The organism is Arthrobacter sp. EPSL27 (assembly GCF_001512305.1).
GTDB lineage: Bacteria > Actinomycetota > Actinomycetes > Actinomycetales > Micrococcaceae > Arthrobacter.
In genome coordinates this window covers 1-56,574 of the sequence record NZ_LNUT01000005.1, presented here as the reverse complement: position 1 = coordinate 56,574, position 56,574 = coordinate 1, and the positions used below count along the sequence as shown (strand labels likewise).

The 56,574-nt window shown below is 68.8% G+C and carries 49 protein-coding genes, 1 tRNA gene, 1 rRNA gene, 1 pseudogene and 2 riboswitches (1 of these 54 only partly in view); of the genes and pseudogenes, 27 read left to right on the top strand and 25 right to left on the bottom strand.

Going from position 1 to position 56,574, the window contains the following annotated elements; translation table 11 throughout:
- Both AR539_RS11165 and AR539_RS11160 read left to right on the top strand, forming a co-directional pair.
- Positions 1–147: the 3' portion of a dihydrofolate reductase family protein gene (locus tag AR539_RS11165; protein WP_066436668.1), read on the top strand. The gene continues 405 nt to the left of window position 1, outside the view; only the last 147 of its 552 coding nucleotides appear in the window; the start codon falls outside the window, past its left edge; its stop codon occupies positions 145–147.
- Positions 148–253: 106 nt separating this feature from the next.
- On the top strand, positions 254–877 hold the full coding sequence (locus tag AR539_RS11160; RefSeq protein ID WP_066436661.1) for a LysE family transporter: 624 nt from the start codon (positions 254–256) through the stop codon (positions 875–877).
- A gap of 159 nt (positions 878–1,036) precedes the next feature.
- Here the strand turns inward: AR539_RS11160 and AR539_RS19930 are convergent.
- Positions 1,037–1,447: pseudogene (locus tag AR539_RS19930) on the bottom strand (S1C family serine protease); the annotation flags it as partial.
- 150 nt (positions 1,448–1,597) lie between these two features.
- Between AR539_RS19930 and AR539_RS11150 the strand changes: the two are divergent.
- From AR539_RS11150 to pabB, 3 genes are all read left to right on the top strand, one after another.
- Positions 1,598–2,176 carry a dihydrofolate reductase family protein gene (locus tag AR539_RS11150; protein WP_066436650.1) on the top strand — a complete coding sequence of 193 codons (579 nt, stop codon included), beginning with the start codon at positions 1,598–1,600 and terminating at the stop codon, positions 2,174–2,176.
- 95 nt (positions 2,177–2,271) lie between these two features.
- A complete protein-coding gene (locus AR539_RS11145) occupies positions 2,272–2,853 on the top strand; it encodes a low molecular weight protein-tyrosine-phosphatase (RefSeq protein ID WP_066436648.1) in 582 nt (193 codons plus the stop codon).
- Positions 2,850–4,928, top strand: a complete 2,079-nt coding sequence (gene pabB / locus AR539_RS11140; RefSeq protein ID WP_066436645.1) for an aminodeoxychorismate synthase component I — start codon at positions 2,850–2,852, stop codon at positions 4,926–4,928. The genes AR539_RS11145 and pabB overlap by 4 nt, the downstream gene beginning before the upstream one ends.
- Positions 4,929–4,934: 6 nt before the next feature.
- On the opposite strand, the gene cls is transcribed toward pabB, so the two are convergent.
- Complete coding sequence (gene cls / locus AR539_RS11135; RefSeq protein WP_197410624.1) at positions 4,935–6,410, bottom strand: cardiolipin synthase; 1,476 nt, start codon at positions 6,408–6,410, stop codon at positions 4,935–4,937.
- Positions 6,411–6,503: 93 nt separating this feature from the next.
- Between cls and AR539_RS11130 the strand changes: the two genes are divergently transcribed.
- From AR539_RS11130 to AR539_RS11115, 4 genes are all read left to right on the top strand, one after another.
- On the top strand, positions 6,504–7,457 hold the full coding sequence (locus tag AR539_RS11130) for an aminodeoxychorismate lyase (RefSeq protein ID WP_066436643.1): 954 nt from the start codon (positions 6,504–6,506) through the stop codon (positions 7,455–7,457).
- Between the two features lie 96 nt (positions 7,458–7,553).
- Positions 7,554–7,669: riboswitch (SAM riboswitch) on the top strand.
- A 15-nt stretch (positions 7,670–7,684) separates the two neighbouring features.
- Complete coding sequence (locus AR539_RS11125; protein WP_066436640.1) at positions 7,685–7,981, top strand: DUF1737 domain-containing protein; 297 nt, start codon at positions 7,685–7,687, stop codon at positions 7,979–7,981.
- Positions 7,978–8,397, top strand: coding sequence for a rhodanese-like domain-containing protein (locus tag AR539_RS11120; RefSeq protein ID WP_066436638.1), 420 nt, complete (start codon positions 7,978–7,980; stop codon positions 8,395–8,397). The genes AR539_RS11125 and AR539_RS11120 overlap by 4 nt, the downstream gene beginning before the upstream one ends.
- Positions 8,398–9,606 (top strand): O-succinylhomoserine sulfhydrylase, encoded by a 1,209-nt coding sequence (locus tag AR539_RS11115; RefSeq protein ID WP_066436636.1) that lies wholly within the window; start codon positions 8,398–8,400, stop codon positions 9,604–9,606.
- Positions 9,607–9,673: 67 nt separating this feature from the next.
- Here the strand turns inward: AR539_RS11115 and AR539_RS11110 are convergent, their stop codons facing one another.
- From AR539_RS11110 to AR539_RS11090, 5 genes are all read right to left on the bottom strand, one after another.
- Positions 9,674–10,861, bottom strand: a complete 1,188-nt coding sequence (locus tag AR539_RS11110; protein ID WP_066436634.1) for a glutamate--cysteine ligase 2 — start codon at positions 10,859–10,861, stop codon at positions 9,674–9,676.
- Positions 10,862–10,907: 46 nt separating this feature from the next.
- A complete protein-coding gene (locus AR539_RS11105) occupies positions 10,908–12,431 on the bottom strand; it encodes a UDP-N-acetylglucosamine 1-carboxyvinyltransferase (RefSeq protein WP_066436632.1) in 1,524 nt (507 codons plus the stop codon).
- A 105-nt stretch (positions 12,432–12,536) separates the two neighbouring features.
- Positions 12,537–13,340, bottom strand: coding sequence for an energy-coupling factor transporter transmembrane component T family protein (locus tag AR539_RS11100; RefSeq protein ID WP_066436629.1), 804 nt, complete (start codon positions 13,338–13,340; stop codon positions 12,537–12,539).
- Positions 13,337–14,998, bottom strand: a complete 1,662-nt coding sequence (locus tag AR539_RS11095) for an ABC transporter ATP-binding protein (protein ID WP_066436626.1) — start codon at positions 14,996–14,998, stop codon at positions 13,337–13,339. Before AR539_RS11095 ends, AR539_RS11100 begins: the two co-directional genes overlap by 4 nt.
- Positions 14,998–15,639, bottom strand: coding sequence for an ECF transporter S component (locus tag AR539_RS11090; RefSeq protein WP_066436624.1), 642 nt, complete (start codon positions 15,637–15,639; stop codon positions 14,998–15,000). The genes AR539_RS11095 and AR539_RS11090 overlap by 1 nt, the downstream gene beginning before the upstream one ends.
- Before the next feature lie 65 nt (positions 15,640–15,704).
- Positions 15,705–15,848, bottom strand: a riboswitch (TPP riboswitch).
- Between the two features lie 195 nt (positions 15,849–16,043).
- Here AR539_RS11090 and AR539_RS11085 point away from each other — a divergent pair.
- Both AR539_RS11085 and AR539_RS11080 read left to right on the top strand, forming a co-directional pair.
- Entirely contained in the window at positions 16,044–16,598 is a 555-nt protein-coding gene (locus AR539_RS11085; protein ID WP_066436621.1) for a heme-degrading domain-containing protein, read from the top strand.
- A 41-nt stretch (positions 16,599–16,639) separates the two neighbouring features.
- Positions 16,640–16,903, top strand: coding sequence for a DUF4235 domain-containing protein (locus AR539_RS11080; protein WP_066436618.1), 264 nt, complete (start codon positions 16,640–16,642; stop codon positions 16,901–16,903).
- A 76-nt stretch (positions 16,904–16,979) separates the two neighbouring features.
- Here AR539_RS11080 and mnhG read toward each other — a convergent pair whose 3' ends face one another.
- From mnhG to AR539_RS11050, 6 genes are read right to left on the bottom strand one after another with little or no spacing between them, the layout of a single operon-like run.
- A complete protein-coding gene (gene mnhG, locus AR539_RS11075; protein ID WP_066436610.1) occupies positions 16,980–17,396 on the bottom strand; it encodes a monovalent cation/H(+) antiporter subunit G in 417 nt (138 codons plus the stop codon).
- Positions 17,386–17,664, bottom strand: a complete 279-nt coding sequence (locus tag AR539_RS11070) for a monovalent cation/H+ antiporter complex subunit F (RefSeq protein ID WP_066436608.1) — start codon at positions 17,662–17,664, stop codon at positions 17,386–17,388. Before AR539_RS11070 ends, mnhG begins: the two co-directional genes overlap by 11 nt.
- On the bottom strand, positions 17,661–18,206 hold the full coding sequence (locus AR539_RS11065; RefSeq protein WP_066436606.1) for a Na+/H+ antiporter subunit E: 546 nt from the start codon (positions 18,204–18,206) through the stop codon (positions 17,661–17,663). The genes AR539_RS11070 and AR539_RS11065 overlap by 4 nt, the downstream gene beginning before the upstream one ends.
- Positions 18,203–19,843 carry a Na+/H+ antiporter subunit D gene (locus AR539_RS11060; protein WP_066436604.1) on the bottom strand — a complete coding sequence of 547 codons (1,641 nt, stop codon included), beginning with the start codon at positions 19,841–19,843 and terminating at the stop codon, positions 18,203–18,205. Before AR539_RS11060 ends, AR539_RS11065 begins: the two co-directional genes overlap by 4 nt.
- Complete coding sequence (locus AR539_RS11055; protein ID WP_066436602.1) at positions 19,840–20,433, bottom strand: Na(+)/H(+) antiporter subunit C; 594 nt, start codon at positions 20,431–20,433, stop codon at positions 19,840–19,842. The genes AR539_RS11060 and AR539_RS11055 overlap by 4 nt, the downstream gene beginning before the upstream one ends.
- Positions 20,430–23,471 carry a Na+/H+ antiporter subunit A gene (locus tag AR539_RS11050; RefSeq protein WP_066436600.1) on the bottom strand — a complete coding sequence of 1,014 codons (3,042 nt, stop codon included), beginning with the start codon at positions 23,469–23,471 and terminating at the stop codon, positions 20,430–20,432. Before AR539_RS11050 ends, AR539_RS11055 begins: the two co-directional genes overlap by 4 nt.
- A 162-nt stretch (positions 23,472–23,633) precedes the next feature.
- Between AR539_RS11050 and AR539_RS11045 the strand changes: the two genes are divergently transcribed.
- The 3 genes from AR539_RS11045 to AR539_RS11035 are packed head-to-tail and all read left to right on the top strand — an operon-like array spanning position 23,634 to position 26,760.
- Positions 23,634–25,037: an MFS transporter gene (locus tag AR539_RS11045; RefSeq protein WP_066436596.1), complete on the top strand. Its 1,404-nt coding sequence runs from the start codon at positions 23,634–23,636 to the stop codon at positions 25,035–25,037.
- 39 nt (positions 25,038–25,076) lie between these two features.
- Complete coding sequence (locus AR539_RS11040) at positions 25,077–25,559, top strand: cation:proton antiporter regulatory subunit (protein WP_066436593.1); 483 nt, start codon at positions 25,077–25,079, stop codon at positions 25,557–25,559.
- A gap of 4 nt (positions 25,560–25,563) precedes the next feature.
- Complete coding sequence (locus AR539_RS11035; RefSeq protein ID WP_066436591.1) at positions 25,564–26,760, top strand: cation:proton antiporter; 1,197 nt, start codon at positions 25,564–25,566, stop codon at positions 26,758–26,760.
- A 65-nt stretch (positions 26,761–26,825) separates the two neighbouring features.
- Here AR539_RS11035 and dcd read toward each other — a convergent pair whose 3' ends face one another.
- Together dcd and AR539_RS11025 are read right to left on the bottom strand one after the other, a co-directional pair.
- Entirely contained in the window at positions 26,826–27,401 is a 576-nt protein-coding gene (gene dcd / locus AR539_RS11030; protein ID WP_066436588.1) for a dCTP deaminase, read from the bottom strand.
- A gap of 64 nt (positions 27,402–27,465) precedes the next feature.
- Positions 27,466–27,906 (bottom strand): SRPBCC family protein, encoded by a 441-nt coding sequence (locus AR539_RS11025; RefSeq protein WP_066436586.1) that lies wholly within the window; start codon positions 27,904–27,906, stop codon positions 27,466–27,468.
- A gap of 246 nt (positions 27,907–28,152) precedes the next feature.
- Here AR539_RS11025 and AR539_RS11020 point away from each other — a divergent pair.
- The 3 genes from AR539_RS11020 to AR539_RS11015 all read left to right on the top strand — a co-directional run bounded on the left by AR539_RS11020 (position 28,153) and on the right by AR539_RS11015 (position 29,649).
- A tRNA-Gly gene (locus AR539_RS11020) sits at positions 28,153–28,226 on the top strand.
- Between the two features lie 116 nt (positions 28,227–28,342).
- Complete coding sequence (locus AR539_RS19510; protein ID WP_197410623.1) at positions 28,343–28,492, top strand: hypothetical protein; 150 nt, start codon at positions 28,343–28,345, stop codon at positions 28,490–28,492.
- On the top strand, positions 28,489–29,649 hold the full coding sequence (locus AR539_RS11015; protein ID WP_066436583.1) for a N(5)-(carboxyethyl)ornithine synthase: 1,161 nt from the start codon (positions 28,489–28,491) through the stop codon (positions 29,647–29,649). Before AR539_RS19510 ends, AR539_RS11015 begins: the two co-directional genes overlap by 4 nt.
- 86 nt (positions 29,650–29,735) lie before the next feature.
- On the opposite strand, the gene AR539_RS11010 is transcribed toward AR539_RS11015, so the two are convergent.
- Positions 29,736–31,103: an MFS transporter gene (locus AR539_RS11010; protein ID WP_066436580.1), complete on the bottom strand. Its 1,368-nt coding sequence runs from the start codon at positions 31,101–31,103 to the stop codon at positions 29,736–29,738.
- A gap of 140 nt (positions 31,104–31,243) precedes the next feature.
- On the opposite strand from AR539_RS11010, the gene AR539_RS11005 reads away from it, so the two are divergent.
- Both AR539_RS11005 and AR539_RS11000 read left to right on the top strand, forming a co-directional pair.
- The gene (locus AR539_RS11005; RefSeq protein WP_066436577.1) at positions 31,244–32,098 is read left to right on the top strand and encodes a LysR substrate-binding domain-containing protein; all 855 of its coding nucleotides are present in this window, start codon (positions 31,244–31,246) and stop codon (positions 32,096–32,098) included.
- 223 nt (positions 32,099–32,321) lie between these two features.
- Complete coding sequence (locus tag AR539_RS11000; RefSeq protein ID WP_231728588.1) at positions 32,322–32,654, top strand: hypothetical protein; 333 nt, start codon at positions 32,322–32,324, stop codon at positions 32,652–32,654.
- A 102-nt stretch (positions 32,655–32,756) separates the two neighbouring features.
- Here the strand turns inward: AR539_RS11000 and AR539_RS10995 are convergent, their stop codons facing one another.
- Entirely contained in the window at positions 32,757–36,296 is a 3,540-nt protein-coding gene (locus AR539_RS10995; RefSeq protein ID WP_231728587.1) for a bifunctional proline dehydrogenase/L-glutamate gamma-semialdehyde dehydrogenase, read from the bottom strand.
- 251 nt (positions 36,297–36,547) lie between these two features.
- Positions 36,548–38,011, bottom strand: a complete 1,464-nt coding sequence (locus tag AR539_RS10990; RefSeq protein ID WP_066436571.1) for an amino acid permease — start codon at positions 38,009–38,011, stop codon at positions 36,548–36,550.
- A 144-nt stretch (positions 38,012–38,155) separates the two neighbouring features.
- Here AR539_RS10990 and AR539_RS10985 point away from each other — a divergent pair, with 144 nt between their 5' ends.
- The 5 genes from AR539_RS10985 to AR539_RS10965 all read left to right on the top strand — a co-directional run bounded on the left by AR539_RS10985 (position 38,156) and on the right by AR539_RS10965 (position 42,910).
- Positions 38,156–39,067 carry a LysR substrate-binding domain-containing protein gene (locus AR539_RS10985; RefSeq protein ID WP_066436567.1) on the top strand — a complete coding sequence of 304 codons (912 nt, stop codon included), beginning with the start codon at positions 38,156–38,158 and terminating at the stop codon, positions 39,065–39,067.
- 61 nt (positions 39,068–39,128) lie between these two features.
- Positions 39,129–39,557 carry an aspartate 1-decarboxylase gene (panD, locus tag AR539_RS10980; RefSeq protein WP_197410622.1) on the top strand — a complete coding sequence of 143 codons (429 nt, stop codon included), beginning with the start codon at positions 39,129–39,131 and terminating at the stop codon, positions 39,555–39,557.
- Positions 39,558–39,675: 118 nt separating this feature from the next.
- Entirely contained in the window at positions 39,676–40,602 is a 927-nt protein-coding gene (locus AR539_RS10975) for an AEC family transporter (RefSeq protein ID WP_066436565.1), read from the top strand.
- Between the two features lie 49 nt (positions 40,603–40,651).
- On the top strand, positions 40,652–41,782 hold the full coding sequence (locus tag AR539_RS10970) for an FAD-dependent oxidoreductase (protein ID WP_082699335.1): 1,131 nt from the start codon (positions 40,652–40,654) through the stop codon (positions 41,780–41,782).
- Positions 41,783–41,851: 69 nt separating this feature from the next.
- Positions 41,852–42,910, top strand: a complete 1,059-nt coding sequence (locus AR539_RS10965) for a GmrSD restriction endonuclease domain-containing protein (protein WP_082699334.1) — start codon at positions 41,852–41,854, stop codon at positions 42,908–42,910.
- A gap of 27 nt (positions 42,911–42,937) precedes the next feature.
- On the opposite strand, the gene AR539_RS10960 is transcribed toward AR539_RS10965, so the two are convergent.
- The 3 genes from AR539_RS10960 to AR539_RS10950 form a co-directional block, all read right to left on the bottom strand.
- Positions 42,938–45,565 carry a trehalase-like domain-containing protein gene (locus AR539_RS10960; protein WP_066436558.1) on the bottom strand — a complete coding sequence of 876 codons (2,628 nt, stop codon included), beginning with the start codon at positions 45,563–45,565 and terminating at the stop codon, positions 42,938–42,940.
- Between the two features lie 142 nt (positions 45,566–45,707).
- Positions 45,708–46,697, bottom strand: coding sequence for an LLM class flavin-dependent oxidoreductase (locus tag AR539_RS10955; RefSeq protein WP_066436554.1), 990 nt, complete (start codon positions 46,695–46,697; stop codon positions 45,708–45,710).
- Positions 46,698–46,831: 134 nt separating this feature from the next.
- Positions 46,832–47,641, bottom strand: coding sequence for a hypothetical protein (locus AR539_RS10950; protein WP_066436551.1), 810 nt, complete (start codon positions 47,639–47,641; stop codon positions 46,832–46,834).
- A gap of 145 nt (positions 47,642–47,786) precedes the next feature.
- Between AR539_RS10950 and AR539_RS10945 the strand changes: the two genes are divergently transcribed.
- From AR539_RS10945 to AR539_RS10935, 3 genes are all read left to right on the top strand, one after another.
- The gene (locus tag AR539_RS10945; RefSeq protein ID WP_066436548.1) at positions 47,787–48,488 is read left to right on the top strand and encodes a type 1 glutamine amidotransferase domain-containing protein; all 702 of its coding nucleotides are present in this window, start codon (positions 47,787–47,789) and stop codon (positions 48,486–48,488) included.
- 74 nt (positions 48,489–48,562) lie between these two features.
- Complete coding sequence (locus AR539_RS10940; protein WP_066436545.1) at positions 48,563–50,254, top strand: helicase HerA-like domain-containing protein; 1,692 nt, start codon at positions 48,563–48,565, stop codon at positions 50,252–50,254.
- A gap of 101 nt (positions 50,255–50,355) precedes the next feature.
- Complete coding sequence (locus AR539_RS10935) at positions 50,356–51,348, top strand: hypothetical protein (RefSeq protein ID WP_066436542.1); 993 nt, start codon at positions 50,356–50,358, stop codon at positions 51,346–51,348.
- 115 nt (positions 51,349–51,463) lie between these two features.
- On the opposite strand, the gene AR539_RS10930 is transcribed toward AR539_RS10935, so the two are convergent.
- The 4 genes from AR539_RS10930 to rrf all read right to left on the bottom strand — a co-directional run.
- The gene (locus AR539_RS10930; protein WP_066436537.1) at positions 51,464–53,437 is read right to left on the bottom strand and encodes an NHL domain-containing thioredoxin family protein; all 1,974 of its coding nucleotides are present in this window, start codon (positions 53,435–53,437) and stop codon (positions 51,464–51,466) included.
- Positions 53,434–55,593: a cytochrome c oxidase assembly protein gene (locus AR539_RS10925; RefSeq protein WP_066436534.1), complete on the bottom strand. Its 2,160-nt coding sequence runs from the start codon at positions 55,591–55,593 to the stop codon at positions 53,434–53,436. The genes AR539_RS10930 and AR539_RS10925 overlap by 4 nt, the downstream gene beginning before the upstream one ends.
- Before the next feature lie 153 nt (positions 55,594–55,746).
- A complete protein-coding gene (locus tag AR539_RS10920; RefSeq protein ID WP_066436531.1) occupies positions 55,747–56,034 on the bottom strand; it encodes an HU family DNA-binding protein in 288 nt (95 codons plus the stop codon).
- A 440-nt stretch (positions 56,035–56,474) separates the two neighbouring features.
- A 5S ribosomal RNA gene (gene rrf / locus AR539_RS10915) occupies positions 56,475–56,574 on the bottom strand; the annotation flags it as partial.

Here is a 56,574-nt window from a genome sequence, read left to right as displayed (position 1 = left end):
CTGATGCTGATCGTCCATCCGGTGATCGCGGGCAGCGGCCGGCGGCTCTTCAACGACGGCGACCCGCTCACCCGGCTTGAGCTGCAGTCGTCCGAACAGACCAGCAAAGGCAACCTGATTCTCAGGTACGGCCTGCGAGGGGACTGACAGCAGGCGGCCCCGGCCGCCGTCGGCCTTTGTCATCAGGCGGACTTGTCATCAGGCGGACTTGTCATCAGGCGGAACGCCGCTGCCGGGACCGTAAACTGGGCTTGTGCAACCCTCCCTTTGGCTGGCCCTGGCGGGCGCCGGCGTCCTCATCAGCTTCACGCCCGGCGCGGGCGCCATCAACACGATGAGCAACTCGCTGAACTCCGGCTTCCGCCGCTCCATCTGGGGCATCCTGGGACAGCAGGCCGCCCTCATTGTGCATGTGGTGATCGTGGCCCTCGGTGTGGGCGTCCTGGTGGCCAGTTCGCCGGTGGCGTTCAACGTGATCCGCTACGCCGGCGCGGCGTACCTGGTGTACCTGGGCATCCAGCAGTTCCGGCACAAGCCGGACCTGGACCAGGAGAAGGCTGCCGCGCTGCGCAACGAACCGGCAGGCTCCATGTTCCGCCGCGGCCTGTGGGTCAACCTGCTCAATCCCAAGGCCATCGTGTTCTTCCTGGCTTTTATGCCGCAGTTCATCCGCCCGGAGGACCCGCTCCTGCCGCAGTACCTCATCCTGGCTGCCACGGTGGTGGTGATCGACATCCTGGTCATGTGGTTCTTCTTCGCGGCCGCGGCCAAGTCCTTCCAGCGCTTCACCCACGATGCCCGCGGCCAGCGGATCCTCAACCGGACGTTCGGCGTGCTGTTTATGGCCGTCGGGGTCGGTCTGGCCCTGATTCACTGACGGAGTCAGCCGCCCGCCCGGAGGCGCGGGAGCAGCGACTCCACCGTGTTCGATGCGATGGCGAAGCTGATCCCGTTCGCCTCGGCCCTGGGGTGTGGACGCGGCAACCATGGTGTTGATGCCGACCACCTGCCCGCGGTCGTTCAGCAAGGCCCCGCCGGAATCGCCTGAGCTGATGGACGCGTCGGTCTGGAGCAGCCCCGTCAGCGTGCAGCTCGACCCCAGGCCGGTATCCATCACGGAGGTCCGGTCCGTGGCGGAAATGATGCCGGTGGTGACGCTGGGGCCGCCGTCCAGGCCCAGCGCGTAGCCGACTGCCACCGCTGCATCACCCACTTCCACGGACGCTGAGTCGCCAAGCTCCAGGACGGGCATGTTCTTCACACCCTCGACCTGCAGCAGCGCCAGGTCGTTCTCGCAGTCGGAGCCGACAATCCTGGCGGGGTGCTCGCCCGAATCGGCGAATGTCACGGTCACCGACGAGGCCCCGCTGATCACCCCCGTGACCAGATGCGCGTTGGTGATGACCTCACCCGAACTGCCGATCACCACCCCGGTCCCCTGGGCCATGACCCGGCCGCCGCCGCTCGGCGCCAGGAAGGGGTTGGACTGCGTGGTGGTGGCCTGCACGGAGACGACGCCATGGAGACCGCTCCCTCTGCCGGCTCCCGCGCGGCGCCGCCCTGTACAGCGGATGCCGGCGCACGGAAGACTGGCGCCATGCGCAAACTGACCTTCGGCATGAACGTAAGCGTGGACGGTTACATCGCCGCTCCCGGTGGCGACCTCGGCTGGAGCGTGCCGAGCGACGAGCTGTTCCAGTGGTGGTCCGACCGGGTGGGGGCAACGGACCTGGCGCTGTACGGGCGCGGACTGTGGGAGTCGATGAGCCCGCACTGGCCCACCGCCGACCAGCAGCCTGGCGCCACACCTGCGCAGATCGCGTTCGCCGGCCGCTGGCGGGACATGCCGAAAGTGGTGTTCTCCTCGACCATCAGTACCGTCGACTGGAATACCCGCCTGGTGACCGGCGACGCGGTCGCCGAGATCACCCGGCTCAAGGCCGGCGACGGCGGCCCCATGGACATCGGCGGCGCCACCCTCGCCGCGGCGGCCATGCGGGCCGGGCTGATCGACGAGTACGTGATGGTCACCCACCCGGTCCTGGTGGGCGGCGGCAAGCCCTTCTTCACCCTCTTAGACCGCCCGGAGGATCTGCGTCTCCTGGAGACGCGGACCTTTCCCGGCGGTGTGGTCCTGACCAGGTACGAGACAAGGCACGGGGCCAGGAGCCGATAGAGGCGTGACAGCGGCGAAAACCAATGTGACAAACATTGTAATAGTCGTCGTCCGGAAACTAGCCAAGGGGGAGCTGCATGACTCATGCTTGCACTATGACCTCACTGTCGAGCCAGTACCGGATCATCGCGGTCTGCACCGGAAACATCTGCCGGTCCCCGATGGCCGAGCTGATGCTGGCGGAGGCCATCGAAGCTGCGGACCTGGCCGGCGTCGTTGTCGATTCGGCGGGCACCACAGCCTACGAGGCGGGGCGGCCGATCGACCCGCGTGCCGCCCGCAGGCTCACCGCGAACAGCATCTCCTCAGACCTCCACGTGGCGCGCGAATGGCGGCCGGAATGGTTCCAGGAGCGGGACCTCATCCTGGCCCTGGACGTAGACCACTTCGGCTGGCTGCAGCAGGCGGCACCGGACAGCGCAGCCTTGGCCAAGATCCGGATGCTGCGCAGCTTCGATCCGGCGGTCGAGGGCAGGGACCCGCTGGACCAGGGCATCGAAGACCCCTGGTACGGCGGCCATGCGGACTTTGACGTCACCTGGAACCTGATCCATGCCGCGCTGCCCGGGATCGTGGCGCACGTCCGGTCCGAGCTGGGCCTCCGCCGCCGGCCGGGCGGGCTGCAGGCCGGCGGCAATCCACCCACGGCACAGCACCCGGTACGCTCTATTTCATGAGTCCCGCACCCGTCATCATCGCCATCGACGGACGCTCCGGCGCAGGCAAGACCACCCTGGCGATTGAACTGGCGGCACGGCTCCGCGAGCACCACAAAGTGTCCCTTTTCCACCTTGAGGACATCTACCCCGGCTGGAACGGCCTCGCGGCCGGCATCGAACGCTACACCTCGACGGTCCTGGCCCCGCTGCACCGCGGCGAGCCGGCCCACTGGGTCAGCTGGGACTGGCAGGCCCACTACGACGGCGAACCGCGCACCACCCAGCCCGCCGAAATCGTCCTCGTGGAGGGCGTGGGCGCCGCTGCGGCGGCCGCCCGGCCGTTCCTGTCCGCGGTGGTCTGGGCGGACGCACCCGAACAGGAGCGGCGCAGCCGTGCCCTGGCCCGGGACGGCGAAAGCTACGAACCCTACTGGGACGAATGGGCCGCCCAGGAGCAGGACTGGCTGGCCGCGGACGACGTCCCGGCCCACGCCGACGTCCGGGTGCTCAACCTTGCCGACGGCGGCGCCCCGGCGGAAGTGCTGCAGGCCCTCCAGTACCTGCCGGCCGTGGCCCCCGCCCTGCTCCCCGAGCTGGCCGCACGCCGCGGCGTGGAACTCCGCGCCGAACGGATCGACGCCGCCCCTGACCCCGCCCCGCTCTTCGCGTCCCTCTTCGGCCGCTCGGCCAACGCAGTCTGGCTTGATTCGTCCCTCGCCCCCGACGGCGCCGCCGCGGAACGCAGCCGCTTCAGCATCATGGCGGACGACGGCGGCCCGTTCGGCCAGTCGGCCAGGCACAGCTCGGGCCGGACCCAGGTCAGCGTCGGCAACGCTGAGGTGCGGACCGAAGGCCCGTTCTTCCGCTGGCTCGACGGCGTCTGGGGCCGCCGCGTACTCCGCAGCCCCGAGGGCTACCCCTGCGAGTTCACCCTGGGGTGGCTGGGCTATCTGGGGTACGAGCTCAAACGGGAGACCGGCGGCAGCGACGTCACCGCCGGCTCGCCGGACGCCTGCCTGCTGTTCGCCGGCCGCGCCGTGGTGCTGGACCACGTGGAAGGGACCGCCTGGCTGTTGGCCCTGGACACCCCCGACGCCGGGAACTGGCTGGAGACGGCACGCACCGCCGTCACCGGCGCAGCCCCCGCAGCGAGCGCCGCTGGCGCCACTGGCGCCGCCGTCGCGCCTTCCGCGCCTTCCGCGCCTTCATCTTCGGTTCCCGGAACCGCGTCCCTGGACTTCACCGCGCGCGACTCCGAAGCCGCGTACAAGGCCAAAATCAAAGAGGCCCAGCACCAGATCGCCGAGGGCAACACCTACGAGGTCTGCCTCACCACGGCCCTCACCGCAGACCTGCCCGCGGGCGCCCTGGACCCGCACCAGGCCTACCTGGCGCTGCGCCGGAGGAACCCTGCCCCGTTCGCCAGCTACCTCCGCTTCGGGGACCTCACGGTGGCGAGCACCTCGCCCGAGCGCTTCCTGCGGATCGCGGCCGACGGCGGGATGCGCGCCGAGCCGATCAAAGGCACCCGGCACCGGGATGCGGACCCCGCCCGGGACGCGCAGCTCCGGCAGGACCTGGAGTCCTCCCCCAAGGACCGCGCCGAGAACATCATGATCGTGGACCTGCTCCGCAACGACCTCAGCCACTTCGCGCTGCCCGGCTCGGTATCGGTCAGCCGGCTCTGCGCGATCGAAAGCTACGCCACGGTCCACCAGATGGTAAGCACCATCGACGCCCGGCTCCGGCCAGGGATGCCGCGGGCCGAGGCCGTCGCGGCCTGTTTTCCCGCCGGCTCCATGACCGGCGCCCCGAAGGTCAGCACCATGGCCATCCTGGACCGGCTCGAGGAGGCGCCCCGCGGGGTGTACTCCGGCGCGATCGGCTATTTCTCCCTCAGCGGCGCCACGGACCTCGCCGTCGCGATCCGGACGCTGGTGCTCACGGACGGGCCGGACGGCGGCACCGGGCTCAGCCTCGGCGTCGGGGGTGCCATCACCGCGGACTCCTCGCCGGAGGAGGAGTACACGGAGATCCGGACCAAGGCCTTCGGGGTCCTCTCGGCGCTGGGCACGGAGTTTCCGCCCGGGTGAGACCGGCTACTGCAGGGTGGCGGTCAGCCGGGCCACGTTGTCCACGTATTTGACGCCCATGGGCCGCTTCATCCAGTCCTCGAGCGTCAGTTCGCGGGAAATGTCCCGGTAGGTGTCCTCGACGGCGCTGATCCGGCGCACGATGTCCGCGCCCAGGAGCATAACGGAGACCTCCAGGTTCAGCGAGAAGGACCGCATGTCCATGTTGCTGGAGCCCAGCACGGCCACGTCGTTGTCGATGGTGAAGTGCTTGGCGTGCAGCACGAACGGCGCCTTGTACAGGTAGATCCGCACCCCGGCTTCCAGGAGCGCCTCGTAGTAGGACTGCTGGGCGTGGTGGACCAGGAACTGGTCGCCTTTTTCCGAGACGAAGAGCTCGACGTCGACGCCACGCTGCGCCGCCGTCGTCACCGCGTAAAGCAGCGAGTCATCCGGAACGAAGTAGGGGCTGCAGATGGAGATCTTGTGCTGCGCAGAATAGATCAGCGTGTTGAAGAGCCGCAGGTTGTTTTCGGTGATGAACCCGGGGCCGCTGGGCACCACTTGGGCCGTGATGTTGCCGGCGTGCAGCTGGGGCCGGTGCGCCAGCTGATCCTCCAGCGATTCGTCGGTCTCGCTCAGCCAGTCTGTGGCGAAAACGACGTTGAGCGTGTTAACGATCGGTCCGCGCATGCAGGCCATCAGTTCAACCCACTCGCGGCCCACTTTCCGGTGCCGCGGGTTGTTGTAGGAGGGCTCGATCAGGTTCTGCGACCCGGTGAAAGCAACTTCGCCGTCGATCACCATGATTTTCCGGTGGTTGCGCAGGTCCGGGCGGCGCCACTGGCCGTGCACGGGCCGCAGCGGCAGCATGGGCCGCCAGCGGATCTTGCTGGCCTTGAGCCGGGCGATCAGCTTGCTGTAGCCCTTGATGCGCAGGGTTCCCAGGTGGTCGAACAGGAGCCGCACTTCCACGCCGCGCTCCGCGGCGTCTTCCATGGCGGTCAGCAGATCGTCCGTGACGTGGTCCGAGCTCAGGATGTAGAACTCGGCGTTGACGAAGGATTCAGCCTTCCGGACCGCGGCCGCCATCGCCTTGATGGAGTCCGGGTAGCCCGGCAGGAGCTCCACCTCGTTGCCGTCCACCATCGGCAGCGAACCGAGGGTCTTGTTCAGTTCCGCAGCGGACGCCACCCATTCGGGGCCGTCGTATTTGCTCTCCGGCGCGGCCAGCTGGGAGGTGCCGGCGCGGACGCGGGTGTTCACGGCATCCTGCTGTGCCCTGCGCTTGCGGGACAGCCGGAAGTTGCCGAAGAGCAGGAACAGGACCAGGCCCACGGCCGGGACGAAGAAGATGATCAGCAGCCACGCCATGGCCGTGGTGGGCCGGCGGTTTCCCGGAATAATGCCCAGGGCCAGCACTCGGATGGCAAGGTCGATAACAGCGAGGATCAGGATCACCCAGGACGGGAGTGACCCCGCCAGCGAAAACGGCCACAGCACAGGCGAACCCCTCAAGTTCCAAACCCGCGGAACAGTTCCGGAACGGGCAACTTTCAAATCCTAACCCGTCGCCGGCCGCACTAAGCTGAAGCCATGACGCCTGCTGCTGCCGCCCCTGCCCCCGCCACGGTCCTGGTCTTCCTCGACCCCGCGTTCGAGGACGGCCGGCTGGCCGATTCCTCCCAGCCGCAACTGATGGCGACGGACCAAGGCGCCACCCGCGGCGACGGTGTTTTCGAGTCGCTCCTGGCCGTCGGCGGGCAGCCCCGCAAACTCCAGGCACACCTGGACCGGCTGGCCGGCTCCGCCCGCCTGCTGGAGCTCGACATCCCCGGGCAGGACGCCTGGCGCCGCGCCATTGCCACGGCCATCGGGGAGTACCGCAGCCAGTCCGGGGCCGGCGCGGCGGACGACGACGAGCTGGTGGTCAAGCTGCTGGTGACCCGCGGCGTGGAAGGCGGCTCACCCACGTGCTGGGTCCAGGCTTCCGCCACCAGCCCGGCCGGGCGGCGGCAGCGCGAAACCGGCGTCGACGTCATCCTGCTGGACCGCGGCTACGACAGCGAGGTGGGCGAGCGCGCCCCGTGGCTGCTCCTGGGCGCCAAGACCCTGTCCTACGCCGTCAACATGGCCGCGCTCCGGTATGCGCATGCCCAGGGCGCGGACGATGTCATCTTCACCTCGGCGGACGGGCGGGTCCTGGAGGGCCCGACATCGACCGTGCTGCTGGCGCACCTGGAGACGTCCGACGACGGAGCCGGCGGGGTCCGCACCATCCGGCGCCTCATCACCCCGCAGCTGGACAGCGGAATCCTGCCCGGCACCTCGCAGGGGGCCCTGTTCACCGCGGCCAAGGCCGCCGGCTGGGAACTGGGCTACGGCCCGCTGGAACCCCGCGACCTGTTCGACGCCGACGCCGTCTGGCTGATCTCGAGCATCCGGCTGCTGGCCCCGGTGAACCACATCGACGGCAAGGAAATCGGCACTCCCGAGCTCCGGCGGCAGCTCACCGAGGAGCTCAACGCGCTCTACGCCACCATCGGGTAGCCCTCCCCGGCCGTCCGAAGCGCTGCCGGGGGACCGTTACTTAAGATGACGGCGGCGGCGGTGCAGGCCGGCGCCGCAGGTGTTACGTTCGTTGGGAGTAATGAGAACCGGCGCCAAGCCCTGACTGGCCGGTCGGCAACCCTCCCTTTCGCGGCGGGGTGCCTCAGGTGAATACTCGGCATATCGACCCATTCGAGCTGCAAGCGTGAAAGAAGAGGAGATCCGTCATGCCCGACGCATCCGCTGCCCCTTTGGCGGCACCAGCCCCGTCCCCCGCGGTCCCTGCCGAGGAGAAGCTGGCGTACCGCCTGTTTACGGGCCCCGATGACCGGGCGTTCTGCGAGCGCGTCTCGGCCGCCCTTGCCGAGGGGTACGTGCTGCACGGCAGCCCGTCCGCCACGTTCAACGGCCTCAACGTCATCGTGGCCCAGGCCGTGGTGCTGCCGGCGGCGATCGCAAGTGCCGACGCCGCCGTCGCCAGTGCCGTGGATGATCTGGAATTCGACGGCGAGGGCCACGCGTGAGCTACGCCGGGGACCTCACTCCGCAGGAGGCGTGGGCCAAGCTGGAGGACGGCGCCATCCTGGTGGACGTGCGCACCGAGGGCGAATGGGCGCACATCGGCATCCCGGACATTAGGTCGGCAGGCGGAACGCGCAACGACCCCCTTTTTATCCAGTGGAACCTGGCCGGAGGCATCCCCAACGCACAGTTCGTAGAACAGCTGAAGCAGCAGGCCCCCGGGGACCAGGGCACCGAACTGGTCTTCCTGTGCCGTTCGGGCGCCCGGTCCGTGGCCGCCGCGATCGCCGCGACGGAGGCCGGATTCACCTCCTACAACGTCCTTGAAGGCTTCGAAGGCGAACCGGACCGGCACGGCGGCCGCACCGTCAACGGCTGGAAGAACCGCGGCCTTCCCACCAACCCCGGAAAGCACTAAGTGAGTTTCAACCCTGACGCCGCCGGCTGGAGCGCCGACACCCAAGCGGTCCGCGGCGGGCTCGACCGCACCGGCTTCCAGGAGACGGCGGAGCCGATCTTCCTCAACTCGGGCTTCGTCTACGAGTCCGCGGCCGCCGCGGAACGCGCCTTCACCGGCGAGGACGAACGCTTCGTCTACTCCCGCTACGGCAACCCTTCGGTGGCCACCTTCCAGGAACGGCTCCGGCTGCTCGAGGGCACCGAGGCCTGCTTCGCCACCGCCTCCGGCATGTCCGCGGTGTTCACCGCGCTGGGCGCCCTCCTGGCCGCCGGGGACCGTGTGGTCGCGGCCCGATCGCTGTTCGGCTCGTGCTTCGTGATCCTCAACGAGATCCTTCCCCGCTGGGGCGTGGAGACGGTCTTTGTGGACGGCCCGGACCTGGAGCAGTGGCGCGCGGCGCTGGCGGAACCCACGACGGCGGTCTTCTTCGAGTCGCCGTCGAACCCCATGCAGGAGATCGTGGACATCGCCGCCGTGAGCGAGCTGGCGCACGCGGCGGGAGCCACCGTGGTGGTGGACAACGTCTTCGCCACTCCCCTGCTGCAGCGCTGCGGGGAGCTTGGCGCGGACGTGGTGGTCTACTCGGGCACCAAGCACATCGACGGCCAGGGCCGGGTCCTCGGCGGCGCCATCCTGGGCACCAAGGAGTTCATCGAGGGCCCGGTTAAGCAGCTGATGCGCCACACCGGCCCGGCGCTCTCGGCGTTCAACGCGTGGGTGCTGGCCAAGGGGCTGGAGACCATGGCCCTGCGGGTGAACCACTCGTCCACTTCCGCGCTGCGGCTGGCCGAATGGCTGGAGGCGCAGCCCGCGGTCGGCTGGGTGAGGTACCCGCTGCTGCCGTCCCACCCGCAGTACGAGCTGGCCGCCCGGCAGATGAAGGCCGGCGGAACGGTGCTGACCTTCGAGCTCTCGCCCCCCGGCGGGCGGTCGGCTAAGGAGGCGGCCTTCGCGCTCCTGGACGCGCTGCGGATCATCGACATCTCCAACAACCTGGGGGATTCGAAGTCCCTCATCACCCATCCCGCCACCACCACGCACCGCGCCATGGGGCCGGAAGGCCGGGCGGCGATCGGGCTCAGCGACGGCGTGGTGCGCCTCTCCGTGGGCCTCGAAGACGCCGAGGACCTGATCCGCGACCTCGGCCAGGCGCTCAAGCAGGTCTAGGCTCCATCGAGTTGGCATTTCGCGGCAATGTCGCGCGCCAACACTGCCGCAAAGTGCACACTCGGCGTCAGCCGCGGCGGACCCCGTCCAGGGACGGGCCCTGGTCCGCCGGTTCCGCGGCCGCCGTCCCCTCGGTGGTCACCTCGACGGCCCGTTCGACGACGGCGGCGAGCCCGCCGGGGTGGAACGGCTCCCGCTGCAGCTGGGACCCCGAGCCCTCGGCGAGGATCCGGGCGACACCCTCGCGGGCCAGGTCCAGCTCACCCTGTTCTTCCAGCACGGGCGCCACGAAGTCCACCAGGGCGTGGACCACGTCCGCCGCCGGGGCGGGGGTGAACGTGCCGAAGTCCAGCAGCTCCCCGCGCAGTCCGCAGTTGCTGGCCTGCCAGGAGGCCATCCGCAGCAGCAGGGTCGGCACGGGCGCCGGGTCGACGCCGTCGTTCCATTCCCGGGATGCCGATTCGACCAGCGCACGGACCAGCACGGCGATCAGCGCCGCGTCCTCCGCCCTGAGGCAGACGTCGGCGACCCGCACCTCGACGGTGGGATGGTGGCGGGCCAGCCGGGCATCGAAATAGACCATCCCCTCGTCCATCAGGACGCCGCTGTCCACCAGCCGGGTGATCAGCCGCCGATAGATGGGCAGGCTGCCGAAGATCATGGTGGGGCCCGAGCCGGGCCAGCGGTTCCAGGCCTGCGTGCGGTAGCTTTCGAACCCCGTCTCGGCCCCGTTCCAGAAGGGGGAATTGGCGCTCAGCGCGATCAGGACTGCCAGCTTGTCCCGGATCCGGTCCATCACGGCCACACCTTCCTCCGGGGACTCCACAAAGGTGTGGACGTGGAGGCCGCAAGTCAGCTGGTTCCGGACGGTGAGCCCGAAGCGCTGCTGCATGGTCAGGTAGCGCGGGTTGGGGGTCAGGTGGGTGGCGGCGCCCAGGGGTGAGGTGGCCAGGGCTGCAACCCGGCCGCCGTGGACCCGGGCGGCGCGGTCCGCCAGTGCCCGGCCCTGCCTGAGTTGCCGGAGCAGCTCCGGGTAGTCCAGGCAGGGCCGGGTCTGGGTTTCAATCTGCTCGAGCTTGAGCTCGTAACTGAAGTCGGCACCGGGTTCGAAGACCGGCTGCTGGCCCGGGACAACCTGGGCGGGGCCGTGTTTCGGCGGCACCAGCCCGGGCAGCATGACGTCGGCGAGCGCAAGCAGCATCCCCGTCTCGGGATCCACTATGAGCAGTTCTTCCTCCACGCCGAAGGTCCGCATGGTTCTATTGTGCGTCAGGAAGCCCCAAAACGGGTCCGGCGGATTTTTAGTCCTGGAAGTACTCGATCTTCGCGCCGATGGTGTTGAGCCGCTCGGCCAGGTCCTCGTAGCCGCGTTCGATCACATAGATGTTCCGGAGTTCCGATACGCCGCGCGCGGCGAGCATCGCCAGCAGCAGGCAGGCCGCGGGACGGAGCGCCGGCGGGCACCCCACCTCGGCCGCCCGCCATTTGGTGGGTCCGTTGACGTAGATCCGGTGCGGGTCGAGCAGCTGCACCTGGGCCCCCAGCTTGTTCAGCTCGGTCAGGTAGATCGCCCGGTTGTCGTACACCCAGTCGTGGATCATGGTCTGGCCCTGGGCGTTCGCGGCGATGACGGCGAAGAACGGCAGGTTGTCGATGTTCAGCCCGGGGAACGGCATGGGGTGGATCTTGTCCTCAGGGGCGCGCAGCTCCGAGGGTTTGGTGGTGACGTCCACCAGCCGGGTGCGCCCGTTGCGGGCCAGGTATTCGCCGGAGACTTCGAGCTGCTGGCCCATCTGCTCCAGGGTCGCCAGTTCGATCTCCATGAATTCGATCGGGACGCGGCGGATGGTGACTTCCGAGTTCGTGACGATGCCGGCGGTGATGAGGCTCATCGCCTCGATCGGGTCCTCGGAGGGGAAGTACTCAATGTCGACGTCGACGGCGGGGCGTCCGGTGATCTTCAGGGTGGTGGTTCCCACGCCCTGGATTTCCACGCCCAGCATCTGCAGGTAGAAGCAGAGGTCCTGCACCATGTAGTTGGGGCTGGCGTTGCGGATGATGGTGGTGCCGCTGCGGTGGGCGGCGGCCATGATTGCGTTCTCCGTGACGGTGTCGCCGCGTTCGCTGAGCACGAAGGAACGGTCGTGCCCGTCCGACGGCGGCGCCTGCACGGCGTAGAAGCCTGCTTTCGCGTCGACGCTGAGGCCGAACTGGCGCAGTGCCTGCATGTGCGGCTGGACGGTGCGGGTGCCGAGGTCGCAGCCGCCCGCGTAGGGCAGCCGGTACTCGCTGGATTCGTCCAGGAGCGGTCCCAGCAGCATGATGACGCTGCGGGTGCGGCGTGCGGCCTCGATGTCCATGGAGTCGAGGTCCAGCACGGCGGGGCGGCGGATCTGCAGGTCATTGGCGTTGAGCCAGGTGCATTCGACGCCGATGCTGGTCAGCACCTCGACGATCCGGTTGACCTCCTCGATCCGGGCCAGCCGCCGCAGGGTGGTGGTGCCGCGGTTGATGAGGCTGGCGCACAGCAGGGCCACACCGGCGTTCTTGCTGCTGTTGACGTCCACTGAACCGGAGAGGGTGCGGCCGCCTTCGACCCTGAGGTGGGTCATGGCAGGCCGCCCCACCTTGACGATGCTCCGGCCAAGGATGGATTCAAGCCGCTGGATCATTTTCAGGCTCAGGTTCTGCTTGCCCTGTTCCATCCGGGCGATGGCGCTCTGGCTGGTACCCAGCTCGGCAGCCAGCTGCCCCTGGGTCCAGCCCTTCTCGCCCCGGGCGTCGCGGAGCAGGGCGCCGACGTGTTCAGCGGTCTCTTGTGTCATGCCCCGAAAATATCACGCATGATTTATTAACCCCGGGCATTGCGGCCCGAATGCCGTTAATGTCACACAGTTACCCGCCCCGTGCGATATAGCTCGGTACCGCCCCTACTGCTGGGAAAGGAACACCATGTTCCAGGTTCCTGCCGCCAGGGCCGAGGCGACGGCGGTGCCGGCGATCAGCAGCCCGCCCAGGACCACCCAGGCGTCCAGTCCGGTGAAGACCGAGGCCCGGGCCCAGGTCCGGCGCGCGTTGCCGAAGCCGCGGGCCTCCATGGTGACCGCGAGCCGGGAGGCGCGCCGGACGGCCTGCACCAGCAGCCCGAAGCTCTGCCCCAGGGTGGCCCGCAGCCGCTGCAGCGGGTTTCCATGGGACCCCACGCCGCGGGCGTGGCGGGCCATGCCGATGGTCTGCCATTCCTCGGCCATCAGTCCCACCAGCCGGAGCGCGGCGAGCGTGCCGAGAACGAAGCGGTGCGGCAGCCTGGCTTTCTGCGCGAGCGCGTCGGCGAGGTCCGTGGGATCCGTGCAGCTCATCAGGAGCACGGCCGGCAGCGCGATGGCCAGCCCGCGGAGCATAAACCCGAGCCCCAGTTCGAGGGAGCCCTCGCTGATGGACCAGATCCTGGCGTCGAGCAGGATCTGCCCGCTGTCGGGCGCCAGGATGGTGGTGCTCCAGCCGCCCAGTGCGGCGGCCAGGATCAGCGGCCAGCCGCGCTGCCAGAGCAGCCCGAGGGTCAGCCCTGCCAGGGGCAGCAGCGCCAGTTCGAAGGCCAGCGCCACCGAGGCGGACACCCAGTCGATGGACAGGGCCAGCACCATGGTGATGAGCGTGACGGCGGTGAATTTGGCCAGCGGGTTGGCGCGCGCCAGCACAGCCTGGTTGCCGCGCAGCGTCAGTTCCTGCCTCATGGCGCCACCCTCCCCGGCTCGCGGCGTCTCATCTCCACGCCGTGGGGCGTCTGCTGTTCCGGGGCGCGGAGGCTCAGCCTCGTGCCGCCGAGGACGTCGCTGAATTCGGCGTCGTGGGTCACCGAGACGACGGCGGTGCCGCTGTCGAGGAGTTCGGAGAGGAAGGAGGCCAGCTCGGCCCAGGTGTTGGCGTCCTGGCCGAACGTGGGTTCGTCGAGGACCAGCACCTGCGGGTGGGCGGCGAGGACGGTGGCCACGGAGAGCCGGCGCTTTTCGCCGCCCGAGAGGGTGTAGGGGTTGGCGTCCACCAGCTCCGTCAGGCGCAGCCGCTCCAGGAGCTCGTCCACGCGGTCCCCGCCGCGGCCCAGGTGCTTGGGGCCGAACATCAGCTCATCGAGCACCCGGCCGGTAACAAACTGGTGCTCGGGTTCCTGGAAGACGGTGCCGATCCGGGAGATCAGCTGCTGGGCCTTCCACCGGTACGGGTCGATCCCGGCGCCGGCGCTGAGGTCATAGGTGGCGGACACCGTGCCGGAGACCGGGGCCAGCAGGCCGGCGAGGGTCAGGGCGAACGTGGACTTCCCCGACCCGTTGGGGCCCGTGATGGTCAGCGCCTCGCCGGCGCGGACCTGCGCCGCGATGCCGGACTGCACAGGTTCCGGAGGAACGGGCCGGAACCCCCCGCGGAGCCCCGCGCGCCGCGGCCTCTCCCGCGAGACGGCCAGGTCCTCGGCGGCGAGCAGCAGCTGCCCGGCCGTGCCGGCGCCGCCCGGGCCCGCGGGCTGACCAGCGCGCGCCCGGGTGGCCGGCACGTAGCCGGGCACCCAGACGCCGGCAGCGGTGAGCATGTCCCGTGCCTGCGCCAGCACCTGGTCCGGCGGGCCGTCGATCAGCACCGCGGAGTCCGTGGCCGAGCCCGGCTGCAGCACCACGATACGGTCCACGAGGTCCTTCCAGACCGAGACCCGGTGCTCCACCACCACCAGGGTGGCTCCGGTCTTGTCGAGTGTCCTGCCCACGGCGTCCCGGACGTCCAGGACCCCGGCCGGGTCGAGGTTCGCGGTGGGCTCGTCGAGCAGGATGAGCCCGGGGCGCATCGCGAGGATGCCGGCCAGCGCCAGCCGCTGCTTCTGGCCTCCGGAGAGGGCCGACGTCGGGTGGTCCAGCGGCAGCCGGCCCAGCCCAACGTCGTCGAGCGCTTCCGCCACGCGGGGCCAGATCTCCGCCGGGGGCACGGACAGGTTCTCGGCGCCGAAGGCCACGTCGTCGCCCAGGCGTGAAAGCACCACCTGGGTTTCCGGGTCCTGCTGCATCAGGCCGGCCCTGCCGCGCCCGGCCCGGGGCGGGACGCCGTCGATCAGCAGGCTGCCGGTCTCGTCCGCGTCCTCGGCAGTGCCGCCGGCAGCAGGGCCGGCGCCGGAAACAGTGCCGATGTCACCCGCTGAGCCGTCGCCAAGCACACCGGCCAGGGCGTGGAGCAGCGTGGATTTGCCGGCGCCCGAAGGTCCCAGCAGGAGCACACGCTCCCCGGCCCGGATGTCCAGGTCCAGTCCGCTGATGGCAGGCCGGGACCGGCCGGCATGCCGCCAGCCCCAGCCCCGGGCGGTGATCGAGGCCGGGCGGACCCCGGCGCCGGCGGACGTGCTGTGTGCGGGCATCAGGAGAAAACAGGCTCCGTGGCCGCCTTGCGGGAGGCGAAGGAACTGAGCACCCCGGTCCGCGCCAGGCCGCGGGTGGCGAGCCAGGACAGACCGCCGGCGATCACGGCGCCGGAGAGGGCGGTGAAGATGATGTACGCCAGCTTGTCGCCGCCCGCGTACGCGATGTTCCAGCCCCACGGCAGGAACGAATCGTTGAGCCCGCAGAAAAGCCCTGCACCGGCGCCGGCCAGGAGCGACACCGGCAGGTTGAACTTCCGGTAGGCAAACGCGGCGAAGACCAGTTCGGCGCCCAGGCCCTGCAGCACGCCGGAAATGAGCACCGTGGTGCCGTACTGCGAGCCCATGATCAGCTCGCCGGTCGCGGCGACGGCCTCGCAGAACAGTGCGGCGCCCGGCTTGCGGATGATGAGCATGCCCAGCACCGCCGGGATCATCCAGCCGCCGGCGTACAGCCCGGTGAGCGGCGGGTAGAACGCATTGACGGGGGCGGACACCAGGTTGGCGCCCTGGGACCAGGCCCAGAAGATCACGCCGCCGGCCACCGCGATCAACGCGGCCACCACAATGTCCACCACTCGCCAGTTGTAGCTGCGCCGGGTGCGCGCCTGGTGCGCGGCTGCAGCAGATGTTTCAGTCATGTCGTCCTCCTGAGGAACAGGAGGGGAGAGTGTCCGGGGTCCGCGGCTTCCGCCGCTGCTCCGGGCACTCTGAGAACTCGACTCCCTTGCGCCGGTACTAACCGGATCAGGTTCGAGGGTCTGCGGCTGTCCGCACTCTCAGCGCCCACCTGTGGTGTCCCCGGACTGCTCCGGTGATGCCCGACGGCGGCGCTCCCCTGTCGTATTGAAAATTGCCCTTATGGGCGTGGCCAGTTTACACCCGGGGTGCGCAGATTTCCGGGGCGGCCTGTCACAATCGGCCGCCGTCTCCTCCGGCGACCCGGGACAGGCCGCTTGGTAGAGTCGGCAGGGCACGGGACCAACGGATTCCGCCCCGGACGGACTGCACTCCGCCCGGCGGCCCTCAACGGAAGCTGGACACCTTGACCATACCTCCAGAGCCTTTCCCCGGCTTCGATCCCGACTCCGCCGAACCACAGCCGCACGGATCCCTGGCGGCGCTGATCGGCCGCATCCTGACGGAAATGGACCAGCTGCAGTTCCAGTCGTTCAGCAAGGACGACGCCCTGGACCTGGGGCTCCGCCTGGTTGAACTCGGCAGGCAACGCTCCCACCCGATCGCGATCGACATCACCAAGGGTGAGCAGGTGCTGTTCCACGCGGCGCTGGCCGGCGCCACCCCGGACAATGACCGCTGGATCAAGGCCAAACAGCGCACCGCCGTCCGGTACGAGGTCCCGTCCCTGCTGGTGGGGCTCCGGGCCCGGGCCGCCGGGCGCAGGATCGAGGACAACGGCTGGTTCGACGAGACGGAGTTCGCCGCGCACGGCGGCGCGTTCCCCATCTACGTCCGCGGCACCGGAATGGTGGCCACCGTGACCGTATCGGGCCTGCCGCAGAAAGCCGACCACGACCTGGTGGTCGAGGCTCTGTCCGAACTCCTCGGTGTTGCTGGACCGGCGGGCGGGGACCGCTAGGCTAGGGGAAGCCCTGTCCCCTCCCGCAAGGAGTCCGAAAAATGAACATTTTCATCAAACTGCTCGGCACGGGCGTCAGCCTGCTCGCCGGCTTCGTCGGCACCAAACTGGTTGACACCCTCTGGGAGAAGTCCACGGGCAGCAAGCCGCCCAAGGGCAACGACGACGACGTCCCCACCACGCTGCGCCACGCCCTGACGTTCGCCCTGATCTCCGCCTCGGTCAGCGCCGTCATCCAGGTGCTCGCCAACCGCGGCACCCAGCGCGCAATCACCCGCTTCGCCAAGTCTCAAGACCTGGTCTAAGGCGCCCGGTCTAAGGCGCCCGGCTTAGCGCCGGCACCCGGCCCGGGGCCGGCGCTAAGCCTGCAGTACTTGGTTCTTAGCGCCGGCCCGCAGGCTGGTCGCCGTCGTCGTCGGTGAAGCCCCGCGTGCCGGCAGCCTGCTGCACCACGGCCTCCAGTTCGTCGGTGCTGAGCAGCTCCGGGTGCAGGTGCTTGGTGCGGTAGCCGGCGCGGCCCACCATGTGCGCCGAGACGGGCACCGTCAGCAGCTGGAAGATCCAGGCCACCACCAGCACCGGCCAGACCCACCAAGTCCGCATCTGGAGTCCCAGGGCGGCCAGCAGCAGGAACAGCCCCAGCACCTGGGGCTTGGTGGCCGCGTGCATCCGGGTCATCAGGTCGGGAAAGCGCAGCAGCCCCACCGCCGCGGCGAGGGACATCAGCGAGCCGACCACGAGGAAGACGGCCGAGACGGCGTCGATCACGGTGTCAACGGTGAACGTTTCAGGATTCACGGGGCTGCTCCCTTCGGTCGGCGACGAACCGCGCCACCGTCACGGAGCCGACAAAGCCGATGAGGGACACCGCCACCAGCAGCATGAGGTTGTTCAGGTGCCGGTTGACGGCCATGTCGATGCACAGCGCCGCTCCCACGATCGCCAGCAGCACATCCGCGGCGAGCACCCGGTCCAGCAGTGAAGGTCCCCGCGCGATCCGGATGATCGCCCCTCCGGCGGCCAGGGACAGCACGACGGCGGTTATGGTCAGGACAAGATCCATCATGGCACCAGCTCCTGGTTAAGCGCGGAAAGTTCGGCCTGAGAACCCATGATCCGGATCAGCCCGGCCTCCGTGGCGCGGACGTCCCGGCGCAGCTGCTCGGCGTCCTCGGCGTTGCGGACATTGATGCCGTGGATGTACAGCGTGGACGTGGAACGGTCCACCTCCACCACCAGCGACCCGGGGATCAGTGCGGTCACGTGGCCCGTGGCGGTGACCAGCAGGTCGGAGTGGCTCCGCAGCGGGACGGCGACGACGGCGCTGATGACCTTGGGCCCTTTGGCCGCGGCCAGGTACAGGACCTGGAAGCTCGCCACCACCACCTTGCCCAGGAAGTGCACGGCGAAAGCGGCGGCGTGCAGCACGTTGAAGCGGCCGCCGAGTTCCACCGGGGGCAGGTAGAACAGCCGGGCCACCAGCACCGCGATCAGGGCGCCGAACAGCAGGTTGCCTGGGCTGAAGTCCTGCCACAGGGCGCCCCAGACCACAACCAGCCAGACCAGGAGCGGGAGTTCCTGGCGCAGGGAGATCCTTTTCCGGTTCATCGGCGCTCCTGCCCGCCGGCCGGCTGGTCACCGGCGGGGCCCGGGCCGGGCTGGGACAGCACCGGCACGGGCACGTCCTCCCCGAGGACCGCCTGGATGTACGGTGTCCGGTCCAGCATCTCGACGGCGGACCGGTCCGCCACCCGGAACAGCGGCCCGGCGAAGACTGTCAGCGCAACGCCGAAGATGACCAGTCCCAGCGTGGAACCCACCATGGTCCGCGGGAGCAGGGTGACGTTGGACTTCCCGGCCCGCACACCCCTGGCAGAATCTGCACGATCCGCCAGCAGCACCGGGTCGGGGTGCTCGGCGTCCTCGGGCTTGCGCCAGAAGGCGCGGTTCCAGACCCTCGCGATGGCCAGCAGCGTCAGCAGGCTGGTCAGCACGCCGCCGATCACCAGAGCGTAGGCCAGCGGCGTGCCGAGCTGGACGCCGGCCTGCAGCAGGCCCAGCTTGCCCAGGAAACCGGAGAACGGCGGGATCCCGGCCAGGTTCATGCCAGGGACAAAGAACAGCACCGCCAGCAGAGGGGACAGTTTGGCCAGCCCGGCGACGCGGTCCATCGAGGAGCTGCCGCCGCGGCGTTCGATCAGGCCCGTCACGAGGAACAGGCTGGTCTGGATGGTGATGTGGTGGGCGACGTAGAACACGGCGGCACCCAGCCCGGCCACGGAGGACATCGCCAGGCCGAACACCATGTAGCCGATGTGGCTGACCAGGGTAAAGGACAGGAGTCGTTTGATGTCGCTCTGCGCCAGCGCGCCGAGGATCCCCACCACCATGGTCAGCAGTGCCGCGACCATCAGCGGCGTATTGAAGGTGTCCCCCGGGAAGAGCAGTGTTTCGGTCCGGACCATGGCGTACACGCCCACCTTGGTCAGCAGGCCGGCGAAGACGGCAGTGACCGGGGCGGGCGCCGTCGGGTAGGAGTCCGGCAGCCAGAAGGACAGGGGGAACACGGCTGCCTTGATCCCGAACGCGACTAACAGCATCACGTGCAGCAGGTTCCGGGTGCCCGGGTCCAGTTCGGCGAGCTTGAGGGCGAGGTCGGCCATGTTGATGGTTCCGGTGGCCCCGTAGACCATGGCGATCGCGATCAGGAACAGCACGGAGGAGACCACGGAGACCACCACGTAGGTCACTCCGGCCCGGATCCGCGGGCCCGTCCCGCCCAGGGTCATCAGCACGTAGCTTGCGGTCAGGAGGATCTCGAAGCCCACGTAGAGGTTGAACAGGTCCCCGGAGAGGAACGCGTTGGACACCCCGGCCACCAGGATCAGGTAGGTGGGGTGAAAGATCGAGACGGGGGCGTCCTGGTCGCCGTCGGCCATGCCCTGCCCGGTGGCGTAGATCAGGACGGCGAGGCTGACGGAGGAGGACACCACCAGCATCAGCGAGGAGAACTGGTCCACCACCATCACGATGCCCCAGGGCGGGAGCCAGCCGCCGATGTTGACCGCGGAGGTGCCGCCGCCCCAGACGGAGGCCAGCAGCCAGCACTCCAGCAGCAGTGTCAGGGACAGGACCGCGATGCTCACGGTCCGCTGGGCCCGGGACTGCCGGACGAGGAGGAACGTCAGCGCGGCGCCGAGGATGGGAAGGACGACGGCGAGCGGGGCGAAACTGGCAATGTTCATCGTCCGCCTCCTTCCTGGCTGGGGGGTGGTGTCACGTTGAGGGAACCGGGCTGCTCTTCGGAGGCGGTCTCGTCGGCTTCCAGCTTGCGGTCGCCCACCTTCACCGTGGCGCCGGAGGCACCGCTGGCCCCGTCCTGGGAATCGGAGATGCCCTCGCCGTCCGTGCCGAGCATGGTCAGCGGGAATTCGGAGGTTTCAACCGGGATCACGGAGTCGTCCTCGGCGTCGAAGCTGGGGGTCTTGGCGACGCGGCGGTCCTCGGCGTCGTCCTGGATCTCGTCCTGGCGGGCCAGGACCCAGGTGCGGTAGATGATGCCGAGCATAAACGCCGTGACCGCGAAGGAGATCACGATCGACGTGAGGATGAGCGCCTGCGGCAGCGGATCGTTGTACTCACCGGGCGCGGTGTCCTTGTTGTACAGCGGCGCCAGGCCGGCGTAGCCGCCCGTGGCGAGGATCAGCAGGTTGGTGGCGTTGGCCAGCAGCATCAGCCCCAGCAAGACCCGGGTCAGGCTGCGTTCGAGGATCAGGTAGATGCCGCAGGCGTACAGTGCCCCCATGACCGTCAGCAGGGTCAGGTTGACGCTCATGCTTTCCCCTTGGCTGTGGTTTCGGCCGGGATGTCTCCGGCCTCCTGCTCCTCGGACGGTTCCGCCGGGTGCTCCTCGAAGTGCTCGTCGATTTCGGCGCCCAAGCTGCGCAGCACGTCCAGCGCCAGGCCAAGGACCACGATGTACACCCCGATGTCGAAGATGGTGGAGGTGACGAACTTGACGTCCCCGAACACGGGCAGCCAGAACTCGATGATGGCCGTCTGGAACACCTGGCCGCCCAGCAGCAGCGGTGCCACGCCGGAGGCCGCCGCGGTGGCCAGGCCGATGCCCAGCAGCGTCCCGGCGCCGACCGGGGTGGCCTCGTGCAGTTCGAAGCGGCCGCCGGCCAGGTAGCGGATGGTGAGGGCCAGGCCCGCGGTGAGGCCGCCGGCGAAGCCGCCTCCGGGGAGATTGTGGCCGGCCAGCAGCAGGTAGATGGAGAAGACGATCAGCGAGTGGAAGATCAGCCGCGTCACCACTTCGAAGATGATGGAGCGGCGCTCCGGCGCCAGGGTCCGCCCTGCCACCAGCCACGCATCGCGGCTGGACTCGGCGAAACGGCGGCTCATGGCCAGCGCTGCGGCGTCGCGGGTGTTGCCGCGCCCGCTGCTGGGCTTGCGGCGGCCCACCGTACCCTCGGCGACCGAGGACGCCGTCCGTGCCCCGTCGCCGCGGCCGCGGACGAAGATGAGGCTGGCCACGCCGGTGGCGGCCAGGGCCAGCACCGTGATCTCTCCGAACGTGTCCCAGGCCCGGATGTCGACAAGGGTCACGTTGACGATGTTCAGCCCGCCGCCGCCCTCGTAGGCCAGCTTCGGGAATTCCAGCGAGACGGGCATCGCAACGCGGGCACCCAGGGCGTAGATGGCGGCGAACACCATGGTGAGGCCAAAGGCGGCGCCGATAATCACGCGGACCACCCGGTACCTGCCGCCCGTGCGGTCCCGCAGTTCCGCGGGGAGGCTGCGCATGGCGAGGACGAAGGCCACCAGGATGATGGTCTCCACCAGCATCTGGGTCAGGGCCAGGTCCGGGGCCCCCTGCAGGGCGAACATCAGGGCGATGCCGTAACCGGTAACGGAGACCATCAGGACGGCCAGGAAGCGCCGGTTGGCCCGCACCGCTGCCAGTGCGCCGACCACGATCCCTACCCCCACCACAATCTGCAGCGGCGAGTTGGGGTCGATGAAGTAGAGGTCGGTGGGGAGCGGCTTGTCGGCGAGCACCAGCGCCGTGAGGGGCAGGATGAAGGCCACGGAGAGGATGACCGAGAGGTAGAAGTACAGCGAACCGCGCTGGGTCCGTCCGGTGATCCAGACGGCGACGTCGTCGAGGGCGCCGATGGTCAGCTGGTAGGTGCGGTCGCCGTCAATCCAGCCCGGGACCAGGCTCTGGGCCCGCGCCACGGCGTTCCGGCCGTAGAACATGGCCAAGCCGAGGGCGAAGGTGATGGCGGTCAGGCCCAGGGCGGGGGTCAGCCCGTGCCACAGGGCCAGGTGGCCGGCCGCGGCGGCCACGTCCTCGCCGTCGGGCACAAACAGCGCCGCGTACGGCTGGATCCATGCGTCCACCGGCACCGGCCACAGGCCGTAGACGATGGTGAGCAGGCTCAGGATGGCGGGGGCCGCCAGGAAGGACGGTTTGATCGGCTTGAACGGCGTGGCTTCGACGCCGGGCTTGACGGCGAAGGCTCCCCACATAAACCGGGCGCTGTAGGCGAAGGTCAGGACGGACCCCACCACCAGGCCGGCCAGGAGGACCATGCCCCAGGGGCCGGCTGCGGGGTCGGAGCCGTAGTGAACGAAGGCCTCGAAGACCGACTCTTTCGCGACGAAGCCGGCCAGCGGCGGGATGCCCGCCATTGAGGCGGCGCCGATGGCGGCCACCACCGCGAGGGCCCGGGACGAGCGGTAGACGCCGGAGAGCTTGCGGATGTCGCGGGTTCCGGCCTGGTGGTCGATGATGCCGACGGTGAGGAACAAGGTGGCCTTGAAGAGGCCGTGCGCAAGGAGCAGGGCGAGGCCGGCCAGGGCCGCATCGGGGGTGCCGAGGCCCACCACCATGGTGAGGAAGCCCAGCTGGCTGACCGTGCCGTAGGCCAGGATGAGCTTGATGTCGGTCTGCCGCAGCGCCCGGTAGCCGCCGACCAGCATGGTGGCCAGCCCCAGGCCCAGCACCACGGGGAGCCAGTACGTGGTGTCCGCGAATCCGGGCGCCAGCCGCGCCACCAGGTAGATGCCGGCCTTCACCATGGCCGCGGCGTGCAGGTAGGCGCTCACCGGCGTGGGGGCGGCCATGGCGCCGGGGAGCCAGAAGTGGAAGGGGACCAGCGCGGACTTGGTGATCGCGCCGACCAGGATGAGCACCACGGCGCCGGCCACGGCCCCGGCGGCCGGGCCGGTGACGAGCGCTGGTGCTTGCTCAAGGATGGCGGAGATCCGGTACGTTCCGGCGTTGAAACCCAGGATGATCAGGCCCACCAGCATGGCCAGGCCGCCGGCGGTGGTCACCACGAGGGCCTGCAGCGCGGAGCGGCGAGCCGACAGCCGGGTCCGGGCGTAGCCGATCAGCAGGTAGGACAGGACCGTGGTCAGTTCCCAGAAGATGAACATCAGGAGCAGGTCGTCGGCGGTCACCAGGCCGAACATGGCGCCGGCGAAGGCCAGCAGCTGGGCCCCGAATCCGCCGAGGTAGTCGTCCTTGTTCTTGAAGTAGCGGGCGCAGTAGACCAGGACCAGCGCGCCTACGCCGAGGACCAGCAGGGACATGACCCAGGCCAGGGCGTCCATGCGGAAGGCGAGTTCAATGCGCAGCTCGGGAATCCACGGCACCACCTCGGTGAGGGCGGTACCGGGGCCGCCGCCGGTCAGGTGGGCCTCTCCACCGCCGTAGACGGCGCCGTGCTGCAGGGCCAGCCAGATGAAGGAGACGGCGGATACCGCAGCGAGGGCGTAGAACGAATTCCGGCCGAACTTCCGGAAGAGAAATGGCGCCACAGCTGCCACCGCAAAGTGCACGGCAAGGACTGTGATCACTGGTATCTCCGCAACGTCAGGAATTCTATTGTCAAAAAGGTGGAGCTGGCGGGGCATTCGTTAGGTTCAGTCCGGTCAGTTTACCAAGCGTGCACAAATTCTTTTCGCAGGGCTCCCCCGCGTGCGCCGGGCCGCGGGTGTCCTGCGGTTATTATTCGAGCTATGAACTCCGCCGCCGCCCCTGAGGCCATGCGACCAGCCTCCGATCTGGCTTCCGGAAGCCAGGTCTCCCGGAAGGGCCGTATCCTCGCCTGGGCGGCCTGGGACTGGGGCTCCGCGGCCTTCAACGCGGTCATGACCACCTTCGTTTTCACCGTGTACCTGACCTCCAACGCCTTCGGCGGCGAGGACCAGGCCTCCGCGGTACTTGGTGGCGCGCTGGCGATCGCCGGCGCGGCGATCGCCCTGCTGGCCCCCGTCACCGGGCAGCGTTCCGACGCCGGCGGGCGCCGCAAGCTCTGGCTGGGGGTCAACACCGCCGCCGTCGCACTCCTGACCGCACTGTGCTTCTTTGTCTTCCCCCGGCCGGAGTTCCTGCTGCTCGGCGTGACGCTGATTGCGCTGGCGAACGTATTCTTCGAGTTCGCCGGTGTGAACTACAACGCCATGCTCACCCAGATCTCCACGCCGCAGAACATCGGCAAGGTCAGCGGGTTCGGCTGGGGCATGGGATACCTCGGCGGCATCGTCGCTCTCCTGGTGGTCCTCCAGCTGTTCGTCCAGCCCAGCTTCGAATGGTTTGGCGCGTCGACAGCGGACGGCCTGAACATCCGCCTGGTGGCGGTGTTCTCTGCCCTCTGGTTCTTCATCTTCGCGCTGCCCGTGCTGTTTGCCGTCCCGGAGGTGCCCCGCACCCGGCAGGGCCCCGGCCTCGGATTCCTGGCCTCCTACGGCCTGCTGGTGCGCCGGATCAAGGCGATCTACCGGACCAGCCCGCACACCATCTACTTCCTGCTCGCCAGCGCCGTCTTCCGGGACGGGCTGGCCGCAGTGTTCACGTTCGGAGGCATCATCGCCGCGGGCACCTTCGGCTTCGAGCTCAAGGACGTCATCCTTTTCGCGATCTTCGGCAACGTCGTGGCGGCGGTCGGAGCCGTCCTGGGCGGTCTCCTTGACGACCGGATCGGGCCGAAGGCCGTTATTACGGGCTCCCTGGCCGGGCTGCTGCTCGCCGGCGCAGCCATCCTGGTCCTCGGCAACGACAACCATGCCGTCTTCGGCATAAGTTGGGCCGGGGCCACCACCTTCTGGGTCTTCGGACTGTTCCTGTGCCTCTTTGTGGGGCCGGCACAGTCCTCCTCGCGGGCGTACCTGGGCCGGCTGGCGCCGCCCGGCGAATCCGGCGAACTCTTTGGCCTCTACGCCACCACCGGCCGGGCCGTGAGCTTCCTCGCCCCCGCGCTCTTCACGCTCTGCATCGCGGTCGCCGCCCCGCTGGTTGAACCCGGGGAGGCCCAGCGCTGGGGCATCCTCGGCATCATGGTGGTGCTGCTCGCCGGGCTGCTGCTCCTGCTCCCGGTCAAGGCTCCCGGCAAGGCGGACATCGCCGTCGTTCCCGCCGCCTGACGCTGCCCGAAACGCCGCGCCGCGCACTAGGCTGGAGGAATGAACGTGGATGAAACAGATCTCCCGGGACTGGGCCGGCGCAAGGACTTCATGACCGCCTCCGGACGGCGGATCGGCGTCGTGGAGTACCGCGAAGGTCAAACCGAACTGATCGTCTCAACGTGGGATGACCCGGACACCTGCCAGGCGTCCATCCCCCTGACGGCCGACGAGGCCGCCGCGCTGGGAAACCTCCTGGGCGGCCAGCGCCTGGCCATGCAGCTTTCCGAAGCCCACCGCGAGGTTCCGGGAATCGTGACCCGGCAGTTCTCCATCGCCGCCGATTCCCCGTTCCACAACCAGCCGATGGGCAAGGCCGCCATCCGGACGCGCAGCGGCGTTTCGATCGTCGCGATCATGCGCGAGGGCGAGGTGCTCCCGTCCCCGGGACCCGACGTCGTCCTGCACCCGGGCGATCTCCTCGTGGCGGTGGGAACGCAAGAAGGCCTCGACACGGCGGCCCGCATCCTGCGCAACGGCTGACGGCATGGATCCGCTCGCACTGACCCTCATCGAACTCGGGGCCGTCGTCTTCTGCCTCGGCATGCTGGCGAGGCTGGCCGGGCGGATCGGCATGTCGCCCATCCCGCTCTACCTCATCGGCGGCCTGTTCTTCGGGGCCGGCGGGCTCGTCAAGCTCGAAGGTATGCACGAGTTTGCACACCTTTCCAGTGAGATCGGCGTGATCCTGCTGCTGCTTATGCTCGGATTGGAATATACGGCGGCCGAGCTCGTGACTGGCCTCCGCCGGTCCTGGCAGGCCGGCGTCCTGGACCTGGTCCTGAACTTCTCGCCGGGCGCCATCCTCGCCATCCTGCTGGGCTGGGGCCCGGTGGGGGCCATGGTGATGGGCGGCGTCACCTACATCTCGTCCTCGGGGATCGCCGCCAAGGTGATCACGGATCTGGGACGGATCGGCAACCGCGAAACCCCGGTGGTGCTCTCGATCCTGGTGTTCGAGGACCTCGCCATGGCCATCTACCTGCCGATCCTGACGGCCACCCTGGCCGGGGTCAGCTTCGCCGTGGGCCTGCAGACCGTGGGGATCTCCCTCGCCGTCGTCACCGTGGTCCTGCTCGTGGCACTGCGCCACGGGCACCACGTCTCCAAGGCCGTCCACAGCGAGAACTCCGAGGTGTTCCTGCTCAACCTGCTGGGGGCCGCACTGCTGGTGGCCGGCCTGGCCGCCGCCATGCAGGTGTCCGCCGCGGTGGGCGCCTTTATGCTCGGCATTGCCATTTCCGGCGCCACTGCGCACAGCGCCACCCGGATCCTGGAGCCGCTGCGGGACCTCTTCGCGGCCATTTTCTTCGTCGTGTTCGGCCTCAACACAGACCCTTCCACCATCCCGCCCGTGCTCGGCTGGGCGCTGCTGCTGGCCCTCGTCACGGCGGCCACCAAAATGCTCACCGGGGTCTGGGCGGCGAAGCGGGCAGGAATCGGTTTGCCGGGCCGCTTCCGCGCCGGAGCGGCGCTGATCGCGCGCGGGGAATTTTCAATCGTTATTGCCGGGCTGGCCGTGGCCTCCGGCGTGGTGCCCCCGGACCTGGCGGCCCTGGCTACCGCCTATGTGCTGATCATGGCCGTGACGGGCCCGCTCGCCGCCCGGTTTGTGGAGCCGGTCGTGGCGATGCTGCGCCGGCCGGCCAAATCATCCGCAGTGCGGACCGCCGACGGGGTCTGACCGAGGCCGGTACACCCTCCGGACGGCCGCACGCAGGGCCCGCTCAGGGCGCGTTCAGTGCGGGCTCAGATGTCCGTGCGGTGGAAGTTCAGGTGGCTGCGGCTGGCCGTCGGGCCGCGCTGGCCCTGGTAGCGGTTGCCGTATTCGCCGGAACCGTAGGGGTGCTCGGCGGCCGAGGTGAGCCGGAAGAAGCACAGCTGGCCGATCTTCATGCCGGGCCACAGCTTGATGGGCAGCGTCGCCATGTTGGACAGTTCCAGGGTCACATGGCCGGAGAAGCCGGGATCGATGAAACCTGCGGTCGAGTGCGTGAGCAGGCCCAGCCGGCCCAGCGAGGACTTGCCCTCCAGCCGGGCGGCGATGTCATCGGGGAGCGTCACGGTCTCGTAGGTAGAGCCCAGCACGAATTCCCCGGGGTGGAGGATAAAGGGTTCGCCGGTTTCGACCTCCACCAGGCGGGTCAGCTCGGGCTGGTCCTCGGCGGGGTCGATGTGGGCGTACTTGTGGTTGTCGAAGAGCCGGAAGAATTTGTCGATCCGGACGTCCACCGACGAGGGCTGGACCATGGCCGGGTCGAACGGCTCCAGAACGATCCGTTGGGAGTCAATTTCGGCACGAATGTCGCGGTCTGAGATCAGCACAGACTCAAAATTACCGTACTCCCCGGGAACAGTCGTCCGCGGCGCCAGTGTTACAGCCCCGCTGTTAGGACTCGGCCTGTTCCAGCACCGATTTGAGCTGTTCCAGCTGGCAGACTTCTGCTTTCATCCGCCGCCGGAAGGGGGACTTCAACCGGGCCAGGATGCCCCGGGGCTCGCGTTCCAGGGCGAACCGGACGCGGGTGCTGCCGCCCTCCGTGCTCAGGTAGTAGCCGCCGTGCAGGCGCTCCGCGCCGGCAAGGGCCATGTACTGGATCTCCGCACCGGGCCGGGCCTCGGTGATCTCGAAGTTCCCGCAGACCGTGCGCCCGCCGGGGCCCGCAATGGTCTGGCGGTAGAGGGCGCCCTTGGTTCCGGCCGCCCCGGATTCCAGTTCGACGCTGCGGATGCCGGCCCGCCAGCTCGGCAGGTTGCGGACGTCCAGCAGGAAGTCATACACGCTCATGGCATCTCGTTTGATGATGACGTCGTACTCTGCGATTGCCACGGAAATCCTTGCTCGGCGGACAGCTAATGGGCGTAGCCCGCTTCCCCTGAACTGCAGCTAACCCCTTCAGGATAGACAGCGAGGCCCGCCCCGCGCGGTTGCGGGGGCGGGCCTTTATCGAAGAGTTATGGGACGTCGCGGACTGTGTCCGCCCATGCCTGAGGTGTTCGGAGAACGCCCCCGGCTGGGGTAAGGTAAATCTCGTTGTTCCCCGGGACCACGTCCGGCTTGCCAGACGGTCCCACTGCGGCTGTAGCTCAATGGTAGAGCGCTAGCTTCCCAAGCTTGATACGCGGGTTCGATTCCCGTCAGCCGCTCCAACTCACCCCACGGCCTAAGCCCCGAACCCCCGCTGGCGCACAGCCTCGGGGCCGTTAGGTCGGTACCTGTATCGTTCGAAGTCAGGAACCTCTTCGGTTCCGCTACAGGAGCGATCATGGCTGACAAGTCCCCCCGTCAAACAGCATCCAAGAAATCCGCAAAATCCATCAAGGAAAAGCGCGCCGAGAAGAGGGACGCCGCAGCGCCGCCCAGCTCCCTGGACAAAGCGACCAGCTCCAAGCCGGCAGGCGCCAAGAAGAAGTGAGCGGCACCACGAGCTACCTCACCCTCGGAGTCCTTGCCACGACACGGAAGCCTGACGAGCGCCGCCTCCCGATCCATCCCCTTCACCTGGGCCGCATCGCCCCGGAACTCCGGCAGCAGCTGATCCTGGAGGAAGGCTACGGCGAGCGTTTCGGCGTCTCAGACGCCCACCTGGCGCCGCTCGTGGGGCGCATCGCCCCCCGCACCCAAGTACTGGCCGAGGCCGACGTGGTCCTCCTGCCCAAGCCGCAGCCCGACGACCTGGCCGAACTGCGCGACGGGCAGGTCCTCTGGGGCTGGCCGCACTGCGTCCAGGACCGTGCGATCACACAACTGGCAATCGACAAGAAGCTCACGCTGATCGCCTTCGAGGCGATGAACCACTGGGCCAGCGACGGCGGCTTCGGCCTCCACGTGTTCCACAAGAACAATGAGCTGGCCGGTTACTGCTCCGTCCTGCACGCACTGGCGCTGACGGGCTCCACCGGTGACTACGGCCGGCGCCTGCGCGCCGTCGTCATCGGCTTCGGGGCCACAGCGCGGGGTGCGGTGACGGCCCTCAACGCCCACGGCATCCATGACGTCCAGGTGCTGACCAACCGCGGGGTTGCCGCGGTGGGTTCCCCCATCCATTCGGTGCGGATCGCGCAGTTCGACCACGACGATAAGGCGCCGTTTCTCAGCGAGGTGATCACCGAGCGCGGCCGCGTGCCGCTGGCTCCGTTCCTCGCCGAGAGCGACATCGTGGTCAACTGCACACTGCAGGACCCGAACGCGCCGCTGACGTACCTGCGCACCGAGGACCTGCACGCGTTCCGGCCGGGCAGCCTGATTGTGGACGTCTCGTGCGACGAGGGCATGGGCTTCAGCTGGGCGAAAACCACAACATTCGCGGAGCCGATGTTCAAAGTCGGAGACCATATCGACTACTACGCGGTGGACCACAGCCCGTCCTACCTGTGGAACTCGGCCAGCTGGGAAATCAGCGAGGCGCTGCTGCCGTTCCTGGAAACCGTGATCACCGGCCCCGAGGCCTGGACCGGAAATGAGACCATCCGCCGCGCGATCGAAATCCGCGACGGCGTGGTCCTCAACCCGGATGTGCTGCAGTTCCAGCAGCGCGGGCCGGAGTACCCGCACCTGCCGCTGACGCTCTAGTTTGGGTTTCGGCGACGAGGCAAGACGGCCGCTGCGCGGATCCACGCAGCGGCCGTCCGTATCCGGTGGTGGAACGGGGCGTACAGTCAGACGGAGGCGTGGCCCCGGCCCTGGTTCCGGACAATCTTCAGCAGCCTGCGCCGGTCCTTGAGGTCCACCTTGAGCATCAGTTCCCCGCGCCGCGCCAGCACGACGGCGGCCGTCGCCGCGGCCAGCGCCGGCGCCCCGCCCGAAACCAGGATGGCCGTGTGCGGGTCCACGTGCTCGGCCAGCCAGCCAATCATCGGGCCGCCAATCGCCTGACCGCCGATCAGCACCATGATGTACAGGCTCATGACGCGTCCCCGAATGGCCATGTTGGAGCTGACCTGGACCAGCTGGTTGGCCGCGGTCAGGAACATCAGGCACCAGAACCCGGCCAGCACCATGGCCGCCCCGAACCACACCATGGAGGGTGCCAGTGAGGCCAGGCAGAGCATCAGCCCGTACATGCCGGCCCCCAGCATCACCGACCGCAGCCGGAGCTCCCGGCGCCGGGCGGAGGTGACCGCCCCGGCCAGCGCCCCCAGCGCCACCAGCGCGTTCAGCAGGCCGTAGCCGCCGGCGCCGACGTCGTACACATGGTCCGCGAAGGCCGCCAGCAGCACCGGCAGGCTCATCGCGAACACGGCGATGAAGCCGGCCATCAGCCACGGCCAGTAGATGGTTGGCTTGCTGAGCGCATAATCCAGCCCTTCGCGCAGCATGCCCTTGCGCTTCGGCACGGGCGGGCTGATGTGCAGCTGGTCCTTCCGCAGCGTCAGCAGCATCGCGACGGTGAAGCAGCAGGCCGCAGCGTTCGCGGCGAACGCCCAGCCGGCGCCCACCGCCGTCAGCAGCAGCCCGGCGAGCGCAGGCCCGATCAGGCCGCCCAGCTGGAACGTCGTGGAGTTCACGCTGATGGCGTTCCGCAGATAGGCCGGCCCCACCAGCTCATTGACGAACACCTGCCGCGCCGGCTGGTCCAGCACGGTCACCAGGCCCAGGGCGAGGGCGATCACGTAGACATGCCAGACCTCGATCCGCTGGCTCAGCGCCAGCGCCGCGAGGACGGCGGCCAGCACCGCGGCCACCGACTGGCACAGCATCAGGATCCTCCGCTTGGCGAAGCGGTCCGCCATCATGCCGGCCCACGGACCCAGGAACAGCGAAGGCAGGAACTGCAGCGCCACCGTGATCCCGACGGCGGTAACAGACCCGGAGAGCTGGAGCACCAGCCAGTCCTGCGCGATCCGCTGCATCCACAGGGCGATCACGGCGATGAAGTGGCCGATCACGAAGATACGGAAGTTACGGACCTTCAGCGAAATGAACGTGTGGCGCCACGGCAGCCTTTCACTGACGACGGCGATGGGCTGGGTAATGGTGTCCGGCAGTGCAGTTACGTTGGCCTCTAACGGCGGAGGGGGTGCCACGTTAAGTCCTCAAAGGAGCGGGTGAGCGGGGATGCCTTAACGCTATGCTGGCCACATTGGATTGTGGAAGCTTATTCACCGCATAACTAGCATCACGAAACGCAATACAACCCGAGCCCGCCGCAGGTCAGGAGCCCGCAATGTTCGAACCCGCCCAACTGCGCTCCTTCCTGGCCGTCGCCGAGACGCTGAGTTTCACCAAGGCCGCCGAACGGCTGGGGCTGGCGCAGCCGACCGTCAGCCAGCACGTGCGCAAGCTTGAGGCCGCGGCCAAGCGGGTGCTGGTGGCGCGGGACACCAGGGATGTCCGCCTCACCGACAACGGGGACGCCATGGCCGGGTTCGCCCGCAGCATCCTCTCCGCCCATGACGCCGCTTCCCGGTACTTCTCCGGCTCGGCCATGCGCGGCCGGCTGCGCTTCGGCACGGCGGACGACCTCGCCATCACAGGCCTGCCCCGGATCCTGCGGGAGTTCCGGCAGGTCTATCCGAAGATCAACCTGGAACTGACCGTGGGCCAGAGCGACCAGCTTTACAAGAAGCTCAACGCCGGCCAGCTGGACCTGGTGTTCGTCAAGTGGGTGGCCGGGGCCAAAGACGGCACGGTGGTTCAGCAGGACTCCTTCGCCTGGGTGGGGCTGGAGCAGACGTCGCTGGACCCCGCCGAGCCCGTGCCGCTGATTGCCTACCCCTCCCCCAGCCTGAGCCGGAAGCTGGCCATCGACGCGCTCGAATCCGCCGGGCGGACCTGGCGCATCACCTGCACCACCCGGCAGATCAGCGGCGTGCTGGCCGCGGTGCGGGCCGGCATCGGCGTGGCGGTCATGCCGTCCTCGCTGGTGCCGGATGACCTGAAAATCATCACCCGCCGTTTCGACCTGCCGCCGGTGGGCGACGTCGATTTCACCCTGATCCGCAACCCGCTGGCCAACACCGAAGTGATCGAGGCCCTTACCCAGACCATTGCGGGCCGGACCCTCAAGCGGCCCGCCTGACGGCCGCTCCTACGTACCCGCGGCTGTACCTACTCGGATTGCGTACTTACGCATACCATTGATCCACTCGAATTCCTGGCCTATCCTGAGTGTGTTGCAGGTCAAGCAGAGGCCTCCGATAACGATTCGAATACGAACGACGCCCCGTGTGTCTGCCGACCGGCGACCCACCGGACCCGTTCGGGATAGGCCGACAATGACGCCAGCCACTAACCGATCACACATGTCCCCAGCATCCACGGCCCGCAGCCTGAAGCCCGCGGGGCCGTTTTCCCAGGCCGTGCACCGCGGTGCCGCCGCCAATCACCCGAGCCGCGGGCGCCTGGACCCGCACGCCCCCACGCTGGTCGAGGCCGAATACGTGGGCAGCCCGTACTGCGAACGCTGCGGCACGGACGAGTTCATCTACCTCGAGACGTTCGTCCCGGCCACGCACCACCGGGATGGCTCCATCAACAAGCTGGGCGAAGTGACGTACTTCTGCTCCGGCTGCGACGACTTCTCCGCCCACGCAGTGCCCGCCGCGTGGGTTCCGCCCGGCTGGTACTTCGGCTGATTGCGGCGGGCACCACGCCCTTGGCAAACGAGCCGGGCGGCCACCATTGGAGGGTGGCCGCCCGGCTCTTTTGTGTCTCGGGGGGGTGCCCGGCAGGTCCGGCTAGATCAGGCCGTCCGAGATGAAGTTCGGCGTGCCGAAGCGGTGTGCCGTGATGCTGATGGCCTGCTCGTGCAGGAACGGCAGCAGCTCCACCCGCCCGGCCTCGGTGACCGGGTGGAAGTAGACCGCCAGGTCAGGGCGTCCGCCGGTCGCCTCGGCCAGCGCCTTGGCGTCCCCGCCGATGAGCCGGATCCGCGAGGTGGAAAGCCGGGCCGTGCCGGCGAACCGGGCTGCGGAGGCCTGCCACGCGGCGTCGTCCTCCACGGTGACGTCGATGCCGAGGCCGGTGAGGACGGTGTGCAGCCGGGCGGGGAGCTCGACGGCGGTGGAGACGGTCAGCGCGGAGCCCGCCAGGACGCCCGCGGCAACGGTCCGGACCAGGTGCGCCAGGGGTTCGCCGTCGGAGAGCCGCACCGCGACCGGGAGGGAACGGTAGCGGAAGATGTTCCGCTCGGCGCTCAGCCCGGAGACGTCCTTCGCGGTACCGAACTCCTCGGCCCAGGCTTTGGCGTCGGAGGCCAGGGCACGCTGCAGCGCGTCCAGCTCGCCGGCGGACAGGAAGCTCTGGGCCGCCTGCTCGATCCGGCGGACGCCTGCGTGGGGGGACCCGGCGGCCGGCACGGACGCGGCGGTGCTGGGCTTGCTGACCCATTCGCCGAGGCCCACGAGGTAGTTGGGGCCGCCGGCCTTGGTGCCGGCGCCGACGGCGGACTTCTTCCAGCCGCCGAAGGGCTGGCGCTGCACGATGGCGCCGGTGATGCCGCGGTTGACGTAGAGGTTTCCGGCCTGGACGGTGTCGAGCCAGAGGCCCAGTTCCTCCGGGTTCAGCGAGTGCAGCCCGGACGTGAGCCCGTAGTCGATCTGGTTCTGGATCGCGATGGCCTCCTCGAGGGTCTCCGCCGTCATCACGCCGAGGACCGGACCGAAGAATTCGGTGAGGTGGAAGTAGGATCCGCGCCGGACACCCGAGCGGACGCCGGGGCTCCACAGCTTGCCGGTGGCGTCGAGCTTCCGCGGCTCCACGGCCCAGCTCTCACCCTCACCGAGCGTGGTGAGCGCGTTGAGGAGCTTGCCGTTGGCGGGCTCGATGATGGGGCCCATCTGGCTCGTCGGGTCTTCCGGGTAGCCGACCTTCAGGGAGGTGACGGCGTCGATCAGCTGGTTGTGGAAGCGCTTGGATTTCGCCACGGAACCGACCAGGATCACCAGCGAGGCGGCGGAGCACTTCTGCCCGGCATGGCCGAACGCTGAGTACGCCACGTCCTTGGCGGCGAGGTCCAGGTCGGCGCTCGGGGTAACGATGATGGCGTTCTTGCCGCTGGTTTCGGCCAGGAGCGGCAGGTCCGGCCGGAATGAGCGGAACAGTTCGGCGGTTTCGTAGCCGCCGGTGAGGATCACCCGGTCCACGGCCGGGTGGGAGATCAGCTGCCGGCCGAGCTCGCGTTCGCCCAGCTGGACCATGGTCAGCACGTCGCGCGGGACGCCGGCTTCCCAGAGGGCCTCGATCATCACGGCACCGCTGCGTCGCGCCTGTTTGGCGGGTTTGATGACGACGGCGGACCCGGCGGCGAGGGCCGCCAGCGTGGATCCGGCCGGGATGGCGACCGGGAAGTTCCACGGCGGGGTCACCACGGTGAGCTTGGCAGGGACGAACGTGGCGCCGTCGACGTCGTCGAGCCGGCGGGCCGATTCGGCGTAGTAGTGCGCGAAGTCGACAGCCTCGCTGACCTCGGGGTCGCCCTGGTCGATGGTCTTGCCGGTTTCGCTGGCCATGACCTCGAGCAGGTCGGCGCGGCGGGCTTCGAGGACGTCGCCGGCCCGGTGCAGGATCGCGGCGCGCTCGGCGCCGGACAGCGCGCCCCAGGCCTTGCCCTTCTCGACGGCGGTGTCGATGACGGCGTTCAGGGCCGCCTCATCGTTGATCGTGGCGGCTTCGACGGCCGCGTTGCCCAGCGTGGAGGTGGCGACGCGGCCCAGGATGGCACGGCCCCAGTCGCGGTTGGCCGGAAGGGCGGGGTCGGTGTCCGGGGTGTTCCGGAAGGAATCGTGGGGCATTGGCTCAGCCGGGAGGGCACGGTTCTGCCGGCGGTTCGGCGGCGGGACCTGGTCGTCGAGCTTGGCGAGCGAGGCGAGGAAGCGCTGCTTCTCACGCTCGAACAGGGTTTCGTTTTCGCTGAGCTCAAACACCGCCGACATGAAGTTGTCCTGGCTGGCGCCTTCCTCGAGGCGGCGGATCAGGTAGGCGATCGCGACGTCGAACTCGGCGGGGTGGACCACGGGGGTGTAGAGCAGCAGCGAGCCGACGTCCTTCTTCACGGCTTCGGCCTGGCCCTGCGCCATGCCGAGCAGCATCTCGAACTCGATGCCGGCTTCAACACCGCGCTGCTTGGCCAGCAGCCACGCGAACGCGATGTCGAAGAGGTTGTGGCCTGCGACGCCGATCCGGATGTTGCGGATCCGGTCCGGGTGCAGCGAGTAGTTGATGACGCGCTTGTAGTTGGTGTCCGAGTCCTGCTTGGTGTTCCAGGTGGCGAGCGGCCAGTCGTGCAGGGAGGCTTCGACCTGCTCCATGGGCAGGTTGGCGCCCTTGACTACACGGACCTTGATGGCCGCGCCGCCGTCGGCACGCCGGGCCGCGGCCCACTCCTGCAGGCGGATCATGGCGGACAGGGCGTCCGGAAGGTAGGCCTGCAGCACGATGCCGGCCTCAAGGTTCTTGAACTCGGGCTTGTCCAGGATCCGGGTGAAGACCGCGATGGTCATGTCCAGGTCCTTGTACTCCTCCATGTCCAGGTTGATGAACTTGGCGTTCTTCCCGCCGGTAGCAAATGACGCAGCGCGGGTGAAGAGCGGGGTGAGCTTCTCGACGACGTGCTCCACCGCCTCATCGAAGGCCCACGCGGAGTGCGGGGCAACGGTGGAGGAGACCTTGATGGAGACGTAGTCGACGTCGTCGCGGGCCAGGAGCTTGTGGGTTCCGGCCAGGCGGCGGGAGGCCTCGTGCTCGCCGAGGACAGCCTCGCCGAGGAGGTTGACATTGAGCTTGATGCCGTCCTTGCGGATCTTGGCGATGGCGGGCCCAAGCTTGGCGTCGGTGGCGTCGACGATCAGGTGTCCCACCATTTCGCGGAGTACACGCCGGGCGACCGGGATGACCACCTGCGGCAGCGCCGGGGCCATGGCTCCGCCGAGGCGGACTGCGCCGCGCATGTACCAGGGCAGGAAGGCGGGGACCTTCGGGGCCAGCGCGGCGAGGTTCCGGGCGGCGACGTGCAGGTCCTCGGGGCGGACGACGCCGTCGACGAACCCCACGGTGAAGTCGAGGCCGTTGGGGTCCTTGAGGACGCCTGCCAGCTGCTGGGCCGAGGCGTCGACCGGCACCTTGCCGGCCTCGGTCAGCCAGTGGCGCACCAGCGCGATGGTTTCCTCGGCGAGGGCTGCGGCCTCGAGGACCGGCGAGCCTTCGGACACGGGCGAATGCCCGCGTGCGATGCCCGTGTTTCCTGTGTTCACACCGGACTCCGTTGAAATGTTGGTCATGGCTGGTGCTCGTACTTTCTCAAGATGTGGACCGTTCTAGATTCAGTATGCGACCGGATTTTCATAAGATAAAGCGATGTTTTCCGAGCAATACTGGTTAGGAAAATTGAAGCTTGCGGGCGCCGTCCGAACGGTCGGAAATCCGCCGGATCCGCCCGCCTGTCCGGCCCTTTGTGGGCCGCCAGCCCGCACAAACGACCCTTAACGACCGAACCCCCTCCCACGCGGTGGGAGGGGGTTCGTGATGAGGGCTATTTCAGCGGGCGGTGCATCTCCACCAGCTCCTGGTGCCGGGGACTGTCCGGGTTCATCAGCGAGTGCTTGCGGCCGTAACCGAAGTAGATCACCAGGCCGATGACGAGCCAGACGCCGAAGCGGGCCCAGGTCTCCCAGTGCAGCTGGAGCATCAGGAACGCCGATGCCAGGACACCGAAGGCTGGAACCAGCGGCATCAGGGGAAGCCGGAAGGTGCGCGGGGCATCGGGCTTCTTATAGCGGAACACGATGACCGCGGTGCAGACCACCACGAACGCGGCCAGGATGCCGATGTTGGTGAGATCGGCGACGGCCTTGATGGGGAACACGCCCGCCAGCAGCGCGGAGCCGATGCCGGCGATCCAGGTGACCCGCTGCGGGGTGCCGTGGCGGTCCGTCTTGGAGAACCAGCCGGGGAGCAGCCCGTCGCGGCTCATGGAGAACCAGACGCGGGTGACGCCGAGCAGGAAGGTGAGCATCACGGTCAGGATGGACAGCACCGCAAAGACCGAGATGATCGTGGCGATGACCGGCAGGCCCACGCTGTTGAACGCGGAGGCGAAGCCGGCCTTGGGGTCGATTTCCTGGTAGTTCTGCATGCCGGTGAGCACCAGCGTGGCAGCGACGTACAGGAGCATCGCGATGATGAGGGACATGATGATGGCCTTCGGCATGTGCTTCTTGCCGTCCTTGGCCTCTTCCGCCGCGGTGCTCATTGCGTCATACCCGAAGACGGCGAAGAACACCGTAGCGGCTCCCGCCACCACCGGGCCGAAGCCGCTGGGCATAAACGGGTTGTAGTTGCCGGTATCGATGTAGAAGATGCCCAGGCCGATGATGAACAGGATCAGAATGACCTTGATCCCGACGGCGATCAGCTCGAACCGTCCGAACGTCTTGGTGCCGCGGGACAGGATCCAGGTCACCAGCAGGCAGACGGCGATCGCGGGGATGTTGACAATGCCGCCAAGCCCTTCATCCGGCGTCGAGGTCATCCAGACGGGCATATTGATGCCGATGCCTGAGAGGAAGGCGTCGAAGTAGCCGGATATGCCGATGGCCACCACCGCCACGATCGCGATGTATTCCAGCAGCAGGTCCCAGCCGATGAACCAGCCGATGATTTCACCGAGGGCAACATACCCGTAGGTGTAGGCCGAACCCGCCCGCGGGATCATGCCGGCAAATTCCGCGTAGGACAACGCGGCCGCCGCGGAGGCCAGTCCCGCGATCAGGAAGGAAAACAGCACTGCCGGGCCGACGCCGGGTTCAGACTCGCTGCCGTGCGCAACGAGGCCTGCCAGGGAAAAGATGCCGACGCCGATAATGCCGCCGACGCCGATGGCGGTCAGCTGCCAGAAGCCAAGGCTCTTCATCAGGCCGCTGTGGAGGCTTTCTTCCTCGATGTCATCGATCGGCTTGCGCCGCATGATCGACCTGTCTATGTCTTGTGTAGCCATCAGGGTCTCCCGCGTTTAGGTGTGGCGCCCATCAATCCACCCTGTGATGGGGGTTACATAACGACAACAGTATGCAACTGCGATTGCATTAGATAAAGTGAATTCTCCTAATCAATAACCATTAGAATTCACAAAGGAATAGCAATGCTGGATGTCCGGCGGTTGCGCCTTCTGCGCGAGCTGCAAATCCGTGGGACCCTGGCCGAGGTTGCCGAGGCGCTCCAGTACAGCCCCTCCTCGGTGTCGCAGCAGCTGGCGCTCCTGGAAAAGGAGGCCGGCGTCGAGCTTCTGCGCAAGACGGGACGGCGGGTCCAGCTCACCCCGCAGGCCGAGGTCCTGGTGGCCCACACGGCCCAGCTCCTGGAAACACTGGAGCAGGCCGAGGCGGATCTGGCAGCCTCGCTGACCACTGTGACGGGCACAGTCCGCATTGCCGTCTTTCAGTCTGCGGCGCTGGCCCTCATGCCCGACGCCCTCACCCGGATGACGTCCCGCTATCCCGAAGTGCGGATCGAAATGACCCAGCGCGAGCCCGAGACGGCCCTCCACGAGACGTGGGCGCGCGACTTTGACCTGGTCATCGCCGAGCAGTACCCGGGACACGCGGCACCCCGGTACGCCGAACTGGACCGGGTCCGGCTCACCAGCGACGCGATCCGCCTCGCCGTGCCGCCTCCGGCCCCCGGCAGGCCGGCGGTCACGTCCCTTCCCGACACCGCCGGAATGGCCTGGGTGATGGAGCCGCGCGGTGCTGCGTCCCGGCACTGGGCCGAGCAGGCCTGCCGCAGCGCAGGGTTCGAACCCGACGTCCGGTTTGAGACGGCCGACCTGCAGGCCCAGATCCGGCTGATCGAATCCGGGAACGCGGTTGCCCTCATGCCGGACCTGGTGTGGACGGGGCGGGGAACCACGTCGCAACTGATCACCCTGCCGGGCGACCCGCACCGGACCATCTTCACCTCGGTGCGGCGCTCCAGCACCAAACGCCCGGCGATCGTGGCGGCCCGGGAGGTCCTGGCCGAGACAGCCGCGTCCATCCCGCCGGCGGGCCCCTGAACGTGAGGATGTTCGCTGGCTCACAGCGCTTCCCGCGCCCCGGCGCTAGACTGGTCCCGTTATGAATCGCACAATATTCAAGTCCAAGATCCACCGCGCCACGGTCACGCACGCGGACCTCCACTATGTCGGTTCGGTCACCGTGGACCTGGATCTGCTGGAAGCGGCCGACATCCTTCCCGGCGAGCTCGTCTCCATTGTGGACGTCACCAACGGCGCCCGCCTCGAGACCTATACGATCGCCGGCGAGCGGGGTTCAGGCGTCATCGGAATCAACGGCGCCGCCGCGCACCTCATGCACGAGAACGACATCATCATCCTGATCACCTACGCCCAGATGACCACGGATGAAGCGAAGGCCTACAGCCCCAAAGTCGTCCACGTGGACAAGGACAACAAAATTGTCCAGATCGGCAACGACCCCGCGGAGGGCCACACCCCCGGGATCATGCGCCCGCCGTACGCCCTCAACAACGCCACGCTGAACTGACGGCACCCCCGGCGCCTTCAACGGAACGCCGTAACAGGCGCCCCCGGAACAATAAAGCTGATTACTCTGGGAAGGTGACGCCCACCCTCCCCCTGCCCGGCATACCGCGGACCGCCGCATGCTAGGCGTGCTCGCCGGATTCTTCGTGGTCTGGTGCATCATCCTGGTGGGCATGTTCGTGGGCCGCCGCGGCATCCTGGGCGAGAACGCCCGCTCCGTGCTGAGCGCCCTGACGTTCTTCGTGGCCAGCCCGGCCCTCCTCTTCGAGACCCTCAGCAAGGCAAACGTCCGCGATGTTTTTGCCGCCCCGCTGCTGGTGGCCGCGGTGGGCGCCATTGCCACCGCGGCGATCTTCTTCGTCATCGTCCGCTTCCTGCTCAAGCGCCCGCTGCCGGAATCCCTGACATCCTCCATGAGCGCCTCGCTGGCCAATTCAGCCAACCTGGGCATTCCCATCGCCGTCTACGTCCTTGGGGATGCCAGCTATGTGGCGCCGCTGCTGATCTTCCAGCTGGCCTTCTTCACTCCCATGTTCCTCATGATTCTGGACGCCACCACCAGCACGCACCGGACCACCCCGCTGAGCTTCGTCTTGATGATCCTGCGGAACCCGATGATTGTGGGCTCCGGCCTGGGCCTTGCCGTGGCCGCGACCGGGTGGCAGGTGCCCACACTGGTGATGGAGCCCATCCGCCTGATCGGCGGGGCCGCCATTCCGGCCATGCTGCTGGCGTTCGGCATGAGCCTCAACGGCTCCCGTCCGCTGCAGGCCTCCGCCGGGCGCCGGACCGACACCCTGCTGGCCTGCTTCTTCAAGCTGATTGTGCACCCGCTGCTGGCTTACCTTTTCGCCCGCTTCGCCCTGCAGCTGGAGGATCAGGCGCTGTTCGCCGCCGTGGTGACGTCCGCCCTGCCCACCGCGCAGAATGTCTTCGTGATTGCCAGCCGCTACCGGACCGGCCTGGTGGTCGCGAAGGACACCGTCCTCATTACCACCGTGGTCGCCGTGCCCGCACTGACGGTGGTGGCCCTGCTCCTCGCCTGACGCCGCCCGGCGTGCCGCGTTTCCGTACCAACACCCTCCGGAGGATCCTTTGACAACTCACCTTGACACCGTCGTCGTCGGGGGCGGGGCCATGGGCTCGGCAGCGGCCTGGGCGCTGGCCAGCCGTGGCCGGGACGTGACCCTGCTGGAGCAGTTCAGCCCCGGGCACCTCAATGGCGCCTCGCACGGTGCCACGCGCAATTTCAACCCCGGCTACGCCGATCCGGAGTACGTGGCGATGCTGGCTGAGGCTGTCCGTCTGTGGGGTGAGCTTGAGGCCGACGGCGGCGGGCAGCTCCTGGCGCGTACCGGCGTCGTGAACCACGGGACCGATCCGCGCCTGGGTGACGTCCGGCGGGCCCTCCACGCCGCCGGGCTGCGGGCCGAATTCCTGGACGCCGCGGAGGCGGCCGAACGCTGGCGGGGCATCCGGTTCGACCAGCAGGTGCTGCACATGCCCGACGGCGGGCAGCTGAATCCCGAGGCCGCCCTCCCGGTGATGCAGCGCCTCGCCGCCGGCCGCGGGGCCGACGTCCGGCACGGGGTCAAGGTGCTTGACGTCGCTGTGCAGGACAGCGGCGTCCGGCTCACGGTGGACGACGGCGGCAGCACCGAGGTGCTGGCCGCCCGGCAGGCCGTGGTCACCGCCGGGGCCTGGACCGCGAAACTGCTCGGGGCCCAGGTGGCCCTCCCCCGGCTCACAGTCACGCAGGAGCAGCCGGCGCACTTCGCCGTCGCGGATGAAGGGGCGCTCTGGCCCGGCTTCAACCACATCCCCGGCCCCGGCCCGGAATTCGCGGACTGGTACTCCCCGGTTTACGGTATGCAGACCCCTGGCGAGGGAATCAAGGCCGGCTGGCACGGCGTGGGGCCGGTGGTGGACCCGGACCGCAGATCGTTTCTGCCGGAGCCCGCCCAGATGGCCGCCCTGCAGCGGTACGCCCGGACCTGGCTGCCGGGCGTGGACGCCGATTCCCTCACCCCCATCAGCTGCACCTACACCACCACCGTGGACGAGAACTTCATCCTCGACCGGATCGGACCGCTGGTGATCGGCGCGGGTTTCTCTGGCCACGGGTTCAAATTCACCCCCGTCGTAGGCAGGATCCTCGCCGACCTCGCCACCGGCGAGGGCACCGCGCCGGACATCTTCTCGGTGACCCGTCCGCGGCGCCGGTAGGCTGGACAGGACGCAGGAGGCCCCCGGGATACCGGGGCATCAGCACGAGGTGGGGAAGACTTGCAGAGGGTGGGAACGCGCGGCACGGCCGGAGCCGGCAGGGCCGAGTCCGTCAGGTCCGGCGGCAGCAGGTTCAGGTCCGGCGTCGACTGGATAGCGGCCGGGCTGGCCGGGCTGGTCCTGGTGTCCGCCACGGCCTGCGCCGGCCCCGGCACCGCCCCGGCCGCCGGGCCGGCCGCCGTCGAAAACTCCAGCGCAACCGCGGCCCCACCGAGCGCCGCCGGCGCCACCCCGCAAGCCGGCCAGGTCCCGGCCGCGGACGATGCCCAGCCGGCGTCCGCCGGCAAGGCGCTGGAGGTGCTGGCCACCATCCCGGTCAAGGGCCGGGCGCCAAAAACAGGCTACTCGCGCGACCAGTTCGGCCAGGCCTGGGCCGACGTCGACCGCAACGGCTGCGACACCCGCAACGACATGCTCCGCCGCGACCTGAGCAGCCTTGCCCTCAAGCCCGGGACCGGGGACTGCGTTGTCCTCTCCGGCGTCCTGAACGATCCCTACACGGCAACGCTGATCAACTTCCTCCGCGGCAGCAGCACCAGTGACGCGGTGCAGATCGACCACGTGGTGGCGCTCAGCGACGCGTGGCAGAAGGGCGCCCAGCAGCTGTCCGAAACCCGGCGGCTCTCCTTCGCCAACGATCCGCTGAACCTGCTCGCGGTGGACGGGCCCACGAACCAGCGCAAGAGCGACGGCGACGCCGCCACCTGGCTGCCGCCGAACAAGTCCTTCCGCTGCGAGTACGTGGCCCGCCAGATCTCGGTCAAGGCCGGGTACGGGCTCTGGGTGACCCAGGCCGAACACGACGCGATGGCCCGGGTGCTGGCGGCCTGCCCCGACACGCCCGCCCCCGCCGCTTCCACGGCAGGGCCGCAGGCTGAGGCAGCGACGCAGCCGGCCCCCGCGCCTCCGGCCGCTGCAGCCCCCGCCCCCAAGGACCCGGCCCCGGCCGCCGTGTACTACGCGAACTGCGCCGCCGCCCGCGCCGCCGGTGCCGCCCCGCTGCGGGCCGGCCAGCCGGGCTACCGTGAGCAGATGGACGGCGACCGCGACGGCATCGCCTGCGAATAGCGGGCTCCACTATGCGGGGGCTTCCAGTTAGTTCTTCGGCAGCGCATCCAGCAGGCGGGCGCAGCGGATGAAGCCCAGGTGCGAGTACGCCTGCGGGTGGTTCCCCAAGTGCGTCTCGGTGCCCGGGTCGTACTCCTCCGGCAGCAGCCCGGTGGGGCCGAAGAGGTTGACCAGCTGGTCGAACAGGTCCCAGGCCTCCTCGATCCGGCCGACCGCGACGTAGGCCTCGATCAGCCAGGTCGTGCAGATGTGGAACCCGCCCTCCAGGCCCGGCAGCCCGTCGTCGTACCGGTACCGGAACACGGTGGGCCCCACGCGCAGTTCCCGCTCCACCGCCGTGACGGTGTCCAGGAAGCGCTGGTCCGCGACGTCCAGGAGCCCGGACAAGCCGATGTGCAGCACCGCGGCGTCCAGGTCCGGGCTGTCGTAGGCCACCGTGTAGGACTGCGAGCTCTCATCCCAGCCCTCGCGCAGGACTTCCTCCCGGATGGCCGCCGCGGTGGGCGCCCACTCCGGCCGCGGCTCCCGGCCGTGCCGGGCCGCGGTGCGCAGCGCACGGTCCAGCGCCACCCAGCACATCACCCTGGTGTAGACGTGGTGCCTGGGCGCCCGCCGGGCCTCCCAGATCCCGTGGTCCGCCTCATGCCAGCGGGCCAGCACGGCCGAGGCCATCTGGACCATCAGCTCCCAGTGCTCATCGGCGAGCGCCCCCTGCCGCGCGCTCAGGGCATCAATCAGCTCGGCCACCGGCCCGAAGACGTCCAGCTGCACCTGGTGGTCCGCGGCGTTGCCGATCCGCACCGGCCGGGAGCCGGCGTAGCCGGGGAGGCTCTCGATGATGGCCTCGGTGGACAGGGGCGCCCCGGTGACCGAATACAGCGGGTGCAGCCACTCCGGGCCGGGGGCGTGGGCCAGGATCCGGCCCAGCCACGCCAGGAACCCTTCCGCCTCCGCGGTGGAGCCCAGGTCCACCAGCGCGTTGACCGTCATGGAGGCGTCCCGCAGCCAGCAGTAGCGGTAGTCCCAGTTCCGGGTGCCGCCGATCCCCTCCGGCAGCGAGGTGGTGGGCGCGGCCAGCACGGCGCCGGTGGGCTCATGGACCAGGGCGCGGAGCACCAGGGCGGAGCGGCGGACCAGGGAGGGTTTGACCGACGGCAGCTGCAGCGCCTGCACCCAGCGCCGGGAATGGTGTGCGACGGCGGCGCGGCGCGAGTTCTCTTCCGGCGGGTCGGACCGCTGCGGCTCCGTGTCGCCGCAGCGCAGGTTGAACACCACCGGGCCGTGCCGGAGTTCGACGTCGGCCGTGGCGGTGGCGTGGCGGCCGTCCGAAGTGATGGTGAAGCCGACGCCGGGCGCCAGCAGGATGATCGGGTCGGCGGTGCCCACCACGTGCAGCTCCCCGCCGCGGACCTCCATGCTGAAGGGCGCGTTGGCGTAGTCCGGGCGGGGCGCGAACACAATCCGCGCCGTTCCCGTGCCGGAGAGGACCCGGACCAGGCTGGTGATGCCTTCGGGGGCGGGTTCCAGGTAGTCCGTGACGGTAACGTCGGCCCAGCGGGTTTCCACGATCATGGTGCTGTCCACGTAGCGCTGGCCCAGGACCTGGGAGGCCTTCGCCGGTTCCACCGAGAAGTGCCCCGCCGCGTCCCCGCCGAGGAGATGGGCGAAGAGGGACCCCGAATCGGGCAGCGGATGGCTCATCCAGCAGATGCGGGCGTCCGGCGTGATGAGGGCGGTGGAGGAGCCGTTGCCGATCAGCGAATGCCGTTCCAGGCCGACGGCGTCCTCGCCGAAGAGCCAGGCCCGCCGGAGCTCAAAGAGGACGGCCAGGACGCGGGCGAAGGACTCCGGGTCCCGCAGCCGGTGCGGTGCAACGGTGGGTCCCGGCCCGACGCGCAGGCCCAGGTCCGGCCCGCGCAGGGTGGCCATGGCGGCCTCATCGCTGGAGGCGTCCCCGGCGTAGAGGGCGGCGCTGGCCCCGAGCATGGAGCGCAGGTGCTCCAGCGCGGCGCCCTTTGACGGATCCACCACGGACAGGTCCAGGACGGAGCCGTCGATGATGAAGTTCAGCCCGTGCGCCCGGGCGATGTCTTCCGCCTGCCGGGTGGCCAGCTCGACGACGTCGGGGGCTGCCGGGCGGGTGTGCACGGACACGGCGACGGGCTTCCGCTCGATAGTGATGCCGCGGTAGGCGCCCACGGTTTCGGCGAGCGCCTGGCTGGCCTGCTGCAGCACGGATTCGGTGGCCAGGGACAGGCCGTGGGCGAAGCCCATGTCGAACTCGGCGCCGTGCGAGCCGACAAGATGCACCTCTGCGGGCAGGCGCGAGACGGCCGCCAGGTCGCGCAGGGAACGCCCCGAGATCACGGCGGCGTGGGTGTTCGGCAGGGCGGCCAAGGCCCGCAGCGCAATGGCGGCGCTGCCCAGCGGCAGCGTCTCGGTGGAGATGCCTTCCGCGGCGCACAGGGTTCCGCCGTAGTTGCAGGCCACCAGCAGTCCCGGCGTGCGGGCCAGGAGCTTGAGCTCGGCCAGCAGCTGCGGCGTCAGCCCGTCGTCGGCCGCGTCGGTCTGCACGAAGGCGCGGAGCAGTCCCAGCGGCAGGGATTTCGTCAGGAGAGCAGAATCGGCCAGGGACTGGTTGAGCGGAGTGGGCATGGGCGGAGTCCTTCGAGTCGTCCCCAATGCCTGCGTGTCACCGCCCCTGCGGGACGTACTCCCAGTGTTTCCCGGCCCGGTTTCCCACGGGTGTCCCGGCGGTTGCGGGTGTGTAACATCCGCAACCGCCGGGACCGGCGCCTTAGACGCGGACCAGCCCGGCGGCTTCGGCCAGCAGCTGCACCGACCGCAGCCGCGCCTCGGTGCCGTTGCTCTGGTGCGCGACGATCAGCTCGTCGGCGTCGGCGTGGGCAGCGAACTCGTCGAGGTAGTCCAGCACGGTGTCCGGCGTGCCCACGGCGGAGTACTTCATCATCTGCGCCACGTGCTGGCCCTGCGGCGAGTCCAGGATCATGTCCGCCTCGTCGTCGCTGAATTCGCGGCCGTTGCCGAAGAACAGCGAGACGCGGGCACGTTTGGTGGCATGGAACATCTCCTGCGCCTCGGCCGCGGAGTCCGCAGCGATCACGTTGACGCCGGCGATCACGTGCGGGGCGTCCAGCTGCGCGGAGGGCCGGAAGTCGCGGCGGTAGAGGGCGACGGCGTCCTGGAGGGCGTTGGGCGCGAAGTGCGAGGCGAAGGCGTACGGCAGGCCCAGCTGCGCGGCGAGCCGGGCGCCAAACAGCGAGGATCCCAGGATGTACAGCGGCACGTTGGTGCCCTTGCCGGGGGTGGCCTCCACGCCCTGGATGCGGGTGGGGCCGGTCAGGTAGCCCTGAAGTTCGAGGACGTCCTGCGGGAAACTGTCGGCGGACATCGGGTCGCGGCGCAGGGCCCGCAGCGTGTTCTGGTCGCTGCCCGGCGCGCGGCCCAGGCCCAGGTCGATCCGCCCGGGGTGCAGGGTCTCCAGGGTGCCGAACTGCTCGGCGATGGTCAGCGGGGAGTGGTTGGGCAGCATCACACCGCCGGCGCCGAGGCGGATGCTCTCGGTCTGCGCGGCGACGTGGGCGATCAGCACGCTGGTGGCCGAGGAGGCGATCGCGGACATGTTGTGGTGCTCGGCGTACCAGACCCGCCGGTAGCCCGAGGTTTCGGCGAGCTGGGCCATGGCCACGCTGCCCGCCAGGCTCTCTGCCGCCGTCTGGCCCTTGCCGATGGTTGCCAGGTCAAGGATGGAAAGCGGAACAGTCACGGAAAAGCCGGCCTTTCGTAGCGGAAGTCACTGACGGGCACCGGCCTCTGGCAGGCGCACACTGGTGACAACGACGCCGGGCACCGGCTTATTTCTGCGCCCGCTGTGGCGTTCCCCATGCGGCGGCCGGCAGGTCAGGGGCAGGAATAGTTGTAGTCCAGGCCGCCGGAAACGTACTGCGTCAAGGCCACGCGGCTGCCGGGGGTGAGCGCCGGCAGGAAGCAGTTCGACTTGGCGCCGTTCAGGGACCGCGCCCCGGCAAGCCAGCTGGGCAGACCTGCGAGGGGGCTGCCAGCAGGAACCGTGCCGGCGATCTGGCCCCACTGGTAGCCCGTGGAATAGATCCCGACCTTCGCGCCGATGCTCTCGAAGTAGTCGGCCATGCCCTCCAAGTCGGCGACGTTCGCGGCCTTGTCCGCCTGCCAGCTGTTTTCCGTCTCCACATCCAGCCACCACAGGTAGTCCTGCGGATTGTCGATCCCGCGGATCGTGGCGTCGTCATAGGCCTTTGCGTAGCCGTACATGTAGGAGCAGGCTTTGAAGTCGCCCGCCCCGCTGCCGCAGACACCGTACGGGTTGTCGACGTCGGCACCGCCGTAGTGGTTGGACGTGGGCCACCACGAGCCCTGCAGGCCCGGGTTGGCCGTGTTGACGTAAAGCGCCACCCGCGGCTGGTCGGTGAGCGCCGGCGTCGGCGCGGTTTCGGCCCACTCAAGCTGCTCAGCAAGGCACGGGTTGGTGGTGTTGGCGAGCCCGTTGTTCACTCCGACAATCGCGAACGCCGGCCGCTTGGGGAGGGTCTTGCCGCACTGCGGCCAGGAGACGTCGATGCCGACCGGTTCTGAGCTCCGGGGCGGGGCAGCGGACGCCGGCCCTCCGCCCAGCAGGACAAGGCCAAGCGTGATGGCGGCGGAAACCAGCTTCGTCAATACCCGGGTAGCCATACCCCAGCTTACTTCGGGACCTTTGAGGCACCTTGAAGCCCGGCGTGCGCGTCGCCGGAATACCTGGCGGCTCCGGGGAGTTGCCGCCCATGGACCGCTTTTCCATTTCCCGCCGGCCGCCTGGCCGGCAGAACAGGAGACTGACATGGCTAACATCCTGATGGTCGTATCCGCCGCTGATTCCCTCACCATGCGGGACGGCAGCGAACACCCCACCGGCTACTGGGCCGAGGAGCTGGTGGTTTCACACCAGACCCTCCGGAACGCCGGCCACACCGTCCACATCGCCACCCCCGGCGGCGCGAAGCCCACGGTGGACCAGGTCAGCCTGGCGGCCGAGTCCGCCGGCGGCGAGGACCGTGCTGACAGCTTCCGGGCCTACCTCTCCGAGATCGACGCCGAGCTGTCCGCGCCGCTGGTGCTGGCCGACGTCGAGCTCTCCGGCTACGACGCCATTGTTATGCCGGGCGGGCACGGGCCCATGTCCGATCTCTACCGCGACGCCGACCTGGGCCGGCTGCTGACCGCAGCGAACGCCGACGGCAAGATCATCGCGCCCTTCTGCCACGGCCCGGCCGGGCTGCTGAGCGCCACGGACGACGCCGGAAAGTTTGCCTTCGCGGGACGCCGCCTCACCGTCTTCACCAACGAGGAGGAACTGGGCGGCGGCACCGGCCCCAACACGCCGTGGTTCGTGGAGGACGTCCTGAAGGAGAAGGGCGCAGTGGTGGAGAACGCCGCCGCCTGGTCCTCCCACGTGGTGCGCGACGGCAACCTGATCAGCGGCCAGAACCCGCAGTCCAGCGAGGACGTGGCGAAGGAAGTCCTTCGCGCCGTCGCCGGCTAGCCGCTCAGGACTAGCGCGCAGAAAACCGGCAGCTTAGCCGGGTCCGGGGTGCCCCGCCCGGCTAAGCTGTCGGCATGGCCATCAAATCCACAGCTGATAAAGTCGCCACCCTCCAGAAGGGGTACACCTTCGAGGGCCCCACGATCGAGCTGGGTGCCGCGATCGTCGACGGCGACGTCCACAAAGATGCCCCGGTCCGGCTGCCGCTGGCCATGATGAACCGCCACGGGCTGGTTGCCGGGGCCACCGGCACCGGCAAGACCGTCACCCTGCACATGATGGCCGAACAGCTCTCCGCCGCCGGCGTGCCGGTCTTCCTGGCCGACATCAAGGGCGACCTGTCCGGCCTGGCCACGGCCGCCGTCGGCAGCGAGAAACTACTGGCACGCACGTCCGGGATCGGGCAGGACTGGTCCGGCAAGACGTTCCCGGTGGAATTCCTGGCCCTCGGCGGGGACGGCAACGGCATCCCCGTGCGCGCCACCATCACCTCCTTCGGACCCATCCTGCTCTCCCGCATCATGGAGCTGAACAACACGCAGGAATCCAGCCTGCAGCTGGTCTTCCACTTCGCGGACAAGAACAACCTCGAACTGATCGACCTGAAGGACCTGCGCGCAGTCATCCAGTTCCTCACATCGGCGGAAGGCAAGGACGAACTCGAAGCACTCGGCGGGCTGTCGAAGGCGACGGCCGGGGTCATCCTCCGCGAACTCATCACCCTTGAGGCGCAGGGGATGGAGAAGTTCTTTGGCGAACCCGAGTTCGATACCGCCGAACTGATGCGCAACGCCCCGGACGGCCGCGGCGTGGTCACCTGCCTGGAGCTGCCTACCCTGCAGACCAAGCCGATGCTGTTCTCCACCTTCCTGATGTGGCTGCTGGCCGACCTGTTCGAGGACCTGCCCGAGGCCGGCGACCTCGACAAACCCAAGCTCGTGTTTTTCCTGGACGAGGCGCACCTGCTGTTCAACGGCGCCTCAAAAGCCTTCCTGGATGCCATCACCACCACTGTGCGGCTGATCCGGTCCAAGGGAGTGGGCATCTTCTTCGTCACCCAGACCCCCAAGGACGTCCCGGCCGAGGTGCTGGGCCAGCTCGCGAACCGGGTGCAGCACGCCCTGCGCGCCTACACGCCGGAGGATGCCAAGGCGCTGAAGGCCACGGTGTCCACCTTCCCGATGAGCGACTACGACCTTGAGGAAACGCTCACGTCCGCCGGGATCGGCGAGGCGGTGGTCACCGTCATGAACGAAAAGGGCGCCCCCACCCCCGTGGCACTGACCCGCCTGCGCGCGCCGGAATCCGTCATGGGCCCCAGCGCCAACGCCCTCGTCCTCAGCACCGTGGCCGGCTCCGCGCTCCTGCCCAGGTACGGCGCCGCCGTCGACAACGTCTCCGCCTACGAGAAGATCACCGGGGCGGCCGCTACCGCAGCGGAGACTCCGGCGGCCCCGTCCCCCGGCGGGCCGGCAGGCGGCGGCCCGGTCGACGTCGACGCCGAGGCGCGGCGGATCGAGGAGGAAATCCTGGGCCGGCCCAGCACCCGGCCCGCGCCGGCACCCGCATCCCCAGAAACCCGCCAGGCACCCCGGCAGCCCCAGCGGCAGTCCGCGGGCGACGGCGGCGCGGCCGGGGATCTGGCCGGCGTCCTGGGCGGTGCGCTCGGCGGCGGGCTCAAGAGCATGGCCCGCTCGCTGGGGACCCAGCTGGGCCGCGAGCTGCTCCGCGGCGTCTTCGGCAACGCGCCCAAGCGCCGCCGCTAAAACCTGCCCGGCGGTCGCCGCCGTCCGTGCGGTCCCTGACACATGGGGCCGCTGTGACAAGGGGATTCCTGAGGGGTGCAGGTAACGTAAGGTACGTGCAAATGAGTCAGGCGTTGGTCAGGACTGCAGCCGGGTGGCTGCTGGTCCTGATGCTCGCCGTGGCCGCGGGCGTCGTCGCGATCAATATTGTGAACAACACCATCGCCAGCCCGCAGCAGCCCGTCCGTGAGTACATCGACGCGCTGCAGAAGGGCGAGGGCGAGAAAGCCCTGGGCCTGCTGCGCGCCTCCGTGCCCCAAAGCAACGCCGCCATGCTGGACGGGACGGCGCTCCAGACCGCCGCCTCCCGCATGAGCGGCCTGAAGTACGGCGAGGCCGAGGAACGCGGCGGGAACCAGGTCATGGTTCCGGTGGACTACACGATTGACGGCAGCGATCTGCGGACCGAGTTCCTGCTGGAAAAGACGGGCACCGAGTGGCTGTTCTTCTCCAAGTGGGCCTTTGTACCGGCAACCCTGCCCGTCCTGGACGTCACGGTGGTCAACGCCAACGAGGCCACCCTCAACGGGGTGCCGGTGAACATGCCCAACGGCCGCAACTCCTTCGCCGTCTTCTACCCCGGCGAATACGAGGCCTCCCTGACCGGCAGTTACTTCTCCGCCCCGGCCACCAAAACCACCTTGTCCGCCAGGGACCTCCCGGCCGCCCCGCTGAACCTTCTGACGGAAGCCACCGACGGGCTGAAAGATGCCGTGGGCAGCAAGCTGAAGGAGTTCCTGGATACCTGCGCGGACACGGCCGACAAGCAGCAGAAGCTCCAGCCGGACTGCCCGTTCTATCACACCACCAACAACCGGGTGATCGACGGGACCATCGACTGGAGCATCACGGAGTACCCCACCGTCAGCATTGAGCCCTTCGGCGGGCGCTGGGTAGTGGCCCCGCTGAACGGCAAGGCACAGATCAAGGCCCGCCAGGTGGACCTGTTCACGGGCGCCGTGACGGAGCTGAACGCCGTGCACGACTTCAGCTTCACCACCCGGCTGGACGTCGACGCCGACACCGTCAAGGTCACCCCGCTCCTGAGCTACTGATCCCGGCGAAGGACCGCCAGGACGTCACCAGGCGCAGGCCCCACCTACGCCAAAAGGCTGCCGTCCGTGACGCCGGGTCACGGATGGCAGCCTTTCGGGCCGCAGAGGGCGGGCGTCAGTCCATTCCGCGCAGGTCCAGGACCAGCTCGGTATCGCCGTCGGCCTGCAGCAGCACCGGGATGCCCCAGTCCTGCTGGTACAGGTGGCAGGCGGCGTGGTCCGGGATCTCGCCGTCGGCGTCCTCGGGGCCGTCGCAGGCAGCGGCACGTGCGGTGATGTGCAGGACACCCTCGGGAACCTCAGAGGAGAGCTCCAGGGTGCGGAGCAGCCCCACGGACGTGCCGCCGCCGGAGACCAGGAGCTCCGGCGGGGTGGAAGAAATCTTCAACTGCGTGGGGTCGCCCCAGCGGTCGTCCAGCTTCTGGCCCGTCGGCGCGGTGAAGCGTACGGTCAGCTCCAGCAGCCCCGGCGCGACGGGGCTCTTGGGCCGGTGGGTCTGGGAGGCGCCCTCGTCCACCTGCTGCGCTTCCTTGGGAATCGGCACGTAGACCAGCTGGTGCTTGTTCGCCTCCACCACCACCAGCAGCGGCTCCGCGCCCGCCACCTGGGTGTGGTCGACAATCACGTCGGAGGGTTCGGCCAGGCCGCGCGCCAGTGTGGACACCGTGCCCGTGGCGGGGTCGTAGCGGCGCACCGCGCCATTGTAGGTGTCGGCGATCGCCACAGAGCCGTCCGGCAGGACCGTCACGCCCAGCGGGTGCTGCAGCCGGGCCTCGGACGCCGGCCCGTCACGGAAACCGAAGTCGAACAGGCCCTTGCCGACGGCGGATTCCACGGTGACAGTGCCGCCGTCGGAAATCACAAGTTTCCGCAGCGCGGAGGTTTCCGAGTCCGCCACCCAGATGTTGCCGTCGGCGTCCTCGGCGAGGCCGGAGGACTGGGCAAACCAGGCTTCCTCGGCCGGGCCGTCCAGCAGGCCCTCCAGGCCGTTGCCCGCGATGATGGACACGGCGCCGGTCTCCGGGGCGAAGCTGAAGATCTGGTGCACGCCGGCCATCGCCACGACGACGGCGTTCAGCTTGGTGGACCAGACGACGTCCCAGGGGGAGCTGAGGGACACCCGCAGCGGATCCTCCTCCAGCCGGGCGCCGTACGCGGCGCCTTCCTCGTCCACCCGGGCCGGGCCGGTCTCGAGGAGCCGCTGCACGCCGTTGCCGGCCAGTGTCCGCACGGTCCCGTCAGCGAGCGTCAGTCCGCGCAGCCGGTGGTTCACCGAGTCGGCAACGACCACGTCGTAGCCGGCCGCCGCTGCGACGTCCCCCGGGAGCAGCACCAGGCCCTGGGGTTCGTTGAAGCGGGCCTCGGCGGCACCGCCGTCGGCGTGGCCCTTCTCGCCGGAGCCGTAGGTGGCCAGGACGGTCTGGAAGTCGGTGGAGAGCTCCACCAGGCGGTGGTGGCCGGTGTCGGTGACCAGCCACGAGCCGGCGCCGGCTTCAGCCTCGGCGGAGGCGCTGCCGCCGCGGCCGGCGGGAAGGAACAGGGCCTTCCCGGGGAACCGCAGGGTGCCCGACGTCGGCTCCGGCGCCACATAGGGGCCGTCGCCGCGGTGCAGGGTTCCCTTGGCCTCGTGCTCGGCGATCAGTTCGGGGATGAGCACGGCGAGGCCGTCAGCGTGGCCCTCACCGGAGAGGTGCGCCACGATGTAGCCCTCGGGGTCGATGACCACCAGCGTGGGCCACGCCCGTGCCGTGTAGGCCTTCCACGTGTCCAGTTCGGGATCGTCCAGGACCGGGTGGCGGATCTCGTAGCGTTCGACGGCGGCAGCCAGCGCCACGGGGTCGGCCTCGTGCTCGAACTTGGGCGAGTGCACGCCCACGGTCACGAGGACGTCGGAGTACTGCTGTTCCAGCGGGCGCAGTTCGTCCAGGACGTGCAGGCAGTTGATGCAGCAGAACGTCCAGAAGTCGAGGAGCACGATCTTGCCGCGCAGTGATTCCAGGTCCAGGGACTTGCCGCCGGTGTTGAGCCAGTTGCGGCCCACCAGCTCGGAGGCCCGGACCCGGAGGTGGGTGCGTACGGTTTCGGTCATGAGCGTCCTTCCAGCTTTGAGTTGCGTTCGGCCAGCCGGGCATCGCGTTCGGCCAGCCTGGCAAACATATCGTTGTAAGCAGCGAGATCGGCGTCGTTATTCCTGTCCGCCGCCCGGTCGGTGCGCTTGGACTCGCGCGCGTCGGACCGGGACCACATGATGGCGACGCCGATCGCGACCAGCAGGGTCGGTACTTCGCCGATGCCCCAGGCCACTGCGCCGCCCATCTGCTGGTCCAGGAGGGCCGACGGGCCCCAGGTCCGGCCGAGGTTCCCGAAGTAGTCTGCGGCCAGCAGCCCGGTGCCGCCCATGATCGCGACGCCGAAGAAGGCGTGGAACCCCATGGTGGCCAGCAGGAGCAGCAGCCGCATGGGATACGGCGCGCGCCGTGGCAGCGGGTCGGTGCCGATCATGGTGAGGACGAAGATGTAGCCGGTCAGGGCGAAGTGCAGGTTCATCAGCTCGTGGCCGATGTGGTCCCGCATCGCGTAGCCGAACGCATCCGAGTAGTAGAACAGCACGATCGAGCCGGCGAAGTTGGCGGCGGCGAACAGCGGATGCGTCACCAGCTGGGAGAACTTCGAGTGGATCATGATCAGCAGCCACTCCCGGGGGCCGCGCGAGCTGTCCCGCCGCGGCGTGAGCGCCCGGAGGGCCAGCGTCATGGGGGCGCCCAGGACCAGGAAGATGGGCGCCACCATTGTCAGCGCCATGTGGTCCACCATGTGCGCGGAGAAGAGGACGCGGCCATAGACGGCCGGGGGGCCGGAGGTCACGTAGGTCAGGACGCCGAGCCCGATCACCCAGTTGATGGTCCGGAACCAAGACCAGGAGTCTCCGCGCAGGAGCACCTTCCGCAGGCCCAGGATGTAAGCCACCAGGCCGAAGGCCGCGACGGCGACCCAGAGCCAGTCGGGCCGCCATTCGGTCAGCCAGCGCTCCGGTGTGAGTTCCGGCGGGAGATCGTAGCCGGAAATGATGAAGGCCGGGGAAGCATTCGGTACCAGGGCCTCGCCCTGCGGGGGCGCCGAGCGGCCGAGCGCGACGGCGATCCCGGACGTAGCGCCCATGATCAGCAGTTCGGCCAGCACCAGCTGCCAGAGCACGCGGCGGGCGGACAGTCCTCCGCCTTGGCTGCTCAGCTGCGGGATGACCCAGCGCCGGTGCATCAGGCCGATAACGCCGAGGACCAGAGTGGCCGCGGCCTTGGCCAGGACCAGTTGCCCGTACGCCGATCCCGCGAGATCGTTCCAGGACGTGAGGCGGATGCTGGAATTGATGACGCCGGAGGCGAAGACCAGGATGAAGGCGAACCCGGCCAGCGCGGAGAAGCGCCGCAGCGTGGGCTCGACGACGTCGGAGCGTCCGCCGGCTTTCGCGCCGGACGCCGCTGCAAGCACACCCGACAGCAGCGCCAGCACGATAATGCCGCCCACCCAAGCCGAGACGCCCACCAGGTGCAGGCCCAGGGAGTTGATGGCGCCTTCGTGGTCGGCCGAGCTGGCGGAGTGTCCGATCAGGGCCGCGGGAACGAGACCGATGAGGGACAGGACCAGGGTTGCCGCCAGCGCGCCCTGGGACCGGACGCCGAACAGCGCCGTGGTGACGACGGCGGCAATGATGACCACCGCCAGCCAGGCCCGGCCGGTCTCAATGTCGGTCATGAAGAAGACCAGCGACCGGGTGAACTCCGGATCTCCCGAGATCCCCTGCCCGGCGATGTCTGAATAGCTCAGCACCAGGACGGCGATCGCGGACAAGGTCCAGGCGACGCCTGCGGCGGCCACAATGGCCAGCGTGCGGGTGAAGGCTGGATGTTCGGGTTCGTCGCTGGCTTTGGACCGTGAACCCGTCAGGGAGCGGGGCAGGATGCCGACGGCGAAGATCAGCCCCCCGATCACCGTGGCCAGTGCAATGTTGTGGACGGCCTTGCTGACCGGAAGGCCCCACCGGACCAGGGCGCCCGGATCGGACACCTCACGGGCGGCTGCGGCGCCGGAGAAGAGCAGAGCGGCCACAAGCCCGAGGAACAGGGCGGCAAGGCCCGCGAACAGCCACGGCCGGGAGATCCCGCCGGAGCCGGCTACGGGGCCGCGTGGGCCTCCGCTCGGGGCAGGAGCGGCTGCTGTTGCACGGGGATTTGCTGCGGAAGGCACAGTTCCATTGTCCGCTACGCCCGGCCCGGGCGCCGAATCGGGACGCCGCGGGCAGCATGCCCTGCAACACAGCCTTTAGCTGCGGGTGTGGCGGTTAACGCAGAAGGAGCGGCGGCCCAGAGGGCCGCCGCTCCTTCAAGCGTTCAGAGAAGACTACTTCTTCTTGGAGACCGCAGCCTTCAGCTTGGAGCCCGCGGTCAGCTTGACGCTGTGGCCCGCGGCGATCTGAATGGTCTCGCCGGTCTGCGGGTTGCGGCCGGTGCGAGCTGCACGGTCGGTGCGCTCAACTGCGAGCCAGCCCGGGATGGTGATCTTTTCGCCGGCGGCGACGGAGGTCTCGAAGACCTCGAACATTGCATCCAGCACGGAGTTGACGGCGGCCTGGCTGGTGCCGGCCTTGCCAGCTACCTCTGCAACAAGTTCACTACGGTTCTTAGCCATTTATGTCCTCCTGGACGGTCATGATTCCTGGAGCCTGCACACGGCATGCGTACAAACCACTGTTCGAAAACTTACCAGCTTGGCGCCGTGGAGGTGGCAAATTCCGCGTGTTTTCGGCCTTTTTTGGGGAAAAACACACGAATCGGCACCTTTCGGCCCCGTTTTCCGCCGTCAGCGGACACTCCCTCACGTACGGCGTCATCCGCCCCCACGCTCCCGCACATCCGGCGGGCTTACCGCCGACGCTCCCTCACCTATGACAGGTCCGTTCGAGACGCTCCTGCAGGTTGTGCGTGGGCCGGCGCGACAGGTGACCGGATGTGAGGGAGGGTGCGTGGCAGGGCCTCCTGATCTGAGGGAGGGTGCCCCGCAGGTTTGGTTTTGGGGTTAAATGCGGGAGGACCCCCGAACGGTGTTCGGGGGTCCTCGACCTAATGATGTTCCGGCGGTGACCTACTCTCCCACACCCTCCCGGGTGCAGTACCATCGGCGCTGTGGGTCTTAGCTTCCGGGTTCGGAATGGGACCGGGCGTTTCCCCC

Excerpts from the sequence above, each read along its gene's own strand:
- AR539_RS11150 (WP_066436650.1), top strand. The coding sequence starts at position 1,598 with ATGCGCAAACTGACCTTCGGCATGAACGTAAGCGTGGACGGTTACATC.
- AR539_RS11145 (WP_066436648.1), top strand. The coding sequence starts at position 2,272 with ATGACCTCACTGTCGAGCCAGTACCGGATCATCGCGGTCTGCACCGGA.
- pabB (WP_066436645.1), top strand. The coding sequence starts at position 2,850 with ATGAGTCCCGCACCCGTCATCATCGCCATCGACGGACGCTCCGGCGCA.
- AR539_RS11130 (WP_066436643.1), top strand. The coding sequence starts at position 6,504 with ATGACGCCTGCTGCTGCCGCCCCTGCCCCCGCCACGGTCCTGGTCTTC.
- AR539_RS11125 (WP_066436640.1), top strand. The coding sequence starts at position 7,685 with ATGCCCGACGCATCCGCTGCCCCTTTGGCGGCACCAGCCCCGTCCCCC.
- AR539_RS11110 (WP_066436634.1), bottom strand. The coding sequence starts at position 10,861 with ATGCGGACCTTCGGCGTGGAGGAAGAACTGCTCATAGTGGATCCCGAG.
- AR539_RS11105 (WP_066436632.1), bottom strand. The coding sequence starts at position 12,431 with ATGACACAAGAGACCGCTGAACACGTCGGCGCCCTGCTCCGCGACGCC.
- AR539_RS11100 (WP_066436629.1), bottom strand. The coding sequence starts at position 13,340 with ATGAGGCAGGAACTGACGCTGCGCGGCAACCAGGCTGTGCTGGCGCGC.
- AR539_RS11095 (WP_066436626.1), bottom strand. The coding sequence starts at position 14,998 with ATGCCCGCACACAGCACGTCCGCCGGCGCCGGGGTCCGCCCGGCCTCG.
- AR539_RS11090 (WP_066436624.1), bottom strand. The coding sequence starts at position 15,639 with ATGACTGAAACATCTGCTGCAGCCGCGCACCAGGCGCGCACCCGGCGC.
- AR539_RS11080 (WP_066436618.1), top strand. The coding sequence starts at position 16,640 with ATGAACATTTTCATCAAACTGCTCGGCACGGGCGTCAGCCTGCTCGCC.
- AR539_RS11070 (WP_066436608.1), bottom strand. The coding sequence starts at position 17,664 with ATGATGGATCTTGTCCTGACCATAACCGCCGTCGTGCTGTCCCTGGCC.
- AR539_RS11065 (WP_066436606.1), bottom strand. The coding sequence starts at position 18,206 with ATGAACCGGAAAAGGATCTCCCTGCGCCAGGAACTCCCGCTCCTGGTC.
- AR539_RS11060 (WP_066436604.1), bottom strand. The coding sequence starts at position 19,843 with ATGAACATTGCCAGTTTCGCCCCGCTCGCCGTCGTCCTTCCCATCCTC.
- AR539_RS11055 (WP_066436602.1), bottom strand. The coding sequence starts at position 20,433 with ATGAGCGTCAACCTGACCCTGCTGACGGTCATGGGGGCACTGTACGCC.
- AR539_RS11045 (WP_066436596.1), top strand. The coding sequence starts at position 23,634 with ATGAACTCCGCCGCCGCCCCTGAGGCCATGCGACCAGCCTCCGATCTG.
- AR539_RS11040 (WP_066436593.1), top strand. The coding sequence starts at position 25,077 with ATGAACGTGGATGAAACAGATCTCCCGGGACTGGGCCGGCGCAAGGAC.
- AR539_RS11035 (WP_066436591.1), top strand. The coding sequence starts at position 25,564 with ATGGATCCGCTCGCACTGACCCTCATCGAACTCGGGGCCGTCGTCTTC.
- AR539_RS19510 (WP_197410623.1), top strand. The coding sequence starts at position 28,343 with ATGGCTGACAAGTCCCCCCGTCAAACAGCATCCAAGAAATCCGCAAAA.
- AR539_RS11005 (WP_066436577.1), top strand. The coding sequence starts at position 31,244 with ATGTTCGAACCCGCCCAACTGCGCTCCTTCCTGGCCGTCGCCGAGACG.
- AR539_RS11000 (WP_231728588.1), top strand. The coding sequence starts at position 32,322 with ATGTCCCCAGCATCCACGGCCCGCAGCCTGAAGCCCGCGGGGCCGTTT.
- AR539_RS10995 (WP_231728587.1), bottom strand. The coding sequence starts at position 36,296 with ATGACCAACATTTCAACGGAGTCCGGTGTGAACACAGGAAACACGGGC.
- AR539_RS10990 (WP_066436571.1), bottom strand. The coding sequence starts at position 38,011 with ATGGCTACACAAGACATAGACAGGTCGATCATGCGGCGCAAGCCGATC.
- AR539_RS10985 (WP_066436567.1), top strand. The coding sequence starts at position 38,156 with ATGCTGGATGTCCGGCGGTTGCGCCTTCTGCGCGAGCTGCAAATCCGT.
- panD (WP_197410622.1), top strand. The coding sequence starts at position 39,129 with ATGAATCGCACAATATTCAAGTCCAAGATCCACCGCGCCACGGTCACG.
- AR539_RS10975 (WP_066436565.1), top strand. The coding sequence starts at position 39,676 with ATGCTAGGCGTGCTCGCCGGATTCTTCGTGGTCTGGTGCATCATCCTG.
- AR539_RS10960 (WP_066436558.1), bottom strand. The coding sequence starts at position 45,565 with ATGCCCACTCCGCTCAACCAGTCCCTGGCCGATTCTGCTCTCCTGACG.
- AR539_RS10950 (WP_066436551.1), bottom strand. The coding sequence starts at position 47,641 with ATGGCTACCCGGGTATTGACGAAGCTGGTTTCCGCCGCCATCACGCTT.
- AR539_RS10945 (WP_066436548.1), top strand. The coding sequence starts at position 47,787 with ATGGCTAACATCCTGATGGTCGTATCCGCCGCTGATTCCCTCACCATG.
- AR539_RS10940 (WP_066436545.1), top strand. The coding sequence starts at position 48,563 with ATGGCCATCAAATCCACAGCTGATAAAGTCGCCACCCTCCAGAAGGGG.
- AR539_RS10935 (WP_066436542.1), top strand. The coding sequence starts at position 50,356 with ATGAGTCAGGCGTTGGTCAGGACTGCAGCCGGGTGGCTGCTGGTCCTG.
- AR539_RS10930 (WP_066436537.1), bottom strand. The coding sequence starts at position 53,437 with ATGACCGAAACCGTACGCACCCACCTCCGGGTCCGGGCCTCCGAGCTG.
- AR539_RS10920 (WP_066436531.1), bottom strand. The coding sequence starts at position 56,034 with ATGGCTAAGAACCGTAGTGAACTTGTTGCAGAGGTAGCTGGCAAGGCC.